Below are 55,625 nucleotides of genomic sequence, written 5' to 3' on the forward strand. Positions count from 1 at the left end.
TCGCCCTTCGAAAAGACGGCAGGCTATTCGCGTGCCGTCGCGATGGGCGACTGGTGCTTCGTCTCCGGCACGACCGGCTACGACTATGCCACCATGACCATGCCCGAAACGGTGGAAGAGCAGGCGCGCAATTGCCTGAAGACGATCGAGGGCGCACTGAAGGAAGCGGGCTTCTCGCTTAAAGACGTGGTGCGCAATCACTACTACGTCACCGATGCCAGCTTCGCCGACCGGGTGTTCCCGATCTTCGGCGAAGTCTTCGGCGAGATCCGTCCGGCCGCAACCATGATCGTCTGCGATCTGATCCGCCCGGAAATGCTGATCGAGATCGAAGTCACCGCCCTCCGCGGCTGAGACCGAGCTTTTCTGCTAACGCCATCTCTTCTCAAATCGATTCCGATTTTGGCCAATATGCGATAGTCCATGGACACCGCCTGCTAGACCTATGCTGAACCGGAAGACGATTATGCAATTCGAAGGCACCGCAGATTACATCGCCGACAAGGACCTGATGATCGCCGTCAATGCTGCGATCCGGCTGGAGCGGCCGCTGCTCGTCAAGGGTGAACCCGGCACCGGCAAGACCGAGCTTGCCCGCCAGATTGCCGCTGCCCTTGGCCTCGATCTGATCGAATGGAGCGTCAAGTCGACGACCAAGGCGCAGCAGGGCCTTTACGAGTATGATGCCGTGTCGCGCCTGCGCGACAGCCAACTCGGCGACGAGCGCGTCAACGAGGTCAGGAACTATATCCGCAAGGGCAAGCTCTGGCAGGCCTTCGAGGCCGACCGTCGCGTGGTGCTTCTGATCGACGAGATCGACAAGGCCGACATCGAGTTTCCGAACGACCTCTTGCAGGAACTCGACCGCATGGAATTCCATGTCTACGAGACCGGCGAGATGATCGGCGCCCGTCACCGGCCGATCGTCATCATCACCTCCAACAACGAGAAGGAACTGCCGGACGCCTTCCTGCGTCGCTGCTTCTTCCACTATATCCGCTTCCCCGATGCCGAAACGCTCGCGCGCATCGTCGAGGTGCACTATCCCGGCATCCGCAAAACGCTGCTATCTGCGGCCCTTGCCGCCTTCTACGACATCCGCCAGGTGCCGGGCCTCAAGAAGAAGCCGTCCACCTCCGAAGCGCTCGACTGGATCCGCCTGCTTGTCGCCGACGAGGTCGATCCGGCCGACCTCCGCGTCGACGCCAAGACCATGCTGCCGAAGCTGCACGGGGCGCTGTTGAAGAACGAGCAGGACGTGCATCTCTTCGAGCGCCTGGCCTTCATGGCGCGCCGCGACGGATGAGGCCGGACGCCCACAAGGTCCTGATCTACGCCACCTGGCAGGACCACCTGCTGGTCTTCGACGAGCCGGACTTTCCCGAAATCGAGTTGCAGGTACCCGGCGGCACGATGGAGCCGGGCGAAAGCCCTGAAGCTGCCGCCTTGCGGGAATTCGTGGAAGAGACCGGGCTGACGCCATCGCGGGCCCTCACCCATCTCGTCACGAAGGACTACTCCTTCCGGAAGGAAGGCCAGACCATCTGCCATCGCCGGCACTATTTTCATATCGCCCTTGCCGGCGAGCAACAGAAAACCTGGCTGCACCATGAAATGACGCCCTTTGGCGGTGGTGCGCCGATCCGCTTTCGCTTCTTCTGGCTCGGCTTAGACGAGGCTAGCCGTCGGCTCGGATACGGCATGCAGGACGGCCTAGATTATCTTCACACGCACGGAAGTTGCCCCTCACCCTAGCCCTCTCCCCGCAGCCGGGGAGAGGGGACGGAAATGGCGACGGTCGCCGCGAGACAATGATGTCCGGGCTTCTTTCTGGAACGGAAATGATCGGCCCCTGGGAGGCGCGAGCGGGTGCCACAAGCTCCCTTCTCCCCGCCTGCGGGGAGAAGGTCGCGGCAGCGGGATGAGAGGCCGCCCGACCGCCCGAATCGTTTTTCTTGACCCCCGCGCCCCAGTCGCGCTATCAAATTCCTCGTGGTGATTTGGCCGGCCGGCTTGCAGCCACGTTAAACAAGTCGCTAAAGGGCCGAGGAAAGTTGGATTTCCGAGGACCGGTCGCGATCAATCGCCGCCGGTTTTTTTGTATTGATCGAGTGGAAGCCCATGCCCATCAAGATTCCCGATACGCTGCCCGCTTTCGAAACCCTCGTGCATGAGGGTGTGCGGGTGATGACCGAGACCGTGGCGATCCGTCAGGATATCCGCCCGCTCCAGATCGGGCTCCTGAACCTCATGCCGAACAAGATCAAGACCGAGATCCAGATGGCGCGCCTGATCGGCGCCTCGCCGCTGCAGGTGGAATTGTCGCTGGTACGCATCGGCGCCCACCGGGCGAAGAACACCTCGGAAGATCACCTGCTTTCTTTCTACGAGACCTGGGACGAGGTGAAGGGCCGCAAGTTCGACGGCTTCATCATCACCGGCGCGCCGGTCGAGACGCTCGAATACGAGGACGTCACCTATTGGGACGAATTGAAGCGCATCCTCGACTGGACGGAGACCAACGTGCATTCGACGCTCAACGTCTGCTGGGGGGCGATGGCGGCGATCTACCATTTCCACGACGTGCCGAAGTATCCGCTGAACGAGAAGGCCTTCGGCGTCTACCGCCACCAGAACCTCAATCGCTCGTCGGTCTATCTCAACGGCTTCTCCGACGACTTCGCCGTCCCCGTCTCGCGTTGGACCGAGGTCAGGCGTGCCGACATCGACAAGGTGCCCAGCCTCGAAATCCTGATGGAATCGAAGGAGATGGGCGTCTGCCTCGTGCACGAGAAAAAGGGCAACCGGCTCTACATGTTCAACCACGTGGAGTATGATTCGACCTCGCTGTCGGACGAATATTTTCGCGACGTGGACGCAGGCGTGCCGATCAAGATGCCGCACGACTATTTCCCGCACAACGATTCGACCCTGCCGCCGCAGAACCGCTGGCGCAGCCATGCGCACCTCTTCTTCGGCAACTGGATCAACGAGATGTACCAGACGACGCCCTATGATCTCGCAGAGATCGGCACCGGAGAAAGCCAGGACTGACCGATGTTCATCCCCTTCTTCCTCGAACTCAAAGCGGCGAAAGTTCCGGTGACGCTCCGGGAATTCCTGTCGCTGATCGAGGGGATGGAGGCGGGCATCGCCACATTCGATGTCGAAGCCTTCTACTTCCTGGCGCGCACGGCGCTGGTGAAGGACGAGCGCCATATCGACCGCTTCGACCGGGTGTTCCAGCACTGCTTCTCCGGGCTCGAGGCGGTCAATCCCATGGAGACGGGCGAAGAGGCCGTCATCCCCGAGGACTGGCTGCGCAAGCTCGCCGAAAAACACCTGACCGAGGAAGAAAAGCGCCTGATCGAATCCCTCGGGGGCTTCGACAAGCTGATGGAGACCCTGCGCCAACGGCTTCGGGAGCAGCAAGGCCGGCATCAGGGCGGCTCGAAATGGATCGGCACCGCCGGCACCTCCCCCTTCGGCGCCTATGGCTACAATCCCGAAGGGGTCAGGATCGGCCAGGACCAGTCGCGCCACCGCCGCGCCGTCAAGGTCTGGGACCGGCGCGAGTTCAGGGATTATGATGACACGGTCGAACTCGGCACCCGCAACATCAAGGTGGCGCTGAAAAGGCTCAGGCGCTGGGTGCGCCAGGGGGCGGCTGACGAACTCGACCTTTCCGGCACGATCCGTGCCACCGCCGAGCACGGCTATCTCGACGTGGTGACGCGGCCCGAACGCCGCAATGCGGTCAAGCTGCTGATGTTCTTCGATATCGGCGGCTCGATGGACGATCACATCCGCATCGTCGAGGAACTGTTTTCAGCCGCCCGCGGCGAGTTCCGCCATATGGAGCATTTCTACTTCCACAACTGTGTCTATGAGGGTCTGTGGAAGGACAATCGTCGCCGCCGCGTCGACATCACCCGCACCACCGAAGTGCTGCGCACCTATGGCGGCGACTATCGCGCCATCTTCGTCGGCGACGCGTCGATGAGCCCCTATGAGATCAGCCATCCCGGCGGCTCGGTCGAACATTGGAACGACGAGGCAGGCGCACTCTGGCTTTCGCGCATGACAGCGCATTTTCCGCGTTCGATCTGGATCAATCCCGTGCCCGAACAGCACTGGGGCTACACCCAGTCGATCGGCATGGTGAAGAGCCTGTTCGAGGGGCGGATGTTCCCTTTGACGCTCGCCGGCCTGCAGGATGCCACCAAGCAGCTATCGCGCTGACATGACCGCAGAGAGGTCGCTGTAGCACCTTGAATAGCTAGACGTTTTTGCCCTCAGGCCAGAGACGAAGCAAGGCCCCATTTAGTATGATTTTCCGGTTGCCGTGCCTTTGGAAATGACGCAGGTTGCTGCGGTCGCGAAGAGGGAGCCAGCGGTGAACATGCATCAGAACACGGAAATCTTCGGCCATCTGCCGTCCGGCGAGCCGGTCCATCGTATGGTGCTCTCCGGTGGCGGCCTCACCGCCCATGTCTTGACCTGGGGCTCGGTGATCCAGGACCTGCGCCTGGAAGGCCATGAGCCGCCATTGGTGCTCGGTTTCGCCGATCTCGAAAGCTATCTCGCCCATTCGCCCTATCTCGGCGCGACACCGGGGCGCTGCGCCAACCGGATCGCCGACGGGCGCTTCACGCTCGACGGTGAGACCTACCAGCTCGAACTGAACGAGAAGGGTGTCACCCACCTGCACGGCGGCAGCGACAATATCGGCAAGCGCAACTGGACGATCGTCCGCCAGACGCCTGATAGCGTGACGCTCACCATTACCGATCCGGATGGACGCGCCGGCTATCCCGGCAACTGCAAGGTCACTTGCACCTACGCGCTGAAGCCCGGCGGCGTCTTGAGCGTCGTCTACGAGAGCGAGACCGACCGGCCGACGCTCGCCAATGTCTGCCAGCACAGCTACTTCAATCTCGACGGCACTGTCGACGCGCTCGGACACGACATCATGATCGCCGCCGACCACTACCTGCCGACCAACGAACGCCAGGTGCCGACGGGCGAGATCCGTGCGGTCGAGGGCACCGCCTTCGATCTCCGCGAAATGACGTCGATGCGTCGCCAGACCGAAGGTGAACGCATCAGCTACGACCACAATTTCTGCCTTTCGAACGAGCCCATGGCGAAACATTCGGTGGCGCTTGCCCGCAGCATCAATTCCGGCGTCACGCTCGAAGTGCTGACGACCGAGCCTGGTGTGCAGCTCTATACCGGCGCAAAGCTCGACATCCCCGTCCCCGGCCTCGAGGGACGCCGCTACGGCGCATTTGCCGGTTTCTGCCTGGAAACGCAGATCTGGCCGGACGCCATCAACCATGCCGGCTTCCCGAACGCGGTACTGCGCACCGGTGAGATCCGCCGGCAGGAGACGGACTACGTCTTCATGAAGAGCTGAGTGGCGCGCGGGTGTCGACGATCTCTAGCGACAAGGGAAGGGACGGCGAACGTTCCAAAGGACCGTCGTGCTGTCCGATCGCCGACAGGTGTTCGCATGGCGAAGCATCCGGTTGCGAAGCGCAATGCGCCTGACGGCGGATGCCGTTCATTTCCAAAATAACAGTGAAATGAAGTGGTTGGGAGAAATTGGAGCGGGTGAGGCGATTCGAACGCCCGACCCCAACCTTGGCAAGGTTGTGCTCTACCCCTGAGCTACACCCGCTCATAAACCGCGGCCCGGGGGTAGTCGGTGGGCCGTGGCGTCGCTGTCTTGCGGCGACGGGCGGTATATGGCCTAAGCGATTTTGGAATGCAACAGGGAAATGACGAGAAATCGAATATTTTTTTGGAGACCCTTCGCGAAGCCCGGAAATGCCGCGTTTTTGGCCGCTGCCGCCGCCTGTGAGATTGCGCGGCCACCGCCTTCTCCCCTAAAGCAGAGGCGAAACGAATGCCCAAGGGATGAGAATCATGAGTGAATCACAGCCGAAGACCGCCGAAGACCTCTTTCATTTTCTCGACGGACTTGGGATCGAGCATAAAACCAAGAGCCACGAGCCGGTGTTCACCGTCGCCGAATCGGTAGCGCTGCGCGACGAGATCCCCGGCGGCCATACGAAAAACCTTTTCGTGAAGGACAAGAAGGACAACTATTTCCTGCTAACCGTCGAGGAACACGCGACGGTGGACCTGAAGACCGTTCACCAGGTGATCGGCGCGGCAAGCAAGGTGTCCTTCGGCAAGCCGGAGAAGCTGATGGAGTATCTGGGCGTCATCCCAGGTGCCGTGACCGCCTTCGGCGCGATCAACGACACCGAGGGCAACGTCAAGATGATCCTCGACGAGGAGCTGATGAAGTTCGACGTCGTCAACTGCCATCCGCTCTCCAATGACGCGACGACCTCGATCGCATCCAGCGATCTGCTGCGCTTCATGGAAGCGACCGGACACGAACCGCTTGTCTTGAAAGTCACGGCCTGACATACGATCTTTGGCGCGAATGCAGTAAGCTGGCAGACGAGCCGGCGAGGAGAGAAGAATGACGGGCAGCGACAATCCCTATGCAGGGTCTTTCGGCACTCAGATGACGGCTTCGGCCTCTTTCGGTCAGCCGGCGCCGGCGGCCGCGTCGGACGGTGACCTGATCAAGGAAACCACCACTGCCAACTTCACCAAGGACGTGCTCGACGCCTCCAGGCAGCAGCCGGTTCTCGTCGATTTCTGGGCGCCCTGGTGCGGCCCCTGCAAGCAGCTGACCCCCGTCATCGAAAAGGTGGTCACGGAAGCCGCAGGCCGCGTCAAACTCGTGAAGATGAACATCGACGATCATCCCTCGATCGCCGGACAGCTCGGCATCCAGTCGATCCCCGCCGTCATCGCCTTCGTCGGCGGGCGTCCGGTCGATGGCTTCATGGGCGCGGTGCCGGAAAGCCAGATCAAGCAATTCATCGAAAAGATCGCCGGTCCGGCCGTCGACGACAGCAAGGCCGAGATCGAAGCGGTTCTCGCCGATGCCAAGGCGCTGCTCGACGCCGGTGACGCCCAGAACGCCGCCGGCCTCTACGGCGCCGTGCTTCAGGCCGACCCCGAAAACGTCGTGGCGATCGCCGGCATGGTCGATTGCATGATCGCGCTCGGCCAGGTCGCCGAAGCCCGCGAAGCGCTCTCCGGGCTGCCGGAAGACCTTGCCAAGGACGCAGGCATTGCGGCCATCGGCAAGAAGCTCGACCAGATCGAGGAAGCCCGCAAGCTCGGCGATCCCAACGAGTTCGAGCGGCGCCTTGCCGCAAATCCCGATGATCATGAGGCGCGCGTGCTGCTCGCCAAGATCCGCAATGTCGAAGGCGACCGGACGGCTGCGGCCGATCACCTGCTGACGGTCATGAAGCGCGATCGAACTTTCGACGACGACGGCGCGCGGCGCGAGTTGCTCTCCTTCTTCGAGGTCTGGGGACCGAAGGATCCGGCAACGATCGCCGCACGGCGCAAGCTCTCGTCGATCCTGTTCTCCTGAGCCGTCAGGCATTTTTTTCGAGGAGGGGCGCTGTTTGCGCCCCTTTTTCGTAAGTGCGTCTGATCACGATCCACATTCACCCATGAAGATCGGTGTGCTCGTCCCTTGAGATTTTCAAGGAATGCACCATCTTTTGGTCTGGTTGACCACGCTTCCTTGGCGGGGCAAGAGCGGACATCTGCAAGGTCTATCGGAAAATGCACGTCGGAAATGCACGCTATCTCGGTCCGAAGGACTTGCCGGAGATCATTCCGGTGTTTCCGCTGACCGGTGCCCTGCTGCTTCCCGGCGCCCAGCTTCCGCTCAACATCTTCGAACCGCGCTACCTTGCCATGCTCGATGACGCGCTCTCCGGCAACCGCCTGATCGGCATCGTGCAGCCCTCCTTCTGCGAAGGCCGCAGCGAGACTGCCACCGGCCCGATGCAGGCGCTCTGCGAGGTCGGCTGCATCGGCCGCATCACCTCCTTCGCCGAGACCGGCGATGGCCGCTACATCACCTCGCTCACCGGCGTCTGCCGCTACCGGCTGTTTTCGGAAGTTTCAGCGACGCGCGGTTACCGCCGTTTCCGCATCGGCCCCTTTGCCGCCGATCTCGAAAACCGTGACGATGAAACTCTCGTCGACCGGGCAGCTCTGCTTGCCGCCTTCAAGGCCTATCTCGAAGCCAACAAGCTCAAGGCCGATTGGGAAAGCGTCGAACGGGCGAGCAACCGCACCCTGGTCAATTCCATGGCGATGATGTCGCCCTACGGCCCGGCAGAAAAACAGGCGCTGCTCGAAGCGCCCGATCTCAAGACACGCGCGGAAACCCTGATCGCCATCACCGAGATCGTGCTCGCGCGCGACTTCGGCGATATGGACAGCATCCTGCAGTGAGCGACGGATAATGGATATCAACGCCAGCAAGGTCGATCCGAAACTGCTTGAACTGCTCGTCTGCCCGCTGACCAAGGGGCGGCTGAGTTACCACGCCGAAGCCAACGAACTTATCTCGGAAAAGGCCCGCCTCGCCTATCCGATACGCGACGGCGTGCCGATCATGCTGGTCTCGGAAGCCCGCAAGATCGAGGATTGAGGGCGCGGCCGCCACCTCGTTGAGAGGTAGTTGCCCCTCATCCGGCCTGCCGGCCACCTTCTCCCCGCAGGCGGGGAGAAGGAACCTCGTGGCGCACTCGGCGCCAACCTCTTCTCTTCGACATCAAGACAGTGCCACGCATTCGACCGAGTCCCCTCGCCCCGCTTGCGGGGAGAGGGCTAGGGTGAGGGGCAATCCTCAGGTCGATGTTCAGATCGGCTCGCCCGACAAGAGCCGCGGATCCGCCTCGCTGGCAATCCCGGCCGCCTGGCGAATGAAGAAATTCTTGAGAGACGGCAGCCGGTCGACCAGACCGAGGCCGAAGTCGCGGGCGATGCGAACCGGAGTGATATCGTTGGAAAACAGCCGGTTGAGCACGTCGGTCGTCACCCCCATGCGGAAGGTGTCGAACCGCCGCCAGCTCTGGTAGCGCTCGAGCACGGCGAGCGAGCCGATGTCGAGCCCGAGGCGATCCGCCTCGACGATCGTTTCCGCCAACGCCGCCACGTCCTTGAAGCCGAGATTGAGCCCCTGCCCCGAGATCGGATGAATGCCGTGGGCCGCGTCCCCGGCAAGCGCGAAACGTGGTTTGACAAAATCGCGCGCAAGCGTCAGCCCCAGCGGAAAGGCCCGCCGTCCGCCGACCACCTTCAGGTGCCCGAGCTTGTGGCCGAAGCGGCGCTCCAACTCTTCCTCGAACAGGAAATCGTCGCCGGCGACCAGGCGTTCGGCGTCCTCGGTACGCTCGGTCCAGACCAGCGACGAGCGGTTGTTCTTGAGCGGCAGGGTCGCAAACGGACCGGCCGGCAGGAAATGCTCCTCCGCCGTGCCTTCGTGCGGCCGTTCGTGTTCGACCGTCGTGACGATGCCGGACTGGCCGTAGTCGAATTCGACCGTCTTGATGCCGGCAGCATCGCGCAGCTTGGAGCGTACGCCGTCACAGGCGACGAGCAGGCGCGCTTCCAGTTCTTCGCCGTCGGCGAGCGTGATGGCGACCGCATGGTCGCCGCTTTTAAAGGTTTCGACCATCGTCGACTGACGATTGACGACGCCAAGGTCCTCGCACGCCCCGCGCAGCGCGCCGACCATTGCCGTGTTCGGCACCATATGGGCAAAGGGCCGGCCATCGCCGCTGTCGCCATCGAAGGTCAGGAACACAGGGCGCACCGGATCGGCCGCCTTTGAATCGGTAATCACCATGCGGCGGATCGGCTCCGCCTCCGGCACGATCTGATCCCAGACGCCAAGCACGTCGAGCATGCGTTCGGCAGCCGACGCAACCGCCGAGGCGCGCTGGTCCTTCTTCCAGGCGCCTTCCGGCGCGCCGTCGATCACCATGACGCTGAGATGCGGCGCCGCCTTTTTCAGGGAAACGGCGAGCGAAAGGCCGACATAGCCGCCACCGGCAATCAAGACATCGAGCATCGGCTTTCTCCGTCGCACTTGAGCATCGTTTTATGTCTATATAGATCAATGCCATCGACGTTCCTACCATCGGAGACAGCCGAAATGTCGCGCCCTACCGAGACCGCCACACCCATGGATGCGCTGCTCGCCATTCTCGATATCGAGAAGCTGGAGGAAAACCTGTTCCGCGGCTTGAGCCCGCAGGTCGGCTGGCAGCGGGTCTTCGGCGGCCAGGTCATCGGCCAAGCACTGGTGGCGGCCCAGCGCACCGTCGACGCGGACCGCTTCGTCCATTCGCTGCATGCCTATTTCATGCGGCCGGGCGATCCATCCGTGCCGATCATCTACGAGGTAGACCGTATCCGCGACGGTTCGAGCTTCGCCACAAGGCGCGTCGTCGCCATCCAGCACGGCAAGGCGATCTTCTCGATGTCCGCCTCTTTCCAGTACGACGAGGACGGTTTCGACCACCAGATCGAAATGCCGAAACTCGCCATGCCGGAAACCCTGCCGGGCGAACAGGAGCTGAAGGAGAAATTCCTCGTGCATGCGCCGGAAGCGATCCGGCGCTACTGGGAGCGGCCGCGACCGATCGAGATCCGCCCGGCCTCGCTGCACCACTATTTCACCCGTAACGACGGCAAGCCGATCCAGGACGTCTGGGTCAAGGCGGTCGGCACGGTTCCGGACGAGCGCCATATCCAGGCGGCCATCCTTGCCTATCTCTCCGACATGACCCTGCTCGACACCTCGCTCTATGCGCACGGCACCTCGGTCTTCGATCGGAACCTGCAGGTCGCGAGCCTCGATCACGCCATGTGGTTCCACCGCCCCTGCAAGATGGACGACTGGCTGCTCTATACCCAGGACAGTCCGAGTGCACATGGTGCCCGCGGGATGACCAGAGGCAGCCTTTTTACGCGTTCCGGCGTGCTGATCGCCTCCGTCGCCCAGGAAGGGCTGATCCGGAAAAAGGCAACTGAATAGAAAACGGGCAGTTTTTTCAATCTGCCTATTTTTTAATCTTCTAAATTGACGATTTTTTGATGCGCCGCAGCATTGTCGCTGCGGCGTCCGTTTTTCCCATTGTTTTTCATAGACTTAGAACAGACATCCGAATCTGGCACGCCCCTTGAATGTCATTATCCGGTTGCACGGCGCACTGGCGCTCCGCAGCAAGGAGAGATGGCCTCCTCCGGAGGCGAACAAGGATGAAACCAGATGAAAATTGTGATGGCCATTATCAAGCCGTTCAAGCTCGATGAGGTTCGCGAAGCCCTCACTGCTGTCGGCATCCAGGGCCTGACCGTGACCGAAGTCAAAGGCTACGGCCGCCAGAAGGGACACACCGAAATCTACCGCGGCACCGAATATGCCGTCAGCTTCCTGCCGAAACTGAAGATCGAAATCGCCGTTCCCTCGGAGCTCGTCGACATGGCGGTGGAAGCGATCGCCGCAGCCGCCAAGACCGGCCAGATCGGCGACGGCAAGATCTTCGTCTACGCCATTGACCATGCCGTGCGCATCCGCACCGGCGAAACCGATTCAGAAGCGTTGTAAATCACGCCGTTCAGGGAGCACTACTCGATGTCATCTACGAAACTTTCCACCTCTCTTGGACGCCTCGGCGCGCTGACGGCCGCCTTGCTTGCGCCGGTTGTCGCCTTCGCACAGGAAACAGCCCCGGCTGCAACGGAGGCTGTTGCCGCCGTCCCGGTTCCCGACAAGGGCGATACCACCTGGATGCTCTTGTCCACCATTCTCGTGCTCCTCATGACCGTTCCGGGCCTTGCGCTCTTCTACGGCGGCCTGGTGCGCGCCAAGAACATGCTGTCGGTTCTGATGCAGGTACTGATGATCACCGCGATCGTCATGATTATCTGGGTCACCTACGGCTACTCGCTGGCCTTCACTGACGGCGGCTCGCTCAACCCGTTCGTCGGCGGCTTTTCGAAGATGTTCCTTGCCGGCGTTGATACGACAACGCTCGCCGAGAGCTTCTCCAAGGGCGTGTTCATCCCCGAATATGTCTTCGTGGTGTTCCAGATGACCTTCGCCTGCATCACGCCGGCGCTGATCGTCGGCGCCTTTGCCGAGCGCATCCGGTTTTCGGCCGTCGTCCTGTTCGTCATTCTCTGGGTCACTTTCGTCTACTTCCCGATCGCCCACATGGTCTGGTTCTGGGGCGGCCCGAGCGCCTACACGGCTCCGACCGGCCTGATTTTCTCCTTCGGCGCTATCGACTTTGCCGGCGGTACCGTGGTCCACATCAATGCCGGTATTGCCGGCCTCGTCGGCGCCATTCTGCTCGGCAAGCGTACGGGCTTTAAGAGGGAAATCATGGCTCCGCATTCGATGACGCTCACGATGGTCGGCGCATCGCTGCTCTGGGTCGGCTGGTTCGGCTTCAACGCCGGCTCCAACCTTGAAGCCAACGCCTATGCCGGCCTCGCGATGATCAATACATTCCTCGCAACTGCCGCTGCCATCATCTCCTGGGCGGTCGTCGAAACGCTCGTCCGCAGCAAGGCTTCGATGCTTGGTGCGGCCTCCGGTGCCGTCGCCGGTCTCGTCGCGATCACGCCGGCCGCTGGCTTTGCCGGCCCGATGGGCGCGATCGTGCTCGGTCTCATCGTCTCCCCCGTCTGCTACTTCTTCGTCGACGTCGTGAAGAACAAGTTCAACTACGACGACAGCCTTGACGTCTTCGGCGTTCATGGCGTCGGCGGCATCCTCGGCGCGATCGCCACGGGCATTCTTGTCAATCCGGCGCTCGGCGGTGCCGGCATCGTCGACTACTCGACCGCGGATTTCGCGGCGGGCTATCCCGGCGTGGCAACCCAGGTCCTGGCGCAGCTCAAGGGCGTACTCGTCACCGTCGTCTGGTCCGGCATCGGTTCGCTCATCATCTTCAAGATCGTGGACGCGATCGTCGGCCTGCGTGTCTCCGTCGAAGCCGAGCGCGAAGGCCTCGACCTCTCGTCCCACGGCGAAGCCGCCTACCACATCTAAGCGGATTGCAGCGTCGAATCTGGCGCCGCTCATAGTCCCGTCGCGATCCGTCTGATGCGGATCGCCCTTGGCCCGGATCGAAAGGTCCGGGCCTTTTTCATGCCGATCTTCAGGTCAACCACCGCTATTTTAGCGGCAACTACGCATGGTTAATGTCGCATTAACCGTACTCCGCTTAGGTTGATTCCATGGCGCGCAATGCGCCCTAGAGATCGAGACGGGCAGCAGGCAACATGAGCAGAAGCAATCCGGCAACGCTTGACAGCCGTTCCAACCGGTTCGTGCTAACCACCTTCGTTTGGCGACAGATCGCGTCGCTGGCGGGCTTTGCGCTGTTCGGCGCATTGGCGCTGGCCGTCGCGGCGCTATCGACATGGAACGTCGCCGACCCGAGCTTCTCCTACGCCACATCGGAAGCACCGACCAACGTGCTTGGTTATCCGGGTGCGGCCTTTGCCGATATCTTCATGCAGTTCTTCGGCCTTGCCAGCGTCGTCGCCCTTCTGCCGGCTGTCGCCTGGGCGCTCGTGCTGATCAGCGGCAAGCGCTTCGACAAGACCTTCAAGCGCCTTGGCGTCTGGTTCATCGGCTCCGTGCTTGCCGGCGCGGCGCTGAGCTGCGTCCCCGCCCCAATCACTTGGCCGCTGCCCAACGGCCTCGGCGGCGTCTTCGGCGATATGATTCTCCGCTTCCCGGCACTCTTCACCGGCGCCTTCCCGACCGGCACGCTCGCAACCGTACTCGCCTGCATCTTCGCCGCACCGGCCGCCTGGTGCCTGATCTACAGCGCCGGCCTCATCGGTGTCAGCGATGAAGAGGAAGACGAAGAGGTTGTCGAGCCGACGCCGAGCAAGGCGCGCACCGTTCGCGACGAGCTGGACGAGGACGACAGCGAGGGCCCCTTCACCCTGCTGATGGGCTCCTTCGCCCATATGCGCTACACCATGCACGCACGCGTGCGCCGCATTTTCGGCATGAGCGGCACGCGCAGTTCGCCCAAGCGCCAGTATGACGAGCCTTACGATTTCAACAACGACGAGTTCGGCACGCTGAACGAGCCGGTTCGGCCGAAGCCGATGGCCGCCGGTGACCGCATCGAACCCTCGCTCGATCGCTCCGAACGCCGCATCGTCACGCCGCCGCCAATCATGGCCGATGACGAGGACGACGACATGCCCTTCGACATCGACGAGCGTCGCCCTGCGGGCATCCTGCCCGACGACGAAGACGACGATCCGGCAGCCGACTGGGCGCCGCGGGCAGCGCCGCCGAAGCAGGGTCTGCTGAAGTCGGGCTCGCGCGTGGCAACGCCGGCTCCGCGTCCGAAGACCGGTCAGCGGATCGAGCGCGAAGCCCAACGCTCCTTCGTCGAGGACGATGGCGACTTCACGCTGCCTCCGATGCATTTCCTTGCGGAACCGAAGAACGTCGGCCGCGATGCATCGCTCTCACCGGACGCGCTCGAACAGAATGCCCGCATGCTCGAGGGTGTGCTTGAGGACTTCGGCGTCAAGGGCGAGATCATCCACGTCCGCCCCGGCCCGGTCGTAACCCTCTATGAACTGGAACCGGCACCCGGCATCAAGTCGTCCCGCGTCATCGGCCTTGCCGATGACATCGCCCGCTCGATGAGCGCGATCGCTGCCCGCGTCGCCGTCGTTCCCGGCCGCAACGCCATCGGCATCGAACTGCCGAACCAGCGGCGCGAGACCGTCTACCTGCGCGAGCTCATCGGCTCGCGTGACTTCGAGACCTCCAAGGCGCGCCTTGCCATGGCGCTCGGCAAGACGATCGGCGGCGAACCCGTGGTCGCCGATCTCGCCAAGATGCCGCATCTGCTCGTTGCCGGCACCACCGGTTCGGGTAAATCGGTCGCGATCAACACCATGATCCTGTCGCTGCTCTATCGCCTGCGCCCGGATCAGTGCCGCCTGATCATGATCGACCCGAAGATGCTCGAACTATCCGTCTATGACGGCATTCCGCACCTGCTTTCGCCCGTCGTCACTGACCCGAAGAAGGCGGTGGTCGCGCTGAAGTGGACGGTGCGCGAGATGGAAGAGCGCTACAAGAAGATGTCGAAAATCGGCGTGCGCAACATCGACGGCTTCAACAGCCGCGTCGAGCAGGCGCTTGCCAAGGGCGAGCAGATCACCCGCACGGTGCAGACCGGCTTCGACCGCCAGACGGGCGAAGCCATGTACGAGACCGAGGAATTCGATCTCACGCCGCTGCCCTACATTGTCGTCATCATCGACGAAATGGCCGACCTGATGATGGTCGCCGGCAAGGACATCGAAGGCGCGGTGCAGCGTCTCGCCCAGATGGCGCGCGCCGCCGGCATCCATGTCATCATGGCAACGCAGCGCCCCTCGGTCGACGTCATCACCGGCACGATCAAGGCCAACTTCCCGACCCGCATCTCGTTCCAGGTCACCTCGAAAATCGACAGCCGTACGATCCTTGGCGAACAGGGTGCCGAACAGCTGCTCGGCATGGGCGACATGCTCTACATGGCCGGTGGCGGTCGCATCCAGCGCGTCCACGGTCCCTTCGTCTCCGACACCGAGGTCGAAGAGGTCGTCGCCTATCTCAAGACCCAGGGCGTGCCGCAATATCTCGACGCGATCACCGAGGATGACGACGAGGATGGCGAAGGCGGCGGCCCTGCCGGTACCTCCAACCTCGCCGATTCGGACGACCCTTACGACCAGGCGGTCGCCGTCGTCCTGCGTGACGGCAAGGCATCCACATCCTACGTTCAACGGCGCCTCGGGATCGGTTACAATCGTGCCGCCTCGCTGATCGAGCGCATGGAGCAGGAAGGCATCATCGGCCCGGCGAACCACGCCGGAAAACGCGAAATACTGGTTCCGACCGAGGAATAAAGCAATTTCGGCAGGATCTCGGGGCGTTTTTCGTCCGGACTTATGCCGATAGATCAACACGGCAATCCCGCACCGGATTGCGGGGCCGAACTGGTAACGGTCATGTGAGAGCGCGAGCCTTAAAGCTCGAAAGTAGCGCCTTGAAGGCGCCGCACTTGCGCTCCAGATGATCCGTAAATGAAGGAGACTGAGATGACAGAGACCAAGAACGGCGAGCGCAACCACCCGGTAATTTCGCGCCGCCTCTTCGTGTGCGGGCTTGCGGCATTCGCCGGCATCGGCGGCACCGGTCTCGACATCGCTGAGGCCTTCGCCCAGGCGCCGAGGGCCGCCCAGAAGATCGCCGATCACTTCTCCTCGGTAAAGACGATGGCCGGCGAGTTCGTGCAGTTCGGCCCGCGCGGCGAGCAGACCGGCGGCAAGTTCTACATCCGCCGCCCCGGCCGCATCCGCTTCAACTACGAGGCCCCCTCGCCGATGCGTGTCATTGCCGACGGCAAGTCGGTGGTCATCGGCAATATGAAGCTCAAGACCTGGGACATCTATCCGCTGTCGAAGACACCGCTCAATCTGCTGCTCAGCGAGAAGATCGACCTGACCGGCAAGATGGTGCGCGACGTCAAGGAAGAGTCCGACCTCATCACCATCGTGCTTGGCGACCGCTCGATCTTCGGCGATTCGACCATCACCATGATGTTCGACCCGAAGACCTATGATCTGCGCCAGTGGACGATCACCGATGCGCAGAAGAAGGACACATCGGTCATGATCTTCAATGTCCAGACCGGGATGGCGCTGGACGACAAGGTCTTCCAGATCCCCTACGACGAGGTCCGTAACAAGCGGGGCGGCTGAGCGATCCAAACGCTACGAACCTATACGCGCCCACAAGACGCGCGGTTTAGTGCGGCCTTCTTCATGCATTCCTTGTCCCGGCGCGCCGGACCTGCTTAAAGCTCGGGTCAACATCCATCCCGAGCCGGCCTTCCCTTCGCGAGCGTCCGGCCCCAGCCGATCAGGGAATGACGCATGGCCCTTTCCGTCGCCACTTGGAACATCAACTCCGTTCGCCTGCGCATGCCGCTCGTCGAACACCTGCTGAAGACCTGGCAGCCGGACATCCTCTGCCTGCAGGAAACCAAGTGCCCGAATGACCAGTTCCCGTCCAAGCCACTGAAGGCACTCGGCTACAATCATATCGAGATGCACGGCCAGAAGGGCTATCACGGCGTGGCGACGATCTCGCGCCTGCCCCTGCATGAGCTCAGCGACCGCCGCGACTATTGCGGCGTCGGCGATGCCCGCCACCTCTCGGTTGTTTTCGAGGCCGGCGGCAAGAAGATCCGCCTGCACAATTTCTATGTCCCGGCAGGCGGCGACGAGCCGGACCGCAGCATCAACCCGAAATTCGGCCACAAGCTCGATTTCGTCGAAGAGATGAAGCTGCTGCATGCCGAAGCCGAGGCTGGCATTTCCTCGATCCTCGTCGGCGACCTCAACATCGCGCCTCTGGAAGACGACGTCTGGTCGCACAAGCAGCTCCTGAAGATCGTCAGCCACACGCCGATCGAAACCGAAGGGCTGACCACGGTCATGAACGGCGGCGGCTGGGTCGATCTGATGCGCCAGCACACACCGGCGCCGACCAAGCTCTACACCTGGTGGAGTTACCGGGCGAAGGACTGGGAAGCGGCCGACCGCGGCCGCCGGCTCGACCACATCTGGTCCTCCGCGGACCTGGCGCCGGCGCTCAAGAACGTCGACATCCTGCGCGAAGCGCGCGGCTGGGAACGCCCCTCCGACCACGTGCCCGTCATCGCGCATTTCGATATCTAACCGCTTTTCACCAAGCGGCGGCACGCGCCTTGCGCGCTTGACGTTTTCATCAAGAAAAACATGACTAAAAGAATCATATTTTTCTTGATGCCCATTTCCAAACGGACTATCCCTCTTTTCGGGCGGCGGGGACACCGCCTCCGACGGCAGATCAGCCGTCGTTTTCACTAGATCACGATGATTGTGGGTCGTTCGACCCACAATCATAAACGTGATCGATTCTCAGAAATGAGAGCGAGAGGCGGGCGGAAAACCGCACGCACTTTTCCTCATCTCGCTCGGATATTGGGGCGCTTTGCTCTGGCGTTTGCCGGAGGGCTTTCGTGCGCCCGCAAGAGGGCCAGACATGCGAAAGACCTTGCCGATCCACGTCATGCGCGCGTCGCGCCACGCGCTCTCCGTAACCACCGTCCTGGCCGCAAGCACTGCCGCCGTATTCCTTTCGCCGACTGCGGCCTACGCGCAGTCGGCCGAAAGCCAGAAGACGACACGGCTGGAAAAGATCGAGGTGACCGCCGGCAAGACAGCCGCGACGATCGCTGAGGATAACGACACAATCGTGCCGACGCGCAACGTCTCGGCGCTGAAGACCGATACGCCGCTGATTGAAACGCCCCGCTCCGTCTCGGTGGTCACGCGCAAGGAACTCGAAGAGCGCGGCGTGCAGGACATGATCCAGGCGACGCGTTATGCCGCCGGCGTCACGACCGGCGCCTTCGGCTTCGATCCGCGCTTCGACCAGATCTACATCCGCGGCTTCGAGACGACGACGACCGGTGACTTCCGCGATGGCCTGCGCCAGCCCTACATGAACTACGGCACCTTCCCGACGGAGGTCTATGGCCTCGAGCGGATCGAGATCGTCAAGGGCCCGGTCTCGGTCATGTACGGTGCGGCCGGCGTCGGCGGCATCGTCAATCGCATATCGAAGATGCCCGAGGAGGAGACGCACCGCGAGGTCGAGCTGCAATATGGCACGATCGGACGCACCCAGGCCGCCTTCGACATCGGCGGGCCGGCAATGGCCGATGGCGATTTTCTCTATCGCATCGTCGGGCTCCTGAGGAACGGCGAGACCAGCTACGACGTCGCCGACGACCGCTACCTGCTGCAGCCCTCCTTTACCTGGAAGCCGGACGAAGGCACGTCGCTGACCGTCTATGGCCTCGGGCAGAAGGGTGAGAGCGATGCCAGCCCGCGGGTGCTTGAACATGATGGCCGGCTGCTGCGCTACAGCGACCCGGACTACGACTATCAGAAGGTTCGGCAGTATCAGGCCGGCTACAAATTCGAGCACGAATTCGACAATGGCCTGACCTTCCGCCAGCACGGCCGCGTCAGCGATCTCGATCTGAGAGCCCGTTACCTGCAGTTCGGGACTGAGGTGGCACCCGACGTCTTCGATCGCTCGCCCGTCGCCATCAAGGACGACCAGCGCGCCTACCAGATCGACAATCAGCTCGAGGCCATCTTCGATACCGGCGCAGTCTCGCACACGCTCCTGACCGGCCTCGACTATACGTGGATCACCTCCGATTTCGGTCTCGGCTTCGGAGCCGTCGATCCGGCCTATCGTTTCGATCTCAACAACCCCACCTTTGGGATCAGCGGCCCGACGCCTGCGCTCACCAGCTTCAGCGGGCGGGATCTTCGGCAGACCGGCATCTACATCCAGGACCAGGCGGAGTTCGGCAACTGGCGCGCCGTCGGCGGCCTTCGTTATGACTGGGTCGACCAGACGAGCACCGACAAGAACATCGGCGTCGTCGACCGCAAGGACGATGGCGAACTCACCGGCCAGGCTGGTCTTCTCTATCTCTTCGACAGTGGCATCGCACCCTATGCCAGCTACAGCACCTCCTTCGTGCCGCGCACCGAACTTTCGGCCGACGGCAGAGTGCTTGATCCGACGACCGGCGAGCAGATCGAGCTTGGCGTGAAGTACCAGCCGGAGGGCGAGACCTATTCGCTGAGTGCGGCCTACTACCGGATCGTCGAGACCGGTGCTGCGCAATATGTATCGGACGCTTCGCTACCCGCCGGCTACTACTACAAATCGGCAGGCGAGGTGACGACCAACGGCTTCGAGCTGGAAGGACGCCGGGAATTCGATAACGGCCTGAGCTTCATCGCCGCCTACACCTACAACGACGCCGAAATCACCGGAAATGTCGACCCGTCGCTGATCGGCAACGTGCCGTCGACGAAGCCGCGCCATGTCGCATCGCTGTGGGTGAACTATCTGCTGCCCGACGACACGCAGCTTGCGGGTTTGAGCCTCGGCGGCGGGGTGCGCCTGGCATCAAGCTCCTACACATCCGATGCTAATACCGCCAAGAACGGTGGTGCCGTCTATTTCGACGCCTCGATCGCCTACGACTTCGGCGTCAAGAATCCGGAGCTTGACGGACTGTCGCTCGCCGTCAGCGCCACCAATCTCGGCGATCGCCGCGAAGAGGTCTGCACCGATGGCTATTGCTATTTCGGCCAGGGCCGCACGGTGCTCGGTTCGCTCAAATATCGGTGGTAGCGGCCGGAAGCCGTTGCTTACTTCAAGCAAAGCGGCCGGCGAGCGCGCCGGCCCGGCGGATCATCGCCTGCAGATTCTCGCGGATGCGGGCTTCGACGAGCTCTGCCACTTCCGGGTACTCTTCCAGCATGCGACGGAAGAGCGGCCGGTTGATGCGGATGACCTCGCTATCCTCCTCGGCGGTCGCCGTGAACTTCCGTTCGACCATCGAGATCAGCGCCAGTTCCGACAGCAGCGCCCCGCGGCCGACCGTCGAAACCGTCGCCTCGGAACCATCGACACCAACTTTCGACAAGGAGAGGCTGCCGCTCGCAATCGCAAAGGCGCAATCCGCCGGCGCCCCTTCGCGAAACAGTTCCTGCCCCTTGAAGATCCGACGTCGCTCCGCTCCAAAGGCGATCAGCCGCAGCTTGTCCTCGCTGATATCGGCAAACAGCGGGACGTTGGACAGAAGCACGATATCGTCGTTGAGCGCCAAACGGCTAACCTCCCGAAATCACGGCACCCGACCCCAAGCGAGCCGGATCGCGCACGATCAGTCTAGATGACATGGAGCAGGATTCGGGCGGCAAACCGCTTCGCACCTTCCCCACCCCGGCTACGGTACGATCTTGTAGCCGCCGTTCTCTGTCACCAAAATCTCGGCATTGGAAGGGTCCCGCTCGATTTTCTGGCGCAGCCGGTAGACGTGGGTTTCGAGCGTGTGTGTCGTGACGCCGGAATTGTAGCCCCAGACCTCTTCCAAGAGCACGTCGCGCGTCACCACTTTCTGGTCGGCGCGGTAGAGGTAGCGGATGATCGCCGCTTCCTTCTCGGTGAGGCGGATCTTCTGGCCGTTTTCCAGCGTCAGCAGCTTCTGGCTGGGCTTGAACGTATAGGGCCCGACGCTGAAGGTCGCATCCTCGCTCTGTTCATGCTGGCGCAACTGCGCACGGATACGGGCAAGCAGCACGGCGAAGCGGAACGGCTTCGTGACATAGTCGTTGGCGCCGGCCTCGAGACCGAGGATCGTATCCGAATCGGTGTCGTGCCCGGTCAGCATGATGATCGGCGCCTTGAAGCCGCCCTTGCGCAGAAGCTTCACCGCCTCTCGGCCATCCATGTCGGGCAAGCCGACATCCATGATCAAGAGGTCCACCTGCTGCGCCCGCGCGGTCTGGATGCCCTTGCCGGCGGTCGCTTCCTGGATGAGATCGAACTCTTCGTAGAGCGAGAGTTGCTCGACCAATGTTTCGCGCAGGTCATTGTCGTCATCGACAAGAAGAATGGTACGGGTCGCCATGGGACAATTCCTGTTTGCTTCCGTTTTCAAACTAGCTCAAATGCCCATGTTGGCAAGCGAGCCAGCGTCGGTAAGTCCTTATACCTGCAACCGTGCTTATGGTGCCGCCCAAATCACGGGCAAAGCAAAAATCCGTGAGAATGATGCGCAAGAAAACGTCGGGAAAAAGACCAGCCCAGTCCATCATCACAGTCCGCCCGGCGCCGCGCGATCGAAAGCGGGCCCTGGTGTGTTTCGATGGCCGCGTCGAGCAGGCGGCGATCGGACGAAGCGGCATTACCAGCCTGAAGCGTGAAGGCGACGGCGCGACGCCGCGTGCCGCCATGAAGGTGATCGGCGGCTATGTCAGGCGCGATCGTCTCTTTCTGCCGCCGACACCACTGCCGACGCGAGCGACGCGCAAGGACATGCTCTGGTGCGACGCCCCAGGTCACGCCCAATACAATCGTCCGGTCATGGCACCTTTCTCACCGAGCCACGAAGAGATGATGCGCGAAGACGGGCTCTACGACATCTGCCTGGTGATGGACTGGAACCTCCTCGCACGCCGTCGAAATGCCGGTTCGGCGATCTTCTTCCACCTGATCCGGCCGGGTTATGAACCGACGCAGGGCTGCGTCGCGGTCAGCCTGCCCGCCATGTCGCGGCTGATGCCTCATATGCGGCGCGGCACCGTCGTGCGGGTGCTTTGATCCAGGCCTGCAAACAACTCAGTCGAGCGAGCGCGGGGTCACAAAACGCGCGAGTTTGGCGCCGCCGGGCATAAGCTCACGCCAGCCCACAGCTTCGAACTCGAGCACCGCAAGGGCGGCCGTCGGAAACTTGTCCGCCATGCGTATGCGCAGATCCGCATCGCCGGAGCCGACGAGTTCGTGCGCCAGATCTTCCATGCCGGGATTATGGCCGACGATCAGCAAAGTCCTGACAGCCGGATCCGTCGCGCGCAGAACGCTCAGGATCTGCGAGGCGCCCACCTCGTAGATCGCACGGGTATTCTCGACCGCGACCTCGGACGACAGGGCGGACGCCACCAATTGCCAGGTCTCTTGCGCGCGCTTGGCGGTCGAAACCAGTGCAAGATCCGGCACGAGCTTATGCCGGGCTATGTACTTTCCCATCAGCGGCGCCGCCTTGCGGCCGCGCTCGCCGAGCGGACGATTGATGTCGGCAACACCATCCGGCCAGGCGGACTTGGCATGGCGCAACAGCATCAGGCAGTAGCTTTGTACAGGCAGATCGTCGCTCATCCGTCGTCCTCCCAAACGCCCTTCGGCCAACCGTTCCTACTGCATGTTTCCTTTAATCGTAGCCGATTTAAGGACAAAAACATGCAGCAATTCAAAGTGCTACAGCGACCTTTGCGCGTCTGATAAGACGCCCGGCGCTGTAGACTTGTGAGCAGGCAGCTTAGCGCAATTCGCCGATCCGCGCGGAGCGCTGACGTGCGGACAAACAAAAAAGGCCGCCCCGAAGGGCGGCCATTTGCGCCGGAAAAGCTCAAATCCGGCTTATTTCCATTCGCGGATGTCGACGAAGTGACCCGAAACCGCAGCGGCCGCCGCCATTGCCGGCGAGACCAGATGCGTGCGCCCCTTGAAGCCCTGACGTCCCTCGAAGTTGCGGTTCGACGTGGACGCGCAACGCTCGCCCGGCTTCAGCCGGTCGTCGTTCATCGCCAGGCACATGGAGCAGCCCGGCTCGCGCCAGTCGAAGCCGGCTTCCTTGAAGATCTTGTCGAGGCCTTCGGCTTCCGCCTGTTCCTTGACGAGGCCCGAGCCCGGAACGATCATTGCCGAAACCGTCGAAGCAACCTTGCGGCCTTCCACCACCTTGGCAACTTCACGCAGGTCCTCGATGCGGCCGTTGGTGCAGGAGCCGATGAAGACGCGGTCGATACCGATGTCGGTGATCTTGGTACCCGGCTTCAGGCCCATATAGTCGAGCGCACGCCACTTGGAGGCGCGCTTGGTTTCTTCCTGGATCTCGTCCGGGTTGGGAACGATACCCTGAACCGAAATCACGTCTTCCGGAGAGGAACCCCAGGAAACGATCGGCGGCAGGTTGGCAGCATCGAGCACGACGACGCGATCATAATGGGCGCCCTCGTCCGTGTGCAGCGTCTTCCAGTAGTCGAGCGCCATGTCCCAGGCCTTGCCCTTCGGCGCGCGCGGCTTGTCCTTGATATAGGCAAACGTCGTCTCGTCCGGCGCGATCAGGCCGGCGCGGGCGCCGCCTTCGATCGTCATGTTGCAGATGGTCATGCGACCTTCCATCGACAGCGAGCGGATCGCTTCGCCGGCAAATTCGATGACGTGGCCGGTACCGCCGGCCGTGCCGATCTCGCCGATGATGGCAAGAATGATGTCCTTGGCGGTGACGCCGGGCGGAAGCTGGCCGTCGACGCGCACCAGCATGTTCTTCGCCTTCTTCTGGATCAGCGTCTGGGTGGCGAGCACGTGCTCGACCTCGGACGTGCCGATGCCGTGCGCCAGCGAACCGAAGGCGCCGTGCGTCGAAGTGTGGCTGTCACCGCAGACGATGGTCATGCCCGGCAGGGTGAAGCCCTGCTCCGGGCCGACGATGTGCACGATGCCCTGGCGCTTGTCGTTCTCGGAGTAGTATTCGACGCCGAACTCGGCGGCGTTCTTGGCCAGCGCCTCGACCTGGATGCGGCTTTCCTCGTTCTTGATGCCGAGGTGGCGGTCAGGCGAGGTCGGAACGTTGTGGTCGACGACGGCAAGCGTCTTTTCCGGGGCGCGGACCTGGCGGCCGGCCATGCGCAGGCCTTCGAAGGCCTGCGGGCTCGTCACTTCGTGAACGAGGTGACGGTCGATGTAGAGAAGACAGGTGCCGTCTTCCTGTTCGTTGACCAGGTGGTCGTCCCAGATTTTGTCATAGAGGGTACGCGGTGCGCTCATGGCGGTATATCCATCGAGTTTTTCAAAAGGTAGGGAAAGCCGGCGGCAGGGCGGCCGGAAACACTGATCAGCAGATCAGGATAGGCGGCTTGTGAGCGCCCCGTGGACGCGCGCAAAGAAGCGTGCCGGCAGGCGCTTGTGATCCTGCAGCACGACGATTTTCTGTTCGCGACATCCGAATTTGGATTCCATGAGCGCGTTCATATCAATTTTTTGACAGGTCGGCAATTGGCGTGATCGCGCTCAGCGGGCCTCCGCGCGCCGCAGCCGCCGCTCCAGACCCCGCAATCCCAGCGACAGACCAATAGTCAGCACCAGATAGACATAGGCGACGATCGAATAGGTCTCGAAGAAGCGAAAGGAACCGGAAGCATAGACCTTGCCCATCTGCGTAATGTCGGCGACGCCGAGCACCGAGACGAGCGAGGAATCCTTGACCATGGCGATGAAGTCGTTGCCAAGAGGCGGCAGGATCACCCGGATTGCCTGCGGAAAGACGACCAGGCGAAAGCGCTGGTAGCGCGAGAGCCCGAGCGCCTTGGCCGCCTCGATCTGTCCCTTGTCGACCGAGAGGATGCCGGCCCGGAACACTTCGGCAATGAAGGCGGAATAGCCGATCATCAAGGCGATGATCGCCCGCCACATCAGCGATATGTCGCGAACGACGAAGGGCTCGATCCAGCCGGCGCCGATCAACGGCGCGCAGATGAAATTGGCGGCGACGACAAGCGCCGGCGCCCCGACGAAGGCGATATAGAAGAGAAGCACAAGGATCGGCACACCGCGAATGATCTCGGTGTAGAAGCGCGCGATCTGCCGGAGCGACGAGTGCTCGGACAGCGCCATCAGCGCAATACCGAGGCCGAGCGTCGTCGCCAGCACAAAGCCCATGAGCGTTACGAAGACGGTGACGCCAAGGCCTTTGAAGACGACGGTGAAGACCTCGGAGAAGATGTCATTGCTGACGATCACGGCGGCAAGCGCCACCGCGATCACAAGAAGGGCGACCAACCACCAGGGATAGTCGCCCTTGCCGGACATGTCAGGAGATTGCGGAGCGGCCATAGCCTCGGATCAGCCGCCCATTTTGTATTCGAGGAACCACTTCTTATCGAGGGCATCGAAGGTGCCGTCTTCCTTCAACGCCTTGATCGCGGCGTTGACCGGAGCGACGAGGTCCGAGCCCTTCGGGAAGATGAAGCCGAAATCCTCGGTGCCGAGCGGACCGCCGACGACCTTGAGCTTGCCTTCGGAGGAATCGACATAACCCTTGGCGGCGACGCTGTCGGTCAGAACCACGTCGACGTCGCCGGCCTTCAGCGCCTGGACAGTCGCACCGAAGGTCTCGAACAGCTTGATGCGTGGGTTCTGCTCGTTGCCGTCGAGCATTTCGTAGACGGCGGTGTAGAACGGCGAGGTGCCCGGCTGTGCGCCGACGAGACCGTCGGCAAAGGCGCCGAAGCTCTTGCCGTCGTTGAAACGGTTTTCATCGCTGCGCACCAGCATGAACTGCTGCGAGCGCATGTAGGGGTCCGAGAAGTCGACCTTCTCCTTGCGGTCGTCCTTGATGGTGATGCCGGTCATGCCGATCTGGTACTGGCCGTCATGCACTGCCTGGATCATCGCGTCCCAGCTGGTGTTCTGGTATTCGACCTTGAAATTCAACCGCTTGGCGATCTCGTTCATGGCGTCGTATTCCCAGCCTTTGGCCTCGCCGGTCTTGGGGTCGACGAACTGCAGCGGCGGGTAAGCGTTCTCCGTGACGACGACAACCGTCTTGCCGCCGAGATCGGGCAGATCGCTGGCAACAGCCGGTGCAGAAAATGCGAAAGGAACGGCAAGTGCAGCTGCGATGCCCGCAAGCACGTGGCGACGGATTGTCATTGGAGGGCTCCCGAAAAGTGTGGCAGCGGAAAATGTCACAAATTCCGTCGGAAAGACAAGCGCATAGTACCAAAAAAGAAAGGCGGCCCGAGGCCGCCTTTCCAACAATCCGAATGGATTGAAATCTTATTCCGCTGCAGCTTCTGCTGCCTTGGCTTCGGCGGCTTCTGCAGCGGCCTTGGCTTCTGCTGCTTCGGCTGCTGCCTTTTCGGCGGCGAGAGCCTGAGCTGCTGCGATCTTTTCAGCTTCGATGCGTGCCTTTTCCTCGGCAACGGCCTGGCGCTCGGCGTCGTTCAGCTTGCGGGCGCGCGTACCGGTGTTCTCGACGATACGAGCCGACTTGCCGCGACGATCGCGCAGGTAGTAGAGCTTGGCGCGACGGACCTTACCGCGGCGAACAACTTCGACGCTTTCGACGAGCGGAGAGTAAACCGGGAATACGCGCTCGACGCCTTCGCCGTAGGAGATCTTGCGAACGGTGAAGCTTTCGTTGATGCCGCCGCCCGAACGAGCGATGCAGACGCCTTCATAGGCCTGAACGCGGGTACGGCTGCCTTCGACAACGCGGACGTTGACGCGCAGCGTGTCGCCGGCGGAGAATTCGGGGAGCGTGCGCTTGGCGGCAATCTTGGCGGCCTGTTCGGCTTCCAGCTGCTGGATGATGTTCATCGGTCTAACCTTTCAAGTTCTTCTGAAACAGCCAGAGCGCTCTCGATGAACCTGTCGGGCTTGCCTTCAGGTCTTGCCGGAAACCGGCAGGAGCGGATTCGCCATTCTTTGTTTTGGTCGACGGGCACAGAACCCGAACCGGGCCGGCACATACACCAATCGATCCGCCTTGTCATCCCCGGAGGCCATATTTTCTCGGCGATCCGCGGCAAGAAACGCCTTTCTATCAGAAAACCCGGATGGATGCATGCTCGATTGTCCGAGCGGACGGGCTTGCGGCCATCCCTGCCACCGGCTATCCCGAGCGTGGTGGGTCGGGGGAGACCATGCATATCTTTGAAGTGCTCATGCTGTTTGCGGCCGGCTTCCTGTCCGGCGTCGTCAATGCCATCGCCGGCGGCGGAACGTTCCTGACCTTCGGGGCGATGACGCTTGGCGGCCTGTCGCCGATCGTCGCCAACGCGACCTCGTCGATCATCCAGTTCCCGGGCTACATCACCTCGGCACTCGCCTATGCCAAGGAGATCCGCGCCGACAGACGATACGCCGTCCTGCTCGGCGTGATCTCGGCGCTCGGCGGCCTTGCCGGCGCACTGCTTCTCATCTCGCTTTCCAACGCCTCCTTTCGTACTCTGGTGCCCTGGCTGCTGCTCGCCGCGACGGCGATCTTCGCCGCCGGGCCGCTCTTGAAGCCCAAGGCGCGCGTCGACGAGCATGCGATCAATCCGGCCGGCATCGGCGCCCAGTTCGTCACATCAATCTATGGCGGCTTCTTCGGCGCCGGCATGGGCATCATGATGCTGGCGGTACTGGGGCTGGCGACCGGTGGCGGCTATCACCGGCTGAACGCGCTCAAGAACTTCATCTCGATCGTGATTGCGGCCATCGCCATCGTCGTCTTCGCCGCCGGCGGCGTCGTCTCCTGGCTGCATGCGGCAATCATGGTGCCGGGGGCGGCACTTGGCGGCTACAGCGGCGTCTGGGCGGCCCGGAGGGTACCCCAAGCCGTCATCCGCGCGCTGGTGGTCGCCGTCGGCCTGCTGCTTGCCGCCTATTATTTCTTCACGGGCTGATCGAGAAGGTCGGGCCTGCGCTCGGCCGTCAGACGCCGCGCCTCTGCCTCGCGCCATTTGGCAATGGCGCCGTGATTGCCCGAGGTCAGCACCGGCGGGATCTCGCGGCCCTCGAAGATCTGAGGGCGGGTATAGTGCGGATGTTCGAGCAGACCGCCTTCGAAGCTTTCATGCACGCCTGAAAGCTCGTTGCCCATGACACCCGGCAGGATGCGCACCACGGCATCGAGAAGCGTCAGCGCTGCCGGCTCGCCGCCCGAAAGAATATAGTCGCCTATGGAAACCTCTTCGAGGCCGCGGGCATCGATCACCCGCTGGTCGACGCCTTCGAAGCGTCCGCAGACGATGACGACACCAGGACCATCAGCGAGCTGACGCACCCGCTCTTGCGTCAGCGGGCGACCGCGCGGGCTCATCAACAACCGTGGACGGTCGTCACCCTCAGAGACATGGTCGATCGCGCGGGCGAGCACGTCCGGCTTCAGCACCATGCCGGCTCCGCCGCCGGCCGGCGTGTCGTCGACGGTGCGGTGCTTGTCCTCGGCGAAATCGCGGATCTGCACCGGCTCGATCGACCATTGGCCGCGCTCCAGCGCCTTACCCGAAAGGGACGCGCCGAGATGGCCCGGAAACATTTCGGGATAGAGCGTCAGGACAGTCGCGCGAAAAGTCATCACCGCATCGCTCACTTGCGCTTGGCGGAAAACGGATTGCCCGAATCCTGGTCCTTGTCCTCGGAAAGACCGGCAGCCACCGGATCGACCAGCAGCTTGCCCGCTTCCAGGTCGATCTCCAGCACTGACCATTCGGTGAAGGGGATCAGCACCGGGCGCCGGCCAGGACCCTTCAGCTCCAGAAGATCGCCGGCGCCGAAATCGTAAACGCCGCTGACCTTGCCATAGCTGGTGCCATTGCCGTCGATCGCTTCCAGCCCTTCGAGATCGGCATAGAAGAACTCGTCCTCGTCGAGGTCGTCGTCGGGCAGGTTGTCCCGCTCGATGAACAGCTCAAGACCATTGAGCGCCTCGGCGGCGTTGCGATCGTTGACACCACGGAAGCGCACGATGACGACGTTCTTCGCCTCGCGGATTTCCAGCACCTCGAAAACACGTCCGTCGGCGCTGTGCAAATTGCCGTAGTCGCCGAGCGCCGTCGGGTCGTCGGTAAAGGATTTGACCCTGACCTCGCCGCGCAAGCCTTGCGCCGCGCCGATCGTCGCCATCAGAACCGGGTTTTCGAGTTTGCTCATCGTCCGCGTCCATTTCGGGAGTTCAGGGTGCACATAACGGAAAACGGGCGGCATGGAAATGCCACCCGTTTCCTTAAAATCACGACAGGTTGGAAGCGGACGCGGACGGAAGCCCGTGCATCCTGCTTCAAACCATTTGCCGGCTATTATTCTGCGGCAGCTTCTGCAGCGGCAGCAGCGGCGTCTTCAGCCTTCTGCTTGGCTTCAGCAGCGCGCTCCTGAGCCTTCTTGCCCGGAACGGCCTTGGTCGGGTTGCTGCGAGCCGGACGCTTTGCGAGGCCAGCCTGGTCGAGGAAGCGCAGAACGCGGTCGGTCGGCTGGGCGCCCTGGGCGATCCAGTGAGCGATGCGCTCGGCGTCGAGCTCGACGCGCTTTTCGTCGTCCTTGCCGAGCATCGGGTTCCAGGAGCCGATCTTCTCGAGGAAGCGGCCGTCACGCGGGCTGCGGGCGTCAGCAACGACGATCTGGTAGTACGGACGCTTCTTGGAACCGCCACGGGCGAGACGAATTTTCAGTGCCATTTCAGTTACTCCTTGCAGGCTTTCTTGACCGCTTCGTTCAAGCGGAATGGTTTGTGCCGGCGTTACCCGCGGAATGCGAGCGATCGGCGGCGATGGCTTCATGATGCCGGATGACTTCCTTGATGATGAAGTTCAGGAACTTCTCGGCGAAATCCGGATCCAGATTGGCATCCTTGGCCAGGCGGCGCAGGCGTTCGATCTGGTATTCTTCGCGCGCCGGGTCGGCCGGCGGCAGATCATGCTTGGCCTTGAGAACGCCGACTGCCTGGGTGCAGCGGAAGCGTTCGGCCAGCATGTGGACGAGTGCGGCATCGATGTTGTCGATCGACTGCCGGTAACCCGCCAATTCCTGTTTGATTTCGGGATCAATCATCTCTCACCGATCCTCACTTCTTCTTCGGCAGGCCGGGAAGGCCGGGGAAACCGCCACCGAGGCCCGGAAGCTTGGCGCCGCCGAGACCCGGCAGGCCACCGCCGCCAAGACCCGGCATGCCGCCCGGCTTGAGGCCGGCTGCTTCCGCCTGCTTCTGCAGGGCCTCGAGCTGCTTCGGGTCGAGCTTCGACAGGTCGGGCACACCGCCGCCGCCGAGGCCACCAAGCCCCATCTTGTTGGCAAGGCCGCCCATCATCTGCTTCATCATGCCGCCTTTGCCCTTGCCACCCATCATCTTCATCATGTCCGCCATCTGGCGGTGCATCTTCAGAAGCTTGTTGATGTCGGCGGCATCGGTGCCGGAACCGGCGGCAATGCGCTTCTTGCGCGAATGCTTGAGCAGGTCCGGGTTGGCGCGCTCCGCCTTGGTCATCGAGGAGATGATGGCGATCTGGCGTCCGAACAGCTTATCGTCGAGACCGGCGGCGGCCATCTTGTCCTTCATGCCGGACATGCCGGGCATCAGGCCCATGATGCCGCCCATGCCGCCCATCTTCTGCATCTGGCCAAGCTGGTCGGCGAGGTCGTTCAGGTCGAACTTGCCCTTGGCCATCTTCGCGGCCATGGCGGCCGCTTTCTCGGCGTCGATGTTCTCGGCCGCCTTTTCGACCAGCGAGACAATGTCGCCCATGCCGAGAATGCGGTCGGCGACGCGGCGCGGATGGAACTCTTCGAGTTCGCCCATCTTTTCGCCGACGCCGATGAGCTTGATCGGCTTGCCGGTGACGGCACGCATCGAGAGCGCTGCACCGCCTCGGCCGTCACCGTCCATACGGGTGAGCACCAGGCCGGTGATGCCGACGCGTTCGTCGAAGTTGCGGGCAAGATTGACGGCGTCCTGACCGGTCAGCGCATCGGCGACGAGCAGGATTTCATGCGGATTGGACTTCCGCTTGATCTCCGCCATCTCGATCATCAGCGGCTCGTCGATATGGGTACGGCCGGCGGTGTCGAGGATGACGACGTCATGACCGCCGAGCTTGGCGGCCTGGACCGCGCGCGCGGCGATATCGGTCGGCGACTGGCCGGTAATAACAGGCAGCGTATCGACGCCGGTCTGCACGCCGAGCTGACGCAGCTGCTCCTGGGCAGCCGGGCGGCGCGTGTCGAGCGAAGCCATCAGGACCTTTTTCTTGTCCCTGGTCTTCATCCGGCTGGCGATCTTGCCGGTGGTGGTCGTCTTACCCGAGCCCTGCAGACCGACCATCATGATGACAACAGGCGCCGGAGCGTTGAGGTCGATGGTGACTCCCTCGGAGCCGAGCATCTCGATCAGCTGATCATGGACGATCTTGACGACCATCTGGCCAGGCTTGATCGATTTCAGGATCTCGGCGCCGACGGCCTTTTCGCGAACCTTTTCAGTGAAGGAGCGCACGACATCGAGCGCGACGTCGGCTTCGAGCAGCGCACGGCGAACCTCGCGAAGCGCAGCGGAAACATCGGCTTCCGACAATGCGCCGCGGCCGGTCAGTCCATTCAATATGGAACCAAGGCGGTCCTGGAGGCTCTCGAACATTCTCACTTCCTTCTGGTTTCCGGTGGCGATCAACTCGCCGGAAACGTGGGTTCCTTCGCGCAGAAAACAAGGCGCAAAGCCAAAAACCACCCGAGGGCGCAACGCGCTGTCGGATGTTGACCTCCGGGTTCTCTTTACACCTTTACGGGACCCGGTCGGCGGCTTCGAAGACTTGAGCTTGCGAAGGAATTGCGGCGGATAAACAGGAAAGCGCGGCAAAAGTCAAGGACGGCAGGGCAATGACGGCTTTTTTGGCTCAGAGCGCCTCGCCCTCGACGGCTGCATCCAGTTCGCCCGCCAGCTGCTCAAAGGCCGTCGCCACCCGCGTCATCACCCGGAGCGTAGCCACCACTTCGGTCTGATTGATATCGCCGAGCAAGGCGTGCAGCATCTCGACTTCACGGCGATGGATTTCCTCGAACAGATCGCGTCCGGCGGCGGTCGGGACGCAAAGATAGGCGCGTCGGTGCTCTGGATTCGGCTGCCGTTCCAGCAATTGCTTGTCCATCAGCCCGGTGACGATGCGCAGCACGAACTGCCGTTTCATCGACAGGCGTCGCGCCGCTTCCGGCACAGTCAGCTGCACTTCGTAAAAAAGTTCGAGAACCGCGCGCTCCGCCACGGATATACCCGCGCCATCGAGCATATGCTCCGACGCTCGTTGCATATTGAGGTGGACGGAGCGGACCAGCCGAAGGGTCTTGTAGAGGCGTTCATGCGGGTCGAATCGAACGAGCATGAAAGCACGATAGCAATCCAGTTGCTGTTTTCAAGAATTTATTAAAGCCCGATCTTCCATCGGATGCGCCGGCGCACCATCTCATGCAATCACAAGACATGCCGAAAGGCTCGGGATGAAGAAATCGCAGAATCCATACTATCGAGGCCCCGTCTCCGACCATTTCGACGGGACGCGCTTCTTCAATCCCGGCGGCAGGCCGCCCAAGGGCATGGCTGATTTGCTGCGCTGGCAGCTCGGCGGCGGCAAGATCCGCTGGCCGGCGCACAATCCAAGCCCATTTGCACAGACCAAGCCTGAACTGGCCGTCGAAGGCGAACGCCTGCGCGTGACGATGATCGGCCACGCGACGCTGCTCATCCAGGTGCACGGCGTGAACATTCTCACCGACCCCGTCTGGGCGCGTCGCGCCAGCCCCTTCGCCTTTGCCGGACCGCAGCGCTACAACGCCCCCGGCATCGAGCTCGACGATCTGCCGCCGATCGACATCGTGCTCGTCACCCACAACCACTACGACCATCTCGATATCGAAACGCTGGCCGCACTGCACGAGGAGCACGCCCCCCGGATCATCACCCCGCTCGGCAACGACACGATCATCCGCCACGCCGTTCCCGATGCCGAGATAACGGTGGTCGACTGGAACGACCAGGTCGATTGCGGTGATGACATCGTGATCCACGCGGAGCCCTGCCATCACTGGTCGGCCCGCGGCTCGCGCGACCGCCGCATGGCGCTCTGGGCCGCCTTCGTTCTGGAGACTCCGGCAGGCAAGATCTACCATGTCGGCGACACGGGCTTTCACGACGGCATAAACTATCGGGCCGCCCGCGAAAAACACGGGCCGTTCCGCCTCGCCAACCTGCCGTTCGGTTCCTACGAACCGCGCTGGTTTATGCAGGACCAGCACCAGAATCCGGAAGAGGCAGTGCGCGGGATGATCGATTGCGCCGCCACCCATGTCGCCGGCCACCACTGGGGCACGTTCCGCCTGACCGACGAGGGCGTCGACGAGCCGCGGCTGGCGCTGGAACGGGCGCTTGATGCGGCCGGTATCGCCCGCGCCCGCTTCCGGCCGCTGCGCCCCGGCGAGGTCTTCGACGTGCCTGCCGCTGCATCCGCCGCGGAATGAAGGCGGCACTGGTAATTTCCGGGCTTTTCCGCCATATACAGCCCGAATGAAGGGTGCCCTGCTTGACGCGGGCCAGTTTGGACCATCGCTACATGACCGACAACGTGCAATTCGCCAGAATGAACGGGCTTGGAAACAAGATCCTTGTCGTCGACATGCGCGGTCGGAAAGATCGGGTGACGCCGGCGGCCGCGATCGCGCTCAATGCCGACCCGGCAACTGCCTTCGACCAGATCATGGCGATCCACGACCCGAAGGCCGCCGGCACCGATGCCTGGATCGACATCGTCAATTCCGATGGCTCCATGGCCCAGGCCTGTGGCAACGGCACCCGCTGCGTCGTCCAGGCGCTCGCCGCCGAAACCGGCAAGAAGGCCTTCCTATTCCATACGGTCGCCGGCCTGCTCGAAGCCAAGGAACACGACGACGGCACCATATCCGTCGACATGGGAACCCCGCGCTTTGCCTGGAACGAAATCCCGCTCTCCGAAGAGTTTCACGACACGCGCCGCATCGAGTTGCAGATCGGCCCGATCGACAATCCCGTGCTGCATTCGCCCTCGGTCGCCTCCATGGGCAATCCGCACGCGATCTTCTGGGTCGACAACGACGTCTGGTCCTACGATCTCGAGCGCTTCGGCCCGTTGCTCGAAAACCATCCGATCTTCCCCGAGCGCGCCAACATCTCGATTGCCCGCGTGCTTTCGCGCGGCGAACTGGATCTTCGGACCTGGGAGCGCGGCGCCGGGCTGACGCTCGCCTGCGGCTCGGCCGCCTGCGCCGCCGCCGTCAGTGCCGCCCGCACCGAGCGCACCGACCGCAATGTCATCGTCAACGTGCCCGGCGGGCCGCTGACGATCGAATGGCGCGAGCGCGATGATCACGTGATCATGACCGGCCCGGCCGAATGGGAATGGTCCGGCACACTGAACCCGACCACCGGCACCTGGCAGCGCGACGAGGCGGAGAGCGCGGGCAGCGGAGCGCGGGCGCTTTGAGCGGCGTCGAGGTCATAACCTTCGGCTGCCGTCTCAATACCTACGAATCCGAAGTGATGCGGGCCGAAGCCGAGAAAGCAGGGCTGAACAACGCCATCCTCGTCAACACCTGCGCCGTCACCGGCGAGGCGGTGCGCCAGGCGCGCCAGGCAATCCGTCGTGCCCGTCGCGACAATCCGCATGCGCGTATCATCGTCACCGGCTGCGCCGCGCAGACCGAAAAAGAGACCTTTGCCGAAATGGCCGAGGTCGACGCCGTGCTCGGCAACGAGGAAAAGCTGAAGAGCGCCTCCTATCGCTCGCTGCCCGATTTCGGCGTTTCGGCGGAAGAGAAGCTGCGCGTCAACGACATCATGAGCGTGCGTGCGACGGCGCCGCAGATGGTCAAGCACATCGACGGCCACGTGCGCGCCTTCATCCAGGTGCAGAACGGCTGCGATCATCGCTGCACCTTCTGCATCATTCCCTATGGCCGCGGCAATTCCCGCTCCGTGCCGATGGGTGCTGTCGTCGACCAGGCCCGCAAGCTCGTTGAAACAGGCTATTGCGAGATCGTGCTCACCGGCGTCGACGCCACCAGCTACGGCGCCGACCTACCGGGTGCCCCGACGCTCGGCCTGCTTGCCAAGACGCTTTTGAAGCAGGTGCCGGAGATCCGCCGCCTGCGCCTTTCCTCGATCGACGGCATCGAGGCCGACAAACACCTCTTCGACCTGATCGCCGATGAAGCGCGCTTCATGCCGCATCTGCACCTGTCGCTGCAGCACGGCGACGACCTGATCCTGAAGCGCATGAAACGCCGCCACTTGAGCGCCGACGCCCGCGCCTTCGCCGATGAAGTCCGGCGGCTGCGGCCCGAGATCAGTCTTGGCGCCGACATGATCGCCGGTTTCCCGACGGAGACCGAGGAGATGTTCGAGAATGCCGCGAAGCTCGCCGAGGATTGCGGCATCGCCCTTCTGCACGTCTTTCCCTATAGCCCGCGTCCCGGCACGCCGGCGGCGCGCATGCCGCAGCTCGACCGGGCGCTCGTCAAGGATCGCGCCGCGCGTCTGCGCGCGGTTGGCACGACGCTCTACGCCCGCCACCTCGAAGGCATGGTCGGCAGCGAGCAGACGATCCTGGTCGAGAACAACGGGCTCGCCCACACACAAAACTTCACGCTCGTCGATGCCGCCGGCCTGAAAGCCCGCGCGCTTGTCCCGGTCTTAATCACCGGCCACAATGGCAAGCATCTGACGATGCAGGTAAAACAGATGGCTGCGGCCTGATTTATGCGGAATTCCTGAATGGCAATGGGTTTCATCAAGAGGATCTTCACCTTCGGCAAGGGCGCGGTGGAGGAGACGAAGCCGCCGGAAGGTGTGCCCGAGGAGACGATTGTCTCTTCGCCCGAGGCGGAGCCAAGTGCCGAGGCGGTGGAACCGTCTGCGCCTGTCGCCGCGGCTGAAATTGCCGAAGAGACCCCGGACGCCGCCTTCGAGCCGCCTGTCGATATCGAGACGCTGCCGCTCTCCGAGGACGATCCGGTGCTCGAAGCCGAGATCGAGACTGCGGGCGGTCCGGCTTCCGACGATGCCGAAGAGCTGACGCGTGACGAGGCCGGAGCCACACCGTTTGAGGACAGCGTTGCGATACCCCCTTCTGTCCCTTCGGGACATCTGCCCCAAAAGGAGGGAGATCAGACGGAGACCAAGGCAGCCATCGACGATGCGTCTCTAACCACCGAGACCGCGGAAGCTGTTGCCGACGAGAAGCCAGCGGATTCCATTGAGATCATCGTAACCTCCCACGTGGCCGAGACCATCGAGGGCACCGCAGAAGCCTTGCCAACTGCGGACGATGCCGAAGCGGAACTACGCGACATCACGACAGCCGAAACGCCCGTAGCTGACGCCGTGGGCGAGCCCAGCGCAATCTCCCCCCCTGTGGGGGAGATGCCCGGCAAGGCAGAGAGGGGTGAAGCCGCAGCCCTCCCCAAAAGCTTCGAAACCACAGAGAGCGACGCGGCAGAAGCAGTGGCCGAAGTCGCGCCGACCGAGGCCGGCGAAGCAGAGGTAGCCGCCGCAGCCCCTGCCCTTCCCAAGGGCTTCGCGACCACCGACAACAAGCCCAAGGACGAGCCCTTCGCCGCGCCGAAGGAAAAGCTCACCTGGTACCAGCGCCTGCGCCGCGGCCTTGCCCGGACCTCGTCGCAGCTCACCGGCCAGATCGCCAGCCTCTTCACCAAGCGCAAGCTCGATGAAGCAACGCTGCAGGACCTTGAAGACCTGCTGATCCAGGCCGACCTCGGCGTCGAGACGGCAATGCGCATCACCGATACGCTCGCCTCCGAGCGCTATGGCAAGGATGTCTCGGGCGAGGACGTCTCGCGCATCATGGCCGGCGAGATCACCAAGGTGCTCGCTCCCGTCGCCAAGCCGCTGGAGCTCGACCTCAGCCACAAGCCGCATGTCATTCTGGTGGTCGGCGTCAACGGCACCGGCAAGACCACGACGATCGGCAAGCTCGCCGCCAAGCTTTCGGGCGCGGGCCTCAAGGTCATGCTTGCCGCCGGCGACACCTTCCGCGCCGCGGCGATCGAGCAGCTGAAGATCTGGGCGGAGCGCACCAAGTCCGACATCGTTTCCTCCAAGCTTGGCGCCGATGCCGCCGGTCTCGCCTATGAAGCGTTCCAGCAGGCGCGCGAGAAGAAGTCCGACGTGCTGATCATCGACACCGCCGGCCGCCTGCAGAACAAGGCGGAGCTGATGGCCGAACTTGAGAAGATCGTGCGCGTGCTCGGCAAGCTCGATCCGGATGCGCCGCACACGGTGCTGCAGACGCTTGATGCCACGACGGGACAGAACGCGTTGCAGCAGGTCGAGATCTTCCGCAATATCGCCGGCGTCAGCGGTCTGATCATGACCAAGCTCGACGGCACGGCGCGCGGCGGCATCCTCGTTGCCATCTCCGCCAAGCACAAGCTGCCAGTCTATTTTATCGGCGTCGGTGAAGGCATCGACGATCTGGAGCCTTTCGAGGCCAAGGATTTCGCCGAAGCGATCGCCGGCGTTGCCGCCTGACGAGGCCGTTCTGCGCCCGCGCATTTGCGCGGGGCCGTTGCCTTGATATGGTTTTGCCGCAAAGCTGGTGTTATGAGCAGCAGGCACATGCAGAAACAGGACCCGGAAATGTCGTCGATCGAGGCTACCAAGCCGCAGAAGGAAGTCAGCCCCTTGCTCAAGATGGTGCTGGAGCTTGGACCGCTGATGGTCTTCTTCTTCGCCAATTCGCGCGGCGAATGGCTGGCCGGGCATTTCCCGGCGCTCGCCGAGCTCGGCGGTCCGATCTTCATCGCCACCGGCCTGTTCATGGCCGCGACCGCGATCGCGCTCGCCGTCTCCTGGATGCTGACCCGCACCCTGCCGATGATGCCGCTGATCTCAGGCATCGTCGTCTTCGTCTTCGGTGCGCTGACGCTGTGGCTGCAGAACGACACCTTCATCAAGATGAAGCCGACGATCGTCAACACGCTGTTCGGCGCGATCCTGCTCGGCGGTCTTCTCTTCGGTAAGTCGCTGCTCGGCTACGTCTTTCACTCCGCCTTCAAGCTCGACGAGGACGGCTGGCGCAAGCTCACGCTGCGCTGGGGCCTGTTCTTCCTGTTCCTGGCCGTGCTCAACGAAGTGGTCTGGCGTTCGTTCTCGACCGATTTCTGGGTCGCCTTCAAGGTCTGGGGCACGATGCCGATCACCATCCTCTTCACGCTCGCCCAGATGCCCTTGATCATGAAACATTCGCTTGACCAGGAGAACGCCGAGTGAGCACCGCGCTTGAGGAGAATGACAGCCGCAACCGGCACGCACTCCTCTGGCTCGCCGCCTGTTTCGCGGTTCTGCTGATACAGATCGTCACCCAGCATCTGATGGGTCGCATCTGGATCTGCGACTGCGGCTACGTCAAACTCTTCGAACCCGTCGTCAAATCCAGCGGCAACTCGCAGCACATCGCCGACTGGTACACACCCTCCCACATCATCCACGGCTTCCTGTTCTACGGCCTCGGCCACCTGCTTTTGCGCCGCAAGCCGCTGACGGCAAAGCTCTTCCTGGCGATGGCGATCGAATCCGCCTGGGAAATCGCCGAAAACACCCCCATGGTGATCAACCGCTACCGATCGGCGACGATCTCGCTCGACTATTTCGGCGACAGCATCCTGAATTCGACCATGGACACCCTGGCGATGGTCGCGGGCTTTATGTTCGCGGCCCGCATGCCCGTCTGGCTGACGGTCACGATCGCCATCGTCTTCGAGCTTTTCACTGGTTGGCTGATCCGCGACAACCTCACTTTGAACGTGCTGATGCTGGTCTGGCCGCTCGATGCCGTCAGGGATTGGCAGGCGGGGATTTAGTCGGGCTCGGCGTATAGGCCAACCTTTCACATCCAGATATCTATCGGAAGCGAACCGTTCCCTCAGCCTCCCTCATCCCTGTGCTTGTCACAGGGATCCAGCAGCGCCGCGTCCGCGGCGCTGGGGAGCTCTGTTCCGACTGGAAAGTTCCGGCCGGAAGCGAACTTTTCAGAAATGTGCCGCTAGGCGAGCTGTGGCTGCTTCTGGTCGGGATGTCATTCACGGTGCAGACGCACCGTGGCTGGATCCCTGTGACAAGCACAGGGATGAGGTGGGTGAAGTAGCCCCCGGCGAAAAACTGCCCCGGTTCTCGGTCAGGTTTTACAGCCCCAACTGCTCTCGAAATGGCCCGAACCACTCACGAGCCGGCGGTAGCCTTCTCGATGGCCGGCAGCAGTCCATTCTTGACGCTGTTCTCGTCGAACGGGCCGACACGCTTGTAGAGGATCGTGCCATCGGCGCCGACCAGATAGGATTCCGGAATACCGTAGACACCCCAATCGATCGCCGCCTTGCCGCGGGGATCGACGCCGACGGCGGAAAATGGATTGCCGAGCTCGCCGAGGAAACGCAGCGCGTTTTCGTTCTGGTCCTTGTAATTGATGCCGACGACGGTGAGCCGCGGGTCCTTCGACAGTTCCAGAATGAAGGGATGCTCCTGACGGCAGGGCACGCACCAGGAGGCCCAGACGTTGACGAGCGTCAGCTTGCCTTTGATCGCCACGTCGGTCAGCGCCGGCATCGGCTGGCCATCGCGGGTCGCCCCTTCGAGTGCAGGAAGGTCGAGTTTCGGCGCCTTCGTGCCGATCAGTGCGGACGGGATCTCGCTCACGTCCTTGCCGGAATTGAGTTGGCTCCAGAAGATCGCCGCAAGCCCGGCGAAAATGATGAGCGGCAGTGCCGCGAGCACGAAACGCATCGGCCCCGGTTTGCGCTCGTCGCTGCCGGGCGCAGGAGTGCTGGTCATCGTGTCTCTCCCGACGCCGGTTCGGCCGAGCGCCTGCGGATGCCGGATGCTTCGAGCTCGGCAAGTTCGCGCCGGCGCGCGCGCCCATCCAGAACCACCCAGCCGATCAGGCCGAGGACGGTCAGCGTCGCTATTCCATAACTCGTGAAGACGTAAGCGGCGTGGCTCATCATTTCGTGCGCGCTCCCCGGCCAGCGCTGCGCGCCGCCAGACGGCGCAGCGCAGTGACCCGCCGGCGCAGGATTTCGTTGCGCATGGCGGCGATGTGCAGCGTGAAGAACAGAAGCGTGAAGGCAACCGCCATCACGATCAGCGGCCACAGGAACTCGGGATCGATCGTCGGCCCGTCGAGCCGCATGACGCTCGCCGGTTGATGCAGCGTGTTCCACCATTCGACCGAGAACTTGATGATCGGGATATTGACGAAACCGACCAGCACCAGCACTGCGGAAACCTTGGAAGACCGTGCGGGGTCGTCGATCGCGCGGTTGAGCGCCATCAGTCCCAGATACATGAGGAACAGCACAAAGACCGACGTCAGCCGCGCGTCCCAGACCCACCAGGTGCCCCACATCGGCTTGCCCCAAAGCGAGCCGGTGACGAGCGCCAGGAAAGTGAAACAGGCGCCGATCGGCGCGGCCGCGCGCGAAGAAACATCTGCCAGCGGATGGCGCCAAACGAGCGTGCCAAGCGCTGCCAGCGCCATCACCGAATAACACATCATCGACAGCCAGGCAGCGGGCACGTGCACATACATGATGCGCACCGTCTCGCCCTGCTGGTAGTCGCCTTCTGTGGCGAAGGACAGCCAGAGGCCGACGACGAAGAACACCGCGGTCAGGCCGGCTAGCCACGGCAGCAGACGGTCGGCCAGCGCCAGGAACCGTGTCGGGTTGGCGAGATCGCTGAATTTGCGGATGGCCAGGCTGTTTTCGCTCATGATCGCTCTTTAGCGCTTAAGTCCCCCTGCTGCAATTGATCCGCGTCAATCGACCGATCACGATCAGTTGGGGCCTTCAATCATAAACGTGATCGATCTGAAGGACTTAGCGACGGCTGCGACGGAAAACCGCAAACTGTTTCAGCCGTTCCGCTCCTATTGCGTCAATCGGACGCGTGCCGAAGTGCTGCGGCGGCGGCAACCGGCCCGATGACGGCAAAGAACAGGGTGATCGCCGCGAGGATCATCAGGGGCGGCAGGAACGGCGCCGGGTCCTCGATCGCCGCATAGACGGCGCTGACGCCGAAGATCAGCACCGGGATCGCAAGCGGCAGCACCAAGATCGACACCAGCAGCCCGCCGCGTGGCAGCGACACGGCGACGGCAGCGCCGACCGCACCGATGAAGGTGATCGCCGGCGTGCCGATCAGAAGCGTCAGCATGGTGGCGCCGATCGCGATCTCGCTCATGTTCATGAAGAGACCGAGCAAGGGCGAGGCGATCACCAGCGGCAGGCCGGTCGCTGCCCAATGGGCCGCGCATTTGACGAAGACGGTGAAAAGCAGCGGCGTCTCCTGCATCAGCATCAGGTCGAGCGAACCGTCGTCCCGCTCCGCCTGGAACAGGCGGTCGAGACCGAGTAGCGAGGCGAGCAGCGCGCCGATCCAGAGGATCGCCGGGCCGATGCGCGAAAGCAGGTTCAGATCCGGGCCGACGCCGAAGGGAATGACCGCGACCACGGTCATGAAGAAGAGCACGCCGATCATCGCGCCGCCGCCGGCGCGTATCGACAGCTTCAGATCGCGGAAGAAGAGCGCGATCATGCCGGCACTCTCCCGGCAGCGAGCACGGACGCGCTTTTACGCATCATGCCAGAGCCCTCCCGCGAAATGCTCGAAGCCCTTCATGTGCAATTCCCTCGTTTGATCGAGCCCCAGCGGTTGATGCGTCGCTGCGATCACGATGCCGCCCTTCCCGAGATGCGCCTTTACCAGGTCGGCAAACAGCCGATCGGCGCCGGCGTCGAGTGCCGCGGTCGGCTCGTCGAGAATCCAGATCGGGCGATGGGCGACGAGCAGCTTCGCCATCGCCATGCGGCGTTGCTGACCGGCCGAGAGATATCCGAAGGGCAGATGCGCGATATCAGGCAGGCCGACCGCTTCGACCGCCTCGGTAAGAGCGATTCCGACGCCGCCGGGCGAATCGCCCATGAAACGCTGCCAGAAGGAAAGATTTTCTGCGACGGTCAATTCGCGCTTCATCGCGTTGCGATGCCCGAGATAGTGGCTGAGCTCCGATGGGTGAGCTATTTCTGGGGGGGCGTTCTCAAGTTTCAAATGTCCGCTTTCGGGGCTCAGCAACCCGGCCAGAACCCGCAGCAAAGTCGACTTTCCCGAGCCGTTCGGACCCGTCACCACAAGGGCCTCACCGGTATCGAGCGCAAAGGAAATATCGTTAAAAATCAGATCCTCGCCGCGCTTCGCACTCAAACCTTCAGCCAGCAGGCGCATGAATATTAGACTTCCCTTCGCGTGTCTTCCGCAGAGCAAAAAAAGTTCCAATTGGACCTTCGTTGCTCTGGCACGTTTTGGAGAAATTATCTATAAGGCGGCCAACACGCCAGCGGTCGGCGTGAATTTCATCCTAGCGCCGAACATGGAATGAATTTCCACGTACGGACAGCGGAAATGGCCGCACCCGCATCCCAATTCGCGCTTCATTGCGCTCGGGCGTTCGTACGTCAGTTTTTGGCGATCAGACGGAACGGGGTATTATCCAGTGTCCAAATCCCTAGACAGCTTCAATTGTCGCTCCACGCTCACCGTCAACGGTGTGGACTACGTCTATTACAGCCTGCCGAAGGCGGAGGCGAACGGTCTCGCCGGCGTTTCCAAGCTGCCCTACTCGATGAAGGTTCTGCTCGAGAACCTGCTGCGCAATGAAGACGGCCGCTCCGTCACCAAGAAGGACATCGAGAACGTTGCCGCCTGGCTCGACGACAAGGGCACCGCTGAAAACGAAATCGCCTACCGCCCGGCCCGCGTGCTGATGCAGGACTTCACCGGCGTTCCCGCCGTAGTCGACCTCGCTGCAATGCGCGACGCCATGGTCTCGCTCGGCGGCGACCCGGAAAAGATCAACCCGCTCGTTCCCGTCGACCTCGTCATCGACCACTCCGTCATCGTCGACGAATTCGGCACGCCGAACGCCTTTGCCCGCAACGTCGAGCTGGAATACCAGCGCAACGGCGAGCGCTACCGCTTCCTGAAGTGGGGCCAGCAGGCGTTCAAGAACTTCCGCGTCGTGCCGCCCGGCACCGGCATCTGTCACCAGGTCAATCTGGAATATCTGGGCCAGACCGTCTGGACCCGTGAAGAAGACGGCGAAATCACCGCCTACCCGGATACCTGCGTCGGCACCGACAGCCACACCACCATGATCAACGGCCTTGGCGTTCTCGGCTGGGGCGTTGGCGGTATCGAAGCTGAAGCCGCGATGCTCGGCCAGCCGGTCTCCATGCTTCTGCCTGAGGTCATCGGCTTCAAGCTGACGGGCAAGCTGAAAGAGGGCGTCACCGCGACCGACCTCGTGCTCATGGTCGTTCAGATGCTGCGCAAGAAGGGCGTGGTTTCGAAGTTCGTCGAATTCTTCGGCCCGGGCCTCGACAACATGACGCTCGCCGACCGCGCCACCATCGGCAACATGGGTCCGGAATACGGCGCGACCTGCGGCTTCTTCCCGGTCGACAGCGAAACCATCAACTACCTCACCATGTCCGGCCGCGAAGAGCAGCGCATTTCGCTCGTCGAAGCCTATTCCAAGGCCCAGGGCATGTGGCGCGACGGTGACGGCTCGGAGCTTGTCTTTACCGACACGCTGGAACTCGACCTCGGCGACGTCGTACCTGCCATGGCCGGCCCGAAGCGTCCGGAAGGCCGCATCCCGCTCGAAAGCATCGCGTCGGGCTTCGCAACCGCACTCGAAGGCGACTACAAGAAGCCGGGCCAGCTTTCGAACCGCTACGCCGTAGAAGGCACCGATTTCGATCTCGGCCATGGCGACGTTGCCATCGCTGCGATCACGTCGTGCACCAACACCTCCAACCCGTCGGTTCTGATCGCCGCCGGCCTGCTCGCCCGCAACGCCGTTGCCAAGGGCCTGAAGTCCAAGCCCTGGGTCAAGACCTCGCTCGCACCGGGATCGCAGGTCGTCGGTGAGTACCTGGCCAAGTCCGGCCTGCAGAAGGACCTCGACGCGCTCGGCTTCAACCTCGTCGGCTTCGGCTGCACCACCTGCATCGGCAACTCCGGTCCGCTGCCGGCGCCGATCTCGAAGACGATCAACGACAAGGGCCTGATCGCCGCCGGCGTTCTCTCCGGCAACCGCAACTTCGAAGGCCGTATCTCGCCGGACGTCCAGGCAAACTACCTCGCCTCGCCGCCGCTCGTCGTCGCCTATGCACTCGCCGGTACGGTCCAGAAGGACCTGACCAACGAACCGCTCGGCGAAGACAAGGACGGCAACCCGGTCTTCCTCAAGGACATCTGGCCGACCTCCAAGGAAATCCAGGAGTTCATCTTCAAGTACGTCACCCGCGAACTCTACGCGACCAAGTACGCGGACGTCTTCAAGGGCGACGAAAACTGGCAGGCCGTTCAGGTTCCTCCGGGCCAGACCTACGCCTGGGACGATGGCTCGACCTACGTGCAGAACCCACCCTACTTCGTCGGCATGGGCAAGTCCGGCTCGGGCATCTCCGACATCAAGGGCGCGCGCGTCCTCGGCCTATTCGGAGACAAGATCACCACCGACCACATCTCGCCGGCCGGTTCGATCAAGGCTGCCTCGCCGGCTGGTGCCTACCTCATCGGTCATGGCGTCGGCGTTGCCGACTTCAACCAGTACGGTACGCGTCGCGGCAACCATGAGGTGATGATGCGCGGCACGTTTGCCAACATCCGCATCCGCAACCACATGCTCGGCCCGAACGGCAAGGAAGGTGGCTACACCATCCACTATCCGTCGAAGGAAGAGATGTCGATCTACGACGCCGCCATGCAATACAAGGAAGAGGGCGTTCCGCTCGTCATCTTCGCCGGCGTCGAATACGGCAACGGTTCGTCGCGCGACTGGGCTGCGAAGGGCACCAATCTGCTCGGCGTCAAGGCCGTCATCGCGCAGTCGTTCGAGCGTATCCACCGCTCGAACCTGGTCGGCATGGGCGTCATCCCCTTCGTCTTCGAAGAAGGCACGACCTGGGAATCGCTGGGCCTCAAGGGCGATGAAATCGTCACCATCGACAACCTCGCCAATGTCCAGCCTCGCGAAAAGCGCGTTGCCAAGGTCACCTATGGCGACGGCAGCGCGAAGGAAATTCCGCTGATCTGCCGGATCGATACGCTGGACGAAGTGACCTACGTCAACAACGGCGGCATCCTGCAGACGGTTCTGCGCGACCTCGCCGCCTGATCGCCAGACCATCGCGAAGCATTGGAGCCGGGACGCCGAGAGGCGACCCGGCTCTTTCTTTGGTTGTCAAATCCCAAAACGTCCCAACACAAGCCTGTGCTCACCCGCCACCTCACTCCAACGTGACTTCCCGTTGATGCGTGGCCGGCGTATGTAATGAACTCCCCCATAAGGAGTAGGCCGACGGCCCCCAACGAAGTGACGCCATGACATCCGCAGACCGTTCTTTCATTCGCCCTTTTGCACTGGCTTTCGGGCTGTTCGCAGCCGCTGGTGCACCGGCCGGGGCACAGGACGGACAGGTGATCAAAGGCGTCGTGGAACTGTTCACCAGCCAGGGCTGTTCCTCCTGCCCGCCGGCCGATGCGGCGCTGAAGGCGCTTGTCGATGGCGGTGATGTCGTGGCGCTCGCCTACCATGTCGACTACTGGAACTATCTCGGTTGGGCCGACACACTGGCCTCCAAGGAAAATACCGAACGGCAATATGCCTATGCCCGGATGCTCGGTCGCAATGGCGTCTATACGCCCCAGGCGATCCTGAACGGGCGCGACCATGTCAACGGCGGCAATCTTCAGGCGATCAAGACGCGGCTGGAGACGATGAAGGCCGAAGGCAAGGGGCTTGCCGTTCCCGTCGAGGCGAAGATTGAGGGCGAAGAAATCCAGATCAACGTCGGTAGCGGCATCGGCAAGGCGAACGTCGTCGTCGTCTATTTCGACCGCGCGAAAGTGGTGAAGATGGAGAAGGGGGAGAACAGCGGCAAGGAAATCCCCTACTGGCATGCCGTGCGCGACATTCAGACGATCGGCATGTGGGACGGAAAGCCGGCAACCTTCACCCTTCCCGCAACGGTTCTGACCGAGCGGCCCGGCAACAGCGGCTGTGCCGTTCTCTTGCAATCGATGAAGGACAAGGAAACGCCGGGCGCGATCATCGGCGCCACGGCCGTGCTCGCCGGCCCGCAAGGCAAATTGTAAGCGGGCGCGGCGCAAGGGGGTGGTTCGGCCCGGCAGCATCGAGGGGCTGGGGCTGAGGGTTCGAAGTTACCGGACCGAACCGGCCATGGCTGCGTTCGGTGAACTCCCGCAGCATGACGACCTGACCGGACATACGGTGGCAACGACTCTGTCCGTCAGCGCTCGCGAGTTTTGCGGTGAATTGGGGCGGCGATTTGACTGAAATGGGGCAGAGGTAAGAAATGCCCTCTTCGTCCAACGGCTTCCGGCTTGCTTTTCGGCTCACGTCAGGCACACTGTTATCGTTCTGTCACAACAGAAGGCCGGATTGCCGATGACCGATGAGCCGGATTTGCCGCAAGGCGAGGCGCGCCATCAGCGCGAGATCACTTCCGAAGTGGTCGTCCATCTTCACGAATACAAGAACGCCAAGAACCCTCCCCCCATCACTTTCCATCGCCGCGAGTTGGACCAAATCCTTTGGGTCTACGGTCGAATGGTCGGCGAAGGCGAATGGCGGGACTACGCCATCGACCACCTGAAGGACCGCGCGGTCTTCTCGGTGTTCAAGCGTTCGGGAGAAATGCCGCTCTACCGGATCGAGAAGAACCCGAAGCTGTCGACGAAACAGGGCGCCTATAGCGTGCTGAACATTCACGGCACGATCCTGAAACGCGGCCACGAGCTCGCCCAGGTGCTCAAGGTGTTCGACAAGGTCCTGAAGCTGGTGGAAACCTGAAGCATGCCGCGCAAAGGTGCGCAGCGGTTTTGCGATAACGACATGCGAAATATCAGAAGCTTGAAGCGCTGGGAGCGGACCTGCAAGATCGCGACGCGCCTTAAGACCTGATCCGCACCGGCGTCCCGGTGAGATGCGCGGCGACCTCTTCCGACGCAGGGCTTTGACCCGCCCCGGGACGGCCGACTGCAATCAGCGCATGTCGGGCGTCCGCGAGGCGACGATCAGTTCTGATAGAGCGTGTCTGGATAGATGTCTTCCGGCGGATCGCTCTTCTGGCCCTCGCCAAGCGCGAGCTGCATGATCGCCGTGTCGAGCCAACGGCCATGCTTGAAGCCAGTCGCTTTCATCGTGCCCTGATGCTCGAAGCCGAGCGAACTGTGTACGGCGATCGATGCCGGGTGGGCACCGCCGATCACCGCAACCATCTGCCGGAAGCCGAGCTCGGTGCAACGACGAATGAGTTCGACGAGCAGCGCCTTGCCAGCACCCTTGCCGCGCGCTTCCGGCGCCAGGTAGATCGAATCCTCGACCAGAAAGCGATAGGCCGTGCGCGTCCGGAAGGCGGACGCATAGGCATAGCCGACGATCGATCCGCTGCCATCGCATGCGACCACATAGGGGTAGCCGTTGCCGATGATCGTCTCGAAGCGGTTTCGCATCTCCGCTTCGGAAGGAGGTTCGATCTCATAGGTGGCGACGCCGTTCAGTACGGATTCGCGATAGATCGCTGCGATGGCAGGAAGGTCGGCCAAGGTGGCGTCACGCAGACTCAGGGACATGGCGGTAAACTGCATCTCGAGGTTTCGTCGTCCTTTACTCCCATGGGGGCCGGGACGCGATCAACTACTTCCGGCAACAAAAAAGGCGGCCGAGGCCGCCTTTTCCGCTATTCGTTTCAAGCTTAGTTGTTCCGGTTGCCCATGAACTGCAGCAGGAACATGAACAGGTTGATGAAGTCGAGGTAGAGCGTCAGCGCGCCCATGATCGCCTTGCGGCCGGCAACGGTGCTGTCATCGGCTTCGTAGTACATTTCCTTGATCTTCTGCGTGTCGTAGGCGGTGAGGCCAGCGAAGATCAGAACACCGATCACGGAGATCGCGAAGCCGAGGGCCGACGAAGCAAGGAAGATGTTGACGATCGACGCGATGATCAGGCCGAAGAGGCCCATGATCAGGAACGTGCCGAAGCCCGACAGGTCCTTCTTGGTCGTGTAGCCGTAGAGCGACAGAGCGCCGAACGAAGCGGCCGTGACGAAGAACGTCTGCACGATGCTCTGGCCGGTGAAAACCAGGAAGATCGACGACAGCGACAGGCCCATCAGGGCGGCGTAGATCCAGAACGTCGTCTGTGCTGCGGAGACGCTCATCGAATTAATGCGGAAGCTCATGAAGAAGACCATCGCCAGCGGCGCCAGCATCACGACCCACTTCAGGGGCGAAGCGTAGATGAGCTGGGCGAATGCCGGATTGGAGGCGGCAAGCGCATAGGTTCCGTAAGCTGCCACGCCGGTGATCGCCAGGCCCAGGGCCATCAGGTTGTAGACCTTCAGCATGTACGCGCGAAGGCCCTCATCGATCACGGCACCCGCCTGAGCGCCGGCGGGCGACATTCGGGTTTGGTAGTTTCTCAGATCAGCCATTGTTTCCTCATTTAAGCTCCGGTGGAAGTTACGGTGTCGGGCGGCGAACAGTCTCGCTTTGGAAGGCTGGCTTCCACGCCCAGGCGCCGCTGCGGAGCTCCAGCATGCCTGTGGATAAATATGATGCCGAAACCCGTTGCGTACAAGACCCGAAGCCGCTGGATTCGAACGCATCCGGCCGTTTCCGGCATTCACGACAGGGATTTACGGTTAACTTCACCGCTCAAAGCTCCCGCAGGACCGGCGCCGCCTTCTGCCCGAGAATACGCCAGGTACCGGCAAGACCGATGCCGACGGTCATCACCAGCGCCCCGACGACGGTCAGGATGGCGACATCCGGCAGGAAGTCTGACGGCAACTTCATGATGCGGCTGACGACGAACCAAGCGGCAACTCCGCCGGCAAACAGCGCGAAAACCGCAGTTGCGAGGCCGAGAATGGCATATTCGTAGCTGAACGCCCGGATGAGGGTCGCGCGCGTCGCACCCAGCGTTTTCAGCACCACGGCATCATGGACGCGCGCCCGGTTGCCAGCGGCGAGCGCACCGGCAAGCACCAGGACGGAGGCGACGAGCGCCACCGCGGCGGCTGCCCGGATGGCGGTTGCCAACTGTCCAAGCAGCCCGTTCACGATGTCGAGAGCATCCTTCACCCGCACGCTTGTGATCGTCGGATAGGCGTTGGTGACGGCCTTCAGCACCGCCGCCTCCTCTTCCGGCGTCGCTGCCGGATCGATGACCGTTGCCAACCACGCATGCGGCGCACCGGCAAAGGTGTTCGGCGAAAACACCATGACGAAGTTGATCGAAAGCGATTCCCACTCGACGTTGCGGAAATTGGCGATCTTGGCGGTGATGTTGCGACCAAGCACGTTGACGGTCACGGTGTCGCCGATCTTCAGGCCGAGTTCGCCGGCCTCTTCCGCCGAGAAGGAAACCAAGGGCTCGCTACTATAGTCGGCCGGCCACCACGTGCCCGCGGAAAGCGTCGCGTTCTCCGGCTTGTTCTTGGCATAGGTGATGCCGCGGTCGCCGCGCAGCACCCATTGGCCGCCGGGCGGCACGTTGCGGCTGTTCACGTCCTCACCGTTGAAGGCAATGATCCGGCCACGCAGCATCGGCACCTCGATGACCTTGCCCTTCGGGATCGTCCGGTTGAGCACCGAGCGGAAGCCTTCGATCTCGTTGCCCTGGATATCGACGAAGAAGAAGTTCGGCGCCCGCTCCGCCATGCTGCCGGTAAGCTCGCGGCGCAGATTGCCGTCGATCAGAGCCAACGTTACAAGCAGCGCCAGCCCAAGACCCAGCGACAACACGACCGAGGACGTGAGTGCGCCGGGGCGATGGATGTTGCCGATCGCCAGCCTGAGGGCCGGCGAGTTGACCCGCGGGCTGCGGCGCGCAAGCCAGGCGATCGCGAGCGCGACGACGCGCAGGACAATGAAGGCAAAGGCGATCGCGCCCAGGAACACCAGCGAAATATAGCGGTCGTAGGCCGTCCAGATCGCGAGCCCCGCGAGCGCGGCAAGACAAGCGACGGCGCCGAGCAAATAGGGCCATGCCGGAAAGCCGGAGGGGTCGAAGCCCTGCTGGCGGAAGAGCGCGGTTGCCGGAATGGCCCGTGCCCGCCCGAGCGGCAGGATGGCAAAAGTCAGCGCCGTCAGCACGCCGAAGAGCGCGGCAAGACCGAGCGCCCCCGGATAGAGATGAAACTCCGTCGAGATCGGCAATAAATCTGCCAGGAACTGCGCTGCGATGAAGGGGATCAGCATGCCGAGGGCGAGGCCGATCACGATGCCGATCAAGGCGATCATCAGGATCTGCGCGAGATAGATCATCGCCACCAGCGAGGCAGGAGCGCCCAGGCATTTGAAGGTGGCGATCACGCTGCGCTTCTGGTCGAGATAGGCGCGCACCGCGTTGGCGACGCCGACGCCGCCGACGATCAGCGCCGTCAGCCCGACAAGCGTCAGGAACTGCGAAAAGCGGGTGATGTTCGCCGTCAATGACGGCGCGGCGTTGGCGCTGGTGCGGATCGACCAGCCGGCCGCCGGAAAGCGCTTCTCGGCGTCGGTGCGAATGGCCGCGAGCTGCGCCGGGCCCGCGACCTTTACCTTGTAGCTGTGCTCGACAAGGCTTCCTGTCTGCACCAGGCCGCTCACGGCCAGCGCCTCGGCCGAGACCATCAGGCGGGGGGCAAAGCCGAAGCCGTCGGACAAGGCGTCCGGCTCGCGCACGATCGTGCCGGAGATCCGGATCCTGGCGTTGCCGAGAAGGATCTCATCTCCCACCTGCACGCCAAGACGGTCGAGCAGCAGCGGCGCCACGACGGCGCCAAAGGTCTCGCCATCGCGCGCCAAAAGCTCATGCAGCGGACGGCTCGGCTCGCTTTCCAGCGCGCCGTAGAGCGGGTAGGCGGCATCGATCGCCTTCAGTTCGACCAGCGCCTGGTTGGATCCGTCGGGCAACCGCGCCATCGACCGCAAGCCGGCGGAAACCGCGACGGTTCCGAGACTGTCGAGATAGGCGCGCTCGTCCGCGGTCGCCACGCGATTGTTGAGCTCGAAGCGGATGTCGCCGGCGAGCAGTTCCTGCCCCTGCGTCGCGATCGTCGCGGTGATCGATTGCGACAGCGAATTGACGCCGGCAATCGCCGCGGTCCCGAGCGCGATGCAGGCGAGGAAAATGTAGAAACCTCTAAGCCCGCCGCGCATTTCGCGCAGTGCCAGGCGAAGGGCAAGCAGCGGCCGCAGCCGAACCGATGACGCGCCGCTCATGCCGAGGCCGCCTCCTGGCGCGGCGTCACCGCAAGCGGCCCCGCCTCGCCGCCGGCGACAATCTCGCCGGAGCGGACGCGGACTTGCCGCACGCAACGTGCGGCAAGAGCCGCATCATGCGTCACGAGAACGAGTGTCATGCCGCGGTCACGCTGTTCGGCGAAAAGCAGATCGGCGATCTGGCGTCCGGTTTCGGCGTCGAGGTTGCCCGTCGGCTCGTCGGCGATTAGCAGTTTCGGCGAAGGCGCCAAGGCGCGAGCGATCGCCACGCGCTGCTGTTCGCCGCCGGAAAGCTGGCCGGGATAGTGGCTGAGCCGCTCGCCGAGACCGACGGCGACGAGTTCCTTGCGCGCGATCTCGAAGGCGCCGGCCACATTGGCGAGTTCGAGCGGCACCGCGACGTTTTCGAGCGCGGTCATGTTGGGGATGAGGTGGAAGGACTGGAAGACGATGCCGATGTTGCGCCCGCGGAAGTCCGCCACCCGGTCCTCGTCAAGCCGATGCAACGGCGTACCGTCGATGACGATCTCACCGCTATCCAGCCGCTCGAGCCCGGCAAGCACCATCAGCAACGTCGACTTCCCCGAACCCGACGGACCAACGATCCCGACGGACTCGCCGGCATCGATCGTGAGGCTCATGCCCTTCAGCACGTGCACCGAGGCCGCCGCCTCCCCGAGCGTCAGATCCGCGTTTTTGAGTTCGATGATGGTGCTGGCCAAGCGAAACAACCCTATATGAACGAAATGGGGAACAGAAACGGCATTCGGGATTTAGGAACAGGCCCATGGCATTAAAAGGATTTCAACGGGTTTTCTTGGCACTGACGATGACAATTGCGTTATCATCGGCAGCACGCGCCGAGACGATCAGCCTCGTGGGGTTCGGCGACAGCCTGATGGCGGGCTATCAGCTCCCGCCGCAGGACGCCTTCCCCGCTCGGCTCGAAAAGGCGCTGAAGGAAAAGGGCCTGGACGTGACGATCGCGAACGCCGGCGTTTCCGGCGACACCTCATCCGGCGGCCTTGCCCGCATCGACTGGTCCGTGCCCGATGGCACGAAGGGCGTGATCCTCGAACTTGGCGCCAACGATGCGCTGCGCGGTATCCCGCCGGAAGAGACTCGCAAGAACATCGAGGCGATGATTACACGTCTCAAGGACCGCGGCATCCCGGTGCTGCTCGCGGGCATGATGGCACCGCCGAACATGGGCGCCGACTATGCCGCCCGCTTCAACCCGATCTTTCCGGAGCTTGCCGAAAAATATGGGCTGGAACTCTACCCGTTCTTCCTCGACGGCGTAGTGACCGAGGCGAAGCTCAAGCTGGAAGACGGCATGCATCCCAATGGCGACGGCGTCGGCGTAATGGTCGAGAAGGCACTGCCTATCGTCGAACGCTTTCTGGCAACCTTGAATAAGACGGAGTGATGACATCGTCCACAGTTAAGGGAACGTTAATATTCGTAAGTGTCAAATACTAGTTGCGTGCAGACTCGATGCGTGATTCGCTGAGACATCTGCAAGAGATTCGGGGAGCTCGCCATGCCGAGACTATTCACCGCCCTCGAAATTCCGCGCAATGCAGCAATGAGTCTTTCGTTGCTGCGCGGAGGACTTCCCGGAGCTCGCTGGATAGATGTGGAGAACTACCACATCACCTTGCGCTTCATCGGTGACGTCGACTGGCGCACCGCCGACGAGATCATCGACAAGCTCGATCGGATCGAAAGACCGGAATTCCAACTGCAGCTGACCGGCACCGGCGCTTTCGGCTCGAAGAAGCCGCATTCCGTCTGGGCCGGCGTCAGCAACCACCCGGAAATGTACGCCCTTCAGGCCGAGATCGAGCGCATCTGCCAGCGGCTCGGGCTCGGGCCGGATCCGCGAAAATTCACGCCGCATGTGACGCTCGCCCGGCTGCGCTCAAGCCGCGTCGAGGATGTGGTCGAGTACCTCTCCGGACGCGGTAATTTCATGACTTCGCTCTTCACCGTCTCGCGCTTCGTGCTTCTGTCATCGCGCGACTCGGTCGGTGGCGGGCCATACCTCACGGAAGAGGTCTTCCCGCTTCACGAGGCGCGGTCACCGAACCTTTCGAGCAACGACGAGCACCCGGCTTCGAGCATCTGGTAGAGCGCCTCGAAGGCTTCTGGCCCTTCGTAATAGGGGTCCGGGACATCCTGATTGCGGGCGGACGCATAGTCGAGGAAGAGATGCACCTTCTCGGCCGCATCGGCGGGCGCCAAGCGCTTGAGCGTGCGGACATTGTTTTCGTCCATGCCGAGGATCAGGTCGAAATCCCGGAAATCGTCCGGCCGAACCTGGCGCCCGCGCAGCGCAGAGATGTCGATCCCGCGCCGCCGCGCCGCCTGGATCGAGCGGTTGTCGGGCGGATCGCCGATGTGCCAGGCACCGGTTCCGGCCGAATCCACCTGCAGCGCTGGTGCCAATCCCTTTTGCTCGGCCAATGCGCGCAGCACACCCTCGGCCAGCGGCGACCGGCAGATATTGCCGAGACAAACGAAAAGAACTCTGACCGGTTTCATGCTATTCAATTTCGACAGGACTGGAGATTGATGCGCATTTATACGCAGCAGCTCGGCCTTCGAACAGGTCGATGTGTGGGAGAGAGACGATGACTGCGGAAAAGCTCGACGAGGCAACGATTGCCGAAAACCTGCACAAGATGGAAGGCTGGGTGCGAGCCGAAGACGGCAACTCGATCTGGAAGGCGTTCCGCTTCAAGAACTTCGTCGAAGCCTTCGGTTTCATGACCGAGTGCGCGATCGTCGCCGAAAAATTCAACCATCATCCCGAATGGTTCAACGTCTACAATCGCGTCGACGTAACCCTGACCACCCATGATGCCGGTGGGCTGACGGAACTCGACTTCAAATTGGCGGCGCGCATGGACAAAGCGGCGGCCGGCCGGATGCCGGATCATTTGAAATAGCACGGCCGATCCCCATATTGAGAAACGCCAGAGCATCCCGCTTTCAAGCGGAAAGCGGATAAGATGCTCTGGAATCAAAATGCTAGAGCGCCGGAAGCGGGACGATGGACGACATCAAGATCGGTGAAATTCTCTTGCCAGGCGAAGAATCCGAGCAGGAGCGCCGGGAAAAGCGCGTGAAGCGACGCTTCTGGCCGACCTTTCGGCGCGCTGCCCGGCAGATCCCGTTCAGCCGCGATCTCGTCGCCGCCTATTACTGCGCGATTGACCCGAAGACGCCGACACGCACCCGCGGCATTCTGCTCGCAGCGCTCGCTTATTTCGTGCTGCCGCTCGACTTCCTGCCCGACGTGCTGGCAGTGGTCGGTTTCTCCGACGACGTGGCGGTGCTGACCGCGGCCTTCGCCGCCATCAGCGGACAGATCAAGGAAACGCACTATACCAAGGCCGACGAGACGCTGGCCGACACGCCCGAGGGCTGATGTTGAAAGCCGGCCGCCAGGTTGTGGCGCCCCATTCCTGCCCGAAAGTCAAACTCTTGCCCGAATCTTTGTGGCATAGACTTGCAAATGACGCTGGTCGCACGGTTAGGCGCGGCTGGCGCCATGTAATGGCTTGGGGCAGGAAACCTTCTGGAACAGCATTCCGAGGCGACGCGCATCCGGCATCGACCCTTGGTTCGCTCACCGCGAATCATCGGGTGAAAGACGCTGGGGCAGATGGGGCAAACCGCCCCATTTCGGGGCTAAACCCGCGGTTTTCAGCCTTCGTTGACGGTTTGGTAACCTGAATTAAGTCAAAACAAATCAAATCATGACTACGCGTCGCCCGTCTGACCTGTTTCGGGTGATCGAAAAGCAAGAAAAGCGGCAGGACCTCATGTTTGTAAGAAAGATCGCAACCGCAATCGCACTCGTTCTGGCAACCGCCAGCATGGCTGCCGCTCAGTCTCCGACGCGCATCCAGCAGTTCAACGCCTGGGGCGCCTATTCCTACAACGCCGGCGGCGGCAAGGTCTGCTACGTCCTCTCGGTTCCGAAGGAAAAGAGCCCGGCCGGCGTCGACCACGGCGACATCTTCTTCCTCGTATCCCAGCGCCCGGGCCAGAACATCAGCTATGAGCCGCAGGCGATGATGGGCT

At 62.5% G+C, this 55,625-nt stretch carries 57 protein-coding genes, 1 tRNA gene and 1 riboswitch (2 of these 59 running past the window's edge); of the genes, 33 read left to right on the plus strand and 25 right to left on the minus strand.

The window, feature by feature from the left end:
- The 6 genes from IB265_RS21320 to IB265_RS21345 all read left to right on the plus strand — a co-directional run.
- Positions 1 to 354 carry the 3' portion of a RidA family protein gene (locus IB265_RS21320; protein ID WP_057254948.1) on the plus strand. It extends 27 nt beyond the left edge of the window, so 354 of the gene's 381 nt are visible here — the last part of the coding sequence; its start codon lies beyond the left edge, outside the window; the stop codon is at positions 352 to 354.
- Positions 355 to 466: 112 nt separating this feature from the next.
- Positions 467 to 1,306, plus strand: coding sequence for a MoxR family ATPase (locus IB265_RS21325; RefSeq protein ID WP_057254947.1), 840 nt, complete (start codon positions 467 to 469; stop codon positions 1,304 to 1,306).
- A complete protein-coding gene (locus IB265_RS21330; RefSeq protein ID WP_057254946.1) occupies positions 1,303 to 1,755 on the plus strand; it encodes an NUDIX domain-containing protein in 453 nt (150 codons plus the stop codon). The genes IB265_RS21325 and IB265_RS21330 overlap by 4 nt, the downstream gene beginning before the upstream one ends.
- 227 nt (positions 1,756 to 1,982) lie before the next feature.
- A riboswitch (SAM riboswitch) is annotated at positions 1,983 to 2,060 on the plus strand.
- Positions 2,061 to 2,121: 61 nt separating this feature from the next.
- Positions 2,122 to 3,054 carry a homoserine O-succinyltransferase gene (gene metA, locus IB265_RS21335; RefSeq protein WP_057254945.1) on the plus strand — a complete coding sequence of 311 codons (933 nt, stop codon included), beginning with the start codon at positions 2,122 to 2,124 and terminating at the stop codon, positions 3,052 to 3,054.
- A 3-nt stretch (positions 3,055 to 3,057) separates the two neighbouring features.
- Positions 3,058 to 4,242, plus strand: a complete 1,185-nt coding sequence (locus IB265_RS21340) for a VWA domain-containing protein (RefSeq protein ID WP_057254944.1) — start codon at positions 3,058 to 3,060, stop codon at positions 4,240 to 4,242.
- A gap of 160 nt (positions 4,243 to 4,402) precedes the next feature.
- Positions 4,403 to 5,419 carry an aldose epimerase family protein gene (locus IB265_RS21345; protein WP_057254943.1) on the plus strand — a complete coding sequence of 339 codons (1,017 nt, stop codon included), beginning with the start codon at positions 4,403 to 4,405 and terminating at the stop codon, positions 5,417 to 5,419.
- 189 nt (positions 5,420 to 5,608) lie between these two features.
- On the opposite strand, the gene IB265_RS21350 is transcribed toward IB265_RS21345, so the two are convergent.
- Positions 5,609 to 5,683 (minus strand) — tRNA-Gly (locus IB265_RS21350).
- 248 nt (positions 5,684 to 5,931) lie between these two features.
- On the opposite strand from IB265_RS21350, the gene IB265_RS21355 reads away from it, so the two are divergent.
- From IB265_RS21355 to IB265_RS21370, 4 genes are all read left to right on the plus strand, one after another.
- Positions 5,932 to 6,441: a prolyl-tRNA synthetase associated domain-containing protein gene (locus IB265_RS21355; RefSeq protein WP_082616175.1), complete on the plus strand. Its 510-nt coding sequence runs from the start codon at positions 5,932 to 5,934 to the stop codon at positions 6,439 to 6,441.
- 58 nt (positions 6,442 to 6,499) lie between these two features.
- The gene (gene trxA, locus IB265_RS21360) at positions 6,500 to 7,474 is read left to right on the plus strand and encodes a thioredoxin (protein WP_057254941.1); all 975 of its coding nucleotides are present in this window, start codon (positions 6,500 to 6,502) and stop codon (positions 7,472 to 7,474) included.
- Positions 7,475 to 7,671: 197 nt separating this feature from the next.
- Positions 7,672 to 8,352, plus strand: coding sequence for an LON peptidase substrate-binding domain-containing protein (locus IB265_RS21365; protein ID WP_057254940.1), 681 nt, complete (start codon positions 7,672 to 7,674; stop codon positions 8,350 to 8,352).
- Positions 8,353 to 8,362: 10 nt separating this feature from the next.
- Positions 8,363 to 8,551 carry a Trm112 family protein gene (locus tag IB265_RS21370; RefSeq protein ID WP_057254939.1) on the plus strand — a complete coding sequence of 63 codons (189 nt, stop codon included), beginning with the start codon at positions 8,363 to 8,365 and terminating at the stop codon, positions 8,549 to 8,551.
- A 210-nt stretch (positions 8,552 to 8,761) separates the two neighbouring features.
- On the opposite strand, the gene IB265_RS21375 is transcribed toward IB265_RS21370, so the two are convergent.
- A complete protein-coding gene (locus tag IB265_RS21375) occupies positions 8,762 to 9,976 on the minus strand; it encodes a ubiquinone biosynthesis hydroxylase (RefSeq protein WP_057254938.1) in 1,215 nt (404 codons plus the stop codon).
- A gap of 84 nt (positions 9,977 to 10,060) precedes the next feature.
- Between IB265_RS21375 and tesB the strand changes: the two genes are divergently transcribed.
- The 7 genes from tesB (at position 10,061) to IB265_RS21410 (ending at position 20,224) form a co-directional block, all read left to right on the plus strand.
- A complete protein-coding gene (gene tesB, locus IB265_RS21380; protein ID WP_057254937.1) occupies positions 10,061 to 10,945 on the plus strand; it encodes an acyl-CoA thioesterase II in 885 nt (294 codons plus the stop codon).
- A 234-nt stretch (positions 10,946 to 11,179) separates the two neighbouring features.
- On the plus strand, positions 11,180 to 11,518 hold the full coding sequence (locus tag IB265_RS21385) for a P-II family nitrogen regulator (protein WP_057254936.1): 339 nt from the start codon (positions 11,180 to 11,182) through the stop codon (positions 11,516 to 11,518).
- Positions 11,519 to 11,545: 27 nt separating this feature from the next.
- On the plus strand, positions 11,546 to 12,970 hold the full coding sequence (locus tag IB265_RS21390) for an ammonium transporter (RefSeq protein WP_057254935.1): 1,425 nt from the start codon (positions 11,546 to 11,548) through the stop codon (positions 12,968 to 12,970).
- A 233-nt stretch (positions 12,971 to 13,203) separates the two neighbouring features.
- Positions 13,204 to 15,858: a DNA translocase FtsK gene (locus IB265_RS21395; protein ID WP_057254934.1), complete on the plus strand. Its 2,655-nt coding sequence runs from the start codon at positions 13,204 to 13,206 to the stop codon at positions 15,856 to 15,858.
- 192 nt (positions 15,859 to 16,050) lie between these two features.
- Entirely contained in the window at positions 16,051 to 16,713 is a 663-nt protein-coding gene (locus tag IB265_RS21400; protein ID WP_057254933.1) for an outer membrane lipoprotein carrier protein LolA, read from the plus strand.
- A gap of 174 nt (positions 16,714 to 16,887) precedes the next feature.
- Positions 16,888 to 17,694, plus strand: coding sequence for an exodeoxyribonuclease III (locus IB265_RS21405; RefSeq protein WP_057254932.1), 807 nt, complete (start codon positions 16,888 to 16,890; stop codon positions 17,692 to 17,694).
- 346 nt (positions 17,695 to 18,040) lie between these two features.
- Positions 18,041 to 20,224, plus strand: a complete 2,184-nt coding sequence (locus IB265_RS21410) for a TonB-dependent siderophore receptor (RefSeq protein WP_192495160.1) — start codon at positions 18,041 to 18,043, stop codon at positions 20,222 to 20,224.
- 22 nt (positions 20,225 to 20,246) lie between these two features.
- Here the strand turns inward: IB265_RS21410 and IB265_RS21415 are convergent, their stop codons facing one another.
- Positions 20,247 to 20,702: a cyclic nucleotide-binding domain-containing protein gene (locus IB265_RS21415; protein WP_057254930.1), complete on the minus strand. Its 456-nt coding sequence runs from the start codon at positions 20,700 to 20,702 to the stop codon at positions 20,247 to 20,249.
- A gap of 120 nt (positions 20,703 to 20,822) precedes the next feature.
- Positions 20,823 to 21,506, minus strand: a complete 684-nt coding sequence (locus tag IB265_RS21420; protein ID WP_034802783.1) for a response regulator transcription factor — start codon at positions 21,504 to 21,506, stop codon at positions 20,823 to 20,825.
- A 143-nt stretch (positions 21,507 to 21,649) separates the two neighbouring features.
- Here IB265_RS21420 and IB265_RS21425 point away from each other — a divergent pair, with 143 nt between their 5' ends.
- A complete protein-coding gene (locus tag IB265_RS21425) occupies positions 21,650 to 22,198 on the plus strand; it encodes a L,D-transpeptidase (RefSeq protein WP_082616185.1) in 549 nt (182 codons plus the stop codon).
- A gap of 18 nt (positions 22,199 to 22,216) precedes the next feature.
- Here the strand turns inward: IB265_RS21425 and IB265_RS21430 are convergent, their stop codons facing one another.
- The 5 genes from IB265_RS21430 to rplS all read right to left on the minus strand — a co-directional run bounded on the left by IB265_RS21430 (position 22,217) and on the right by rplS (position 26,977).
- A complete protein-coding gene (locus tag IB265_RS21430; RefSeq protein WP_057254928.1) occupies positions 22,217 to 22,753 on the minus strand; it encodes a histidine phosphatase family protein in 537 nt (178 codons plus the stop codon).
- A gap of 261 nt (positions 22,754 to 23,014) precedes the next feature.
- The gene (gene leuC, locus IB265_RS21435) at positions 23,015 to 24,424 is read right to left on the minus strand and encodes a 3-isopropylmalate dehydratase large subunit (protein ID WP_057254927.1); all 1,410 of its coding nucleotides are present in this window, start codon (positions 24,422 to 24,424) and stop codon (positions 23,015 to 23,017) included.
- A 243-nt stretch (positions 24,425 to 24,667) separates the two neighbouring features.
- Positions 24,668 to 25,489 carry an amino acid ABC transporter permease gene (locus IB265_RS21440; RefSeq protein WP_057254926.1) on the minus strand — a complete coding sequence of 274 codons (822 nt, stop codon included), beginning with the start codon at positions 25,487 to 25,489 and terminating at the stop codon, positions 24,668 to 24,670.
- Positions 25,490 to 25,498: 9 nt separating this feature from the next.
- Positions 25,499 to 26,308, minus strand: coding sequence for a basic amino acid ABC transporter substrate-binding protein (locus tag IB265_RS21445; protein ID WP_057254925.1), 810 nt, complete (start codon positions 26,306 to 26,308; stop codon positions 25,499 to 25,501).
- 126 nt (positions 26,309 to 26,434) lie between these two features.
- Positions 26,435 to 26,977 carry a 50S ribosomal protein L19 gene (gene rplS, locus IB265_RS21450; protein WP_057254924.1) on the minus strand — a complete coding sequence of 181 codons (543 nt, stop codon included), beginning with the start codon at positions 26,975 to 26,977 and terminating at the stop codon, positions 26,435 to 26,437.
- A gap of 326 nt (positions 26,978 to 27,303) precedes the next feature.
- On the opposite strand from rplS, the gene IB265_RS21455 reads away from it, so the two are divergent.
- The gene (locus tag IB265_RS21455; RefSeq protein WP_057255095.1) at positions 27,304 to 28,050 is read left to right on the plus strand and encodes a sulfite exporter TauE/SafE family protein; all 747 of its coding nucleotides are present in this window, start codon (positions 27,304 to 27,306) and stop codon (positions 28,048 to 28,050) included.
- Here the strand turns inward: IB265_RS21455 and trmD are convergent.
- The 6 genes from trmD to IB265_RS21485 form a co-directional block, all read right to left on the minus strand.
- Positions 28,032 to 28,724, minus strand: a complete 693-nt coding sequence (gene trmD / locus IB265_RS21460) for a tRNA (guanosine(37)-N1)-methyltransferase TrmD (RefSeq protein WP_057255094.1) — start codon at positions 28,722 to 28,724, stop codon at positions 28,032 to 28,034. The two genes, IB265_RS21455 and trmD, sit on opposite strands and share 19 nt — an antisense overlap.
- 11 nt (positions 28,725 to 28,735) lie before the next feature.
- Entirely contained in the window at positions 28,736 to 29,299 is a 564-nt protein-coding gene (gene rimM, locus IB265_RS21465) for a ribosome maturation factor RimM (protein WP_057254923.1), read from the minus strand.
- Positions 29,300 to 29,445: 146 nt separating this feature from the next.
- Positions 29,446 to 29,820, minus strand: a complete 375-nt coding sequence (rpsP, locus tag IB265_RS21470; protein ID WP_057254922.1) for a 30S ribosomal protein S16 — start codon at positions 29,818 to 29,820, stop codon at positions 29,446 to 29,448.
- Positions 29,821 to 29,857: 37 nt separating this feature from the next.
- Positions 29,858 to 30,193, minus strand: coding sequence for a chorismate mutase (locus IB265_RS21475; RefSeq protein WP_057254921.1), 336 nt, complete (start codon positions 30,191 to 30,193; stop codon positions 29,858 to 29,860).
- A 13-nt stretch (positions 30,194 to 30,206) separates the two neighbouring features.
- Complete coding sequence (ffh, locus tag IB265_RS21480; protein ID WP_057255093.1) at positions 30,207 to 31,772, minus strand: signal recognition particle protein; 1,566 nt, start codon at positions 31,770 to 31,772, stop codon at positions 30,207 to 30,209.
- A gap of 256 nt (positions 31,773 to 32,028) precedes the next feature.
- Entirely contained in the window at positions 32,029 to 32,418 is a 390-nt protein-coding gene (locus IB265_RS21485) for a MarR family winged helix-turn-helix transcriptional regulator (protein ID WP_246806019.1), read from the minus strand.
- A 208-nt stretch (positions 32,419 to 32,626) separates the two neighbouring features.
- Here IB265_RS21485 and IB265_RS21490 point away from each other — a divergent pair, with 208 nt between their 5' ends.
- The 6 genes from IB265_RS21490 (at position 32,627) to IB265_RS21515 (ending at position 39,037) form a co-directional block, all read left to right on the plus strand.
- Positions 32,627 to 33,643 (plus strand): MBL fold metallo-hydrolase, encoded by a 1,017-nt coding sequence (locus IB265_RS21490; RefSeq protein ID WP_057254919.1) that lies wholly within the window; start codon positions 32,627 to 32,629, stop codon positions 33,641 to 33,643.
- 92 nt (positions 33,644 to 33,735) lie between these two features.
- A complete protein-coding gene (gene dapF / locus IB265_RS21495; RefSeq protein ID WP_057255092.1) occupies positions 33,736 to 34,641 on the plus strand; it encodes a diaminopimelate epimerase in 906 nt (301 codons plus the stop codon).
- A complete protein-coding gene (gene mtaB / locus IB265_RS21500) occupies positions 34,638 to 35,912 on the plus strand; it encodes a tRNA (N(6)-L-threonylcarbamoyladenosine(37)-C(2))-methylthiotransferase MtaB (RefSeq protein ID WP_057254918.1) in 1,275 nt (424 codons plus the stop codon). Before dapF ends, mtaB begins: the two co-directional genes overlap by 4 nt.
- An 18-nt stretch (positions 35,913 to 35,930) precedes the next feature.
- The gene (ftsY, locus tag IB265_RS21505; RefSeq protein WP_057254917.1) at positions 35,931 to 37,706 is read left to right on the plus strand and encodes a signal recognition particle-docking protein FtsY; all 1,776 of its coding nucleotides are present in this window, start codon (positions 35,931 to 35,933) and stop codon (positions 37,704 to 37,706) included.
- Positions 37,707 to 37,814: 108 nt separating this feature from the next.
- Complete coding sequence (locus IB265_RS21510; RefSeq protein ID WP_093233170.1) at positions 37,815 to 38,447, plus strand: septation protein A; 633 nt, start codon at positions 37,815 to 37,817, stop codon at positions 38,445 to 38,447.
- Positions 38,444 to 39,037 carry a DUF2585 domain-containing protein gene (locus IB265_RS21515; protein WP_057254915.1) on the plus strand — a complete coding sequence of 198 codons (594 nt, stop codon included), beginning with the start codon at positions 38,444 to 38,446 and terminating at the stop codon, positions 39,035 to 39,037. Before IB265_RS21510 ends, IB265_RS21515 begins: the two co-directional genes overlap by 4 nt.
- A 358-nt stretch (positions 39,038 to 39,395) precedes the next feature.
- On the opposite strand, the gene IB265_RS21520 is transcribed toward IB265_RS21515, so the two are convergent.
- The 5 genes from IB265_RS21520 to ccmA all read right to left on the minus strand — a co-directional run bounded on the left by IB265_RS21520 (position 39,396) and on the right by ccmA (position 42,455).
- Positions 39,396 to 40,004: a DsbE family thiol:disulfide interchange protein gene (locus IB265_RS21520; RefSeq protein ID WP_057254914.1), complete on the minus strand. Its 609-nt coding sequence runs from the start codon at positions 40,002 to 40,004 to the stop codon at positions 39,396 to 39,398.
- Entirely contained in the window at positions 40,001 to 40,177 is a 177-nt protein-coding gene (gene ccmD, locus IB265_RS21525; protein ID WP_082616171.1) for a heme exporter protein CcmD, read from the minus strand. Before ccmD ends, IB265_RS21520 begins: the two co-directional genes overlap by 4 nt.
- A complete protein-coding gene (locus IB265_RS21530; RefSeq protein WP_057254913.1) occupies positions 40,174 to 40,944 on the minus strand; it encodes a heme ABC transporter permease in 771 nt (256 codons plus the stop codon). The genes ccmD and IB265_RS21530 overlap by 4 nt, the downstream gene beginning before the upstream one ends.
- A gap of 164 nt (positions 40,945 to 41,108) precedes the next feature.
- Positions 41,109 to 41,768 carry a heme exporter protein CcmB gene (gene ccmB / locus IB265_RS21535; RefSeq protein ID WP_034802831.1) on the minus strand — a complete coding sequence of 220 codons (660 nt, stop codon included), beginning with the start codon at positions 41,766 to 41,768 and terminating at the stop codon, positions 41,109 to 41,111.
- A 36-nt stretch (positions 41,769 to 41,804) separates the two neighbouring features.
- Positions 41,805 to 42,455 (minus strand): heme ABC exporter ATP-binding protein CcmA, encoded by a 651-nt coding sequence (gene ccmA, locus IB265_RS21540; protein WP_057254912.1) that lies wholly within the window; start codon positions 42,453 to 42,455, stop codon positions 41,805 to 41,807.
- A 268-nt stretch (positions 42,456 to 42,723) separates the two neighbouring features.
- Between ccmA and acnA the strand changes: the two genes are divergently transcribed.
- The 3 genes from acnA (at position 42,724) to IB265_RS21555 (ending at position 47,112) form a co-directional block, all read left to right on the plus strand.
- Positions 42,724 to 45,414 (plus strand): aconitate hydratase AcnA, encoded by a 2,691-nt coding sequence (acnA, locus tag IB265_RS21545; protein WP_057254911.1) that lies wholly within the window; start codon positions 42,724 to 42,726, stop codon positions 45,412 to 45,414.
- Between the two features lie 206 nt (positions 45,415 to 45,620).
- Positions 45,621 to 46,394 carry a thioredoxin family protein gene (locus IB265_RS21550; protein ID WP_082616169.1) on the plus strand — a complete coding sequence of 258 codons (774 nt, stop codon included), beginning with the start codon at positions 45,621 to 45,623 and terminating at the stop codon, positions 46,392 to 46,394.
- Between the two features lie 313 nt (positions 46,395 to 46,707).
- Positions 46,708 to 47,112, plus strand: coding sequence for a DUF2794 domain-containing protein (locus tag IB265_RS21555; protein ID WP_057254910.1), 405 nt, complete (start codon positions 46,708 to 46,710; stop codon positions 47,110 to 47,112).
- A 224-nt stretch (positions 47,113 to 47,336) separates the two neighbouring features.
- On the opposite strand, the gene IB265_RS21560 is transcribed toward IB265_RS21555, so the two are convergent.
- The 4 genes from IB265_RS21560 to IB265_RS21575 form a co-directional block, all read right to left on the minus strand.
- On the minus strand, positions 47,337 to 47,894 hold the full coding sequence (locus tag IB265_RS21560) for a GNAT family N-acetyltransferase (RefSeq protein ID WP_057255090.1): 558 nt from the start codon (positions 47,892 to 47,894) through the stop codon (positions 47,337 to 47,339).
- Positions 47,895 to 48,016: 122 nt separating this feature from the next.
- Complete coding sequence (locus tag IB265_RS21565) at positions 48,017 to 48,754, minus strand: Bax inhibitor-1/YccA family protein (RefSeq protein WP_057254909.1); 738 nt, start codon at positions 48,752 to 48,754, stop codon at positions 48,017 to 48,019.
- A gap of 223 nt (positions 48,755 to 48,977) precedes the next feature.
- Positions 48,978 to 51,530 carry an ABC transporter permease gene (locus IB265_RS21570; RefSeq protein WP_057254908.1) on the minus strand — a complete coding sequence of 851 codons (2,553 nt, stop codon included), beginning with the start codon at positions 51,528 to 51,530 and terminating at the stop codon, positions 48,978 to 48,980.
- Positions 51,527 to 52,252, minus strand: coding sequence for an ABC transporter ATP-binding protein (locus tag IB265_RS21575; protein WP_057255089.1), 726 nt, complete (start codon positions 52,250 to 52,252; stop codon positions 51,527 to 51,529). The genes IB265_RS21570 and IB265_RS21575 overlap by 4 nt, the downstream gene beginning before the upstream one ends.
- A 65-nt stretch (positions 52,253 to 52,317) precedes the next feature.
- Here IB265_RS21575 and IB265_RS21580 point away from each other — a divergent pair, with 65 nt between their 5' ends.
- Together IB265_RS21580 and thpR are read left to right on the plus strand one after the other, a co-directional pair.
- A complete protein-coding gene (locus IB265_RS21580; RefSeq protein ID WP_057254907.1) occupies positions 52,318 to 52,959 on the plus strand; it encodes an arylesterase in 642 nt (213 codons plus the stop codon).
- Positions 52,960 to 53,073: 114 nt separating this feature from the next.
- Positions 53,074 to 53,664 carry an RNA 2',3'-cyclic phosphodiesterase gene (gene thpR / locus IB265_RS21585; RefSeq protein ID WP_057254906.1) on the plus strand — a complete coding sequence of 197 codons (591 nt, stop codon included), beginning with the start codon at positions 53,074 to 53,076 and terminating at the stop codon, positions 53,662 to 53,664.
- Here the strand turns inward: thpR and IB265_RS21590 are convergent.
- Positions 53,601 to 54,077 carry a low molecular weight protein-tyrosine-phosphatase gene (locus tag IB265_RS21590; protein WP_057254905.1) on the minus strand — a complete coding sequence of 159 codons (477 nt, stop codon included), beginning with the start codon at positions 54,075 to 54,077 and terminating at the stop codon, positions 53,601 to 53,603. The two genes, thpR and IB265_RS21590, sit on opposite strands and share 64 nt — an antisense overlap.
- An 89-nt stretch (positions 54,078 to 54,166) precedes the next feature.
- On the opposite strand from IB265_RS21590, the gene IB265_RS21595 reads away from it, so the two are divergent.
- The 3 genes from IB265_RS21595 to IB265_RS21605 all read left to right on the plus strand — a co-directional run.
- Positions 54,167 to 54,484, plus strand: coding sequence for a 4a-hydroxytetrahydrobiopterin dehydratase (locus IB265_RS21595; RefSeq protein WP_057254904.1), 318 nt, complete (start codon positions 54,167 to 54,169; stop codon positions 54,482 to 54,484).
- Between the two features lie 104 nt (positions 54,485 to 54,588).
- Positions 54,589 to 54,966, plus strand: coding sequence for a YkvA family protein (locus tag IB265_RS21600; protein ID WP_057254903.1), 378 nt, complete (start codon positions 54,589 to 54,591; stop codon positions 54,964 to 54,966).
- Positions 54,967 to 55,363: 397 nt separating this feature from the next.
- Positions 55,364 to 55,625, plus strand: the 5' portion of a protein-coding gene (locus IB265_RS21605; protein WP_057255088.1) for an invasion associated locus B family protein. It continues 242 nt past the right edge of the window; 262 of the gene's 504 nt are visible here — the first part of the coding sequence; it begins with the start codon at positions 55,364 to 55,366; its stop codon lies off the right edge, out of view.

It is taken from the genome of Ensifer sp. ENS10, from assembly GCF_014852025.1.
Taxonomy (GTDB): domain Bacteria; phylum Pseudomonadota; class Alphaproteobacteria; order Rhizobiales; family Rhizobiaceae; genus Ensifer.

Excerpts from the sequence above, each read along its gene's own strand:
- IB265_RS21325 (WP_057254947.1), top strand. The coding sequence starts at position 467 with ATGCAATTCGAAGGCACCGCAGATTACATCGCCGACAAGGACCTGATG.
- IB265_RS21330 (WP_057254946.1), top strand. The coding sequence starts at position 1,303 with ATGAGGCCGGACGCCCACAAGGTCCTGATCTACGCCACCTGGCAGGAC.
- metA (WP_057254945.1), top strand. The coding sequence starts at position 2,122 with ATGCCCATCAAGATTCCCGATACGCTGCCCGCTTTCGAAACCCTCGTG.
- IB265_RS21340 (WP_057254944.1), top strand. The coding sequence starts at position 3,058 with ATGTTCATCCCCTTCTTCCTCGAACTCAAAGCGGCGAAAGTTCCGGTG.
- IB265_RS21345 (WP_057254943.1), top strand. The coding sequence starts at position 4,403 with ATGCATCAGAACACGGAAATCTTCGGCCATCTGCCGTCCGGCGAGCCG.
- IB265_RS21355 (WP_082616175.1), top strand. The coding sequence starts at position 5,932 with ATGAGTGAATCACAGCCGAAGACCGCCGAAGACCTCTTTCATTTTCTC.
- trxA (WP_057254941.1), top strand. The coding sequence starts at position 6,500 with ATGACGGGCAGCGACAATCCCTATGCAGGGTCTTTCGGCACTCAGATG.
- IB265_RS21365 (WP_057254940.1), top strand. The coding sequence starts at position 7,672 with ATGCACGTCGGAAATGCACGCTATCTCGGTCCGAAGGACTTGCCGGAG.
- IB265_RS21370 (WP_057254939.1), top strand. The coding sequence starts at position 8,363 with ATGGATATCAACGCCAGCAAGGTCGATCCGAAACTGCTTGAACTGCTC.
- IB265_RS21375 (WP_057254938.1), bottom strand. The coding sequence starts at position 9,976 with ATGCTCGATGTCTTGATTGCCGGTGGCGGCTATGTCGGCCTTTCGCTC.
- tesB (WP_057254937.1), top strand. The coding sequence starts at position 10,061 with ATGTCGCGCCCTACCGAGACCGCCACACCCATGGATGCGCTGCTCGCC.
- IB265_RS21385 (WP_057254936.1), top strand. The coding sequence starts at position 11,180 with ATGAAAATTGTGATGGCCATTATCAAGCCGTTCAAGCTCGATGAGGTT.
- IB265_RS21390 (WP_057254935.1), top strand. The coding sequence starts at position 11,546 with ATGTCATCTACGAAACTTTCCACCTCTCTTGGACGCCTCGGCGCGCTG.
- IB265_RS21395 (WP_057254934.1), top strand. The coding sequence starts at position 13,204 with ATGAGCAGAAGCAATCCGGCAACGCTTGACAGCCGTTCCAACCGGTTC.
- IB265_RS21400 (WP_057254933.1), top strand. The coding sequence starts at position 16,051 with ATGACAGAGACCAAGAACGGCGAGCGCAACCACCCGGTAATTTCGCGC.
- IB265_RS21405 (WP_057254932.1), top strand. The coding sequence starts at position 16,888 with ATGGCCCTTTCCGTCGCCACTTGGAACATCAACTCCGTTCGCCTGCGC.
- IB265_RS21410 (WP_192495160.1), top strand. The coding sequence starts at position 18,041 with ATGCGAAAGACCTTGCCGATCCACGTCATGCGCGCGTCGCGCCACGCG.
- IB265_RS21420 (WP_034802783.1), bottom strand. The coding sequence starts at position 21,506 with ATGGCGACCCGTACCATTCTTCTTGTCGATGACGACAATGACCTGCGC.
- IB265_RS21425 (WP_082616185.1), top strand. The coding sequence starts at position 21,650 with ATGCGCAAGAAAACGTCGGGAAAAAGACCAGCCCAGTCCATCATCACA.
- IB265_RS21430 (WP_057254928.1), bottom strand. The coding sequence starts at position 22,753 with ATGAGCGACGATCTGCCTGTACAAAGCTACTGCCTGATGCTGTTGCGC.
- leuC (WP_057254927.1), bottom strand. The coding sequence starts at position 24,424 with ATGAGCGCACCGCGTACCCTCTATGACAAAATCTGGGACGACCACCTG.
- IB265_RS21440 (WP_057254926.1), bottom strand. The coding sequence starts at position 25,489 with ATGGCCGCTCCGCAATCTCCTGACATGTCCGGCAAGGGCGACTATCCC.
- IB265_RS21445 (WP_057254925.1), bottom strand. The coding sequence starts at position 26,308 with ATGACAATCCGTCGCCACGTGCTTGCGGGCATCGCAGCTGCACTTGCC.
- rplS (WP_057254924.1), bottom strand. The coding sequence starts at position 26,977 with ATGAACATCATCCAGCAGCTGGAAGCCGAACAGGCCGCCAAGATTGCC.
- IB265_RS21455 (WP_057255095.1), top strand. The coding sequence starts at position 27,304 with ATGCATATCTTTGAAGTGCTCATGCTGTTTGCGGCCGGCTTCCTGTCC.
- trmD (WP_057255094.1), bottom strand. The coding sequence starts at position 28,724 with ATGACTTTTCGCGCGACTGTCCTGACGCTCTATCCCGAAATGTTTCCG.
- rimM (WP_057254923.1), bottom strand. The coding sequence starts at position 29,299 with ATGAGCAAACTCGAAAACCCGGTTCTGATGGCGACGATCGGCGCGGCG.
- rpsP (WP_057254922.1), bottom strand. The coding sequence starts at position 29,820 with ATGGCACTGAAAATTCGTCTCGCCCGTGGCGGTTCCAAGAAGCGTCCG.
- IB265_RS21475 (WP_057254921.1), bottom strand. The coding sequence starts at position 30,193 with ATGATTGATCCCGAAATCAAACAGGAATTGGCGGGTTACCGGCAGTCG.
- ffh (WP_057255093.1), bottom strand. The coding sequence starts at position 31,772 with ATGTTCGAGAGCCTCCAGGACCGCCTTGGTTCCATATTGAATGGACTG.
- IB265_RS21485 (WP_246806019.1), bottom strand. The coding sequence starts at position 32,418 with ATGCTCGATGGCGCGGGTATATCCGTGGCGGAGCGCGCGGTTCTCGAA.
- IB265_RS21490 (WP_057254919.1), top strand. The coding sequence starts at position 32,627 with ATGAAGAAATCGCAGAATCCATACTATCGAGGCCCCGTCTCCGACCAT.
- dapF (WP_057255092.1), top strand. The coding sequence starts at position 33,736 with ATGACCGACAACGTGCAATTCGCCAGAATGAACGGGCTTGGAAACAAG.
- ftsY (WP_057254917.1), top strand. The coding sequence starts at position 35,931 with ATGGCAATGGGTTTCATCAAGAGGATCTTCACCTTCGGCAAGGGCGCG.
- IB265_RS21510 (WP_093233170.1), top strand. The coding sequence starts at position 37,815 with ATGTCGTCGATCGAGGCTACCAAGCCGCAGAAGGAAGTCAGCCCCTTG.
- IB265_RS21520 (WP_057254914.1), bottom strand. The coding sequence starts at position 40,004 with ATGACCAGCACTCCTGCGCCCGGCAGCGACGAGCGCAAACCGGGGCCG.
- ccmD (WP_082616171.1), bottom strand. The coding sequence starts at position 40,177 with ATGATGAGCCACGCCGCTTACGTCTTCACGAGTTATGGAATAGCGACG.
- IB265_RS21530 (WP_057254913.1), bottom strand. The coding sequence starts at position 40,944 with ATGAGCGAAAACAGCCTGGCCATCCGCAAATTCAGCGATCTCGCCAAC.
- ccmB (WP_034802831.1), bottom strand. The coding sequence starts at position 41,768 with ATGATCGCGCTCTTCTTCCGCGATCTGAAGCTGTCGATACGCGCCGGC.
- ccmA (WP_057254912.1), bottom strand. The coding sequence starts at position 42,455 with ATGCGCCTGCTGGCTGAAGGTTTGAGTGCGAAGCGCGGCGAGGATCTG.
- IB265_RS21550 (WP_082616169.1), top strand. The coding sequence starts at position 45,621 with ATGACATCCGCAGACCGTTCTTTCATTCGCCCTTTTGCACTGGCTTTC.
- IB265_RS21555 (WP_057254910.1), top strand. The coding sequence starts at position 46,708 with ATGACCGATGAGCCGGATTTGCCGCAAGGCGAGGCGCGCCATCAGCGC.
- IB265_RS21560 (WP_057255090.1), bottom strand. The coding sequence starts at position 47,894 with ATGTCCCTGAGTCTGCGTGACGCCACCTTGGCCGACCTTCCTGCCATC.
- IB265_RS21565 (WP_057254909.1), bottom strand. The coding sequence starts at position 48,754 with ATGGCTGATCTGAGAAACTACCAAACCCGAATGTCGCCCGCCGGCGCT.
- IB265_RS21570 (WP_057254908.1), bottom strand. The coding sequence starts at position 51,530 with ATGAGCGGCGCGTCATCGGTTCGGCTGCGGCCGCTGCTTGCCCTTCGC.
- IB265_RS21580 (WP_057254907.1), top strand. The coding sequence starts at position 52,318 with ATGGCATTAAAAGGATTTCAACGGGTTTTCTTGGCACTGACGATGACA.
- thpR (WP_057254906.1), top strand. The coding sequence starts at position 53,074 with ATGCCGAGACTATTCACCGCCCTCGAAATTCCGCGCAATGCAGCAATG.
- IB265_RS21590 (WP_057254905.1), bottom strand. The coding sequence starts at position 54,077 with ATGAAACCGGTCAGAGTTCTTTTCGTTTGTCTCGGCAATATCTGCCGG.
- IB265_RS21595 (WP_057254904.1), top strand. The coding sequence starts at position 54,167 with ATGACTGCGGAAAAGCTCGACGAGGCAACGATTGCCGAAAACCTGCAC.
- IB265_RS21600 (WP_057254903.1), top strand. The coding sequence starts at position 54,589 with ATGGACGACATCAAGATCGGTGAAATTCTCTTGCCAGGCGAAGAATCC.